Annotated in this window: 43 protein-coding genes and 1 tRNA gene (1 of these 44 cut by a window edge); 23 read left to right on the top strand and 21 right to left on the bottom strand. The window is 54.3% G+C overall.

Features of this window, described 5'->3' with window-relative positions; all coding sequences use genetic code 11:
- Positions 1 to 510, top strand: the 3' portion of a protein-coding gene (locus ACNQ6O_RS05550) for a helix-turn-helix domain-containing protein (RefSeq protein ID WP_418052229.1). 255 nt of this gene lie to the left of the window's left edge; only the last 510 of its 765 coding nucleotides appear in the window; its start codon lies beyond the left edge, outside the window; it ends in the stop codon at positions 508 to 510.
- On the opposite strand, the gene mtnA is transcribed toward ACNQ6O_RS05550, so the two are convergent.
- A complete protein-coding gene (gene mtnA / locus ACNQ6O_RS05545) occupies positions 499 to 1,560 on the bottom strand; it encodes an S-methyl-5-thioribose-1-phosphate isomerase (protein ID WP_418052228.1) in 1,062 nt (353 codons plus the stop codon). The two genes, ACNQ6O_RS05550 and mtnA, sit on opposite strands and share 12 nt — an antisense overlap.
- Before the next feature lie 168 nt (positions 1,561 to 1,728).
- Between mtnA and ACNQ6O_RS05540 the strand changes: the two genes are divergently transcribed.
- From ACNQ6O_RS05540 to rdgC, 8 genes are all read left to right on the top strand, one after another.
- The gene (locus ACNQ6O_RS05540; protein WP_418052227.1) at positions 1,729 to 3,057 is read left to right on the top strand and encodes a TRZ/ATZ family hydrolase; all 1,329 of its coding nucleotides are present in this window, start codon (positions 1,729 to 1,731) and stop codon (positions 3,055 to 3,057) included.
- An 18-nt stretch (positions 3,058 to 3,075) separates the two neighbouring features.
- The gene (gene ubiG / locus ACNQ6O_RS05535; RefSeq protein WP_418052226.1) at positions 3,076 to 3,792 is read left to right on the top strand and encodes a bifunctional 2-polyprenyl-6-hydroxyphenol methylase/3-demethylubiquinol 3-O-methyltransferase UbiG; all 717 of its coding nucleotides are present in this window, start codon (positions 3,076 to 3,078) and stop codon (positions 3,790 to 3,792) included.
- The gene (locus tag ACNQ6O_RS05530) at positions 3,782 to 4,447 is read left to right on the top strand and encodes an HAD family hydrolase (protein WP_418052225.1); all 666 of its coding nucleotides are present in this window, start codon (positions 3,782 to 3,784) and stop codon (positions 4,445 to 4,447) included. Before ubiG ends, ACNQ6O_RS05530 begins: the two co-directional genes overlap by 11 nt.
- A 65-nt stretch (positions 4,448 to 4,512) precedes the next feature.
- Positions 4,513 to 5,265, top strand: a complete 753-nt coding sequence (locus ACNQ6O_RS05525) for a YciK family oxidoreductase (protein WP_418052224.1) — start codon at positions 4,513 to 4,515, stop codon at positions 5,263 to 5,265.
- Positions 5,265 to 5,498 carry a glutaredoxin family protein gene (locus tag ACNQ6O_RS05520; RefSeq protein WP_418052223.1) on the top strand — a complete coding sequence of 78 codons (234 nt, stop codon included), beginning with the start codon at positions 5,265 to 5,267 and terminating at the stop codon, positions 5,496 to 5,498. Before ACNQ6O_RS05525 ends, ACNQ6O_RS05520 begins: the two co-directional genes overlap by 1 nt.
- A 13-nt stretch (positions 5,499 to 5,511) precedes the next feature.
- Positions 5,512 to 6,285, top strand: coding sequence for a peroxide stress protein YaaA (yaaA, locus tag ACNQ6O_RS05515; protein WP_418052222.1), 774 nt, complete (start codon positions 5,512 to 5,514; stop codon positions 6,283 to 6,285).
- A gap of 44 nt (positions 6,286 to 6,329) precedes the next feature.
- Complete coding sequence (locus ACNQ6O_RS05510; protein ID WP_418052221.1) at positions 6,330 to 6,530, top strand: DUF2788 domain-containing protein; 201 nt, start codon at positions 6,330 to 6,332, stop codon at positions 6,528 to 6,530.
- Positions 6,531 to 6,628: 98 nt separating this feature from the next.
- Positions 6,629 to 7,555, top strand: coding sequence for a recombination-associated protein RdgC (rdgC, locus tag ACNQ6O_RS05505; RefSeq protein WP_418052220.1), 927 nt, complete (start codon positions 6,629 to 6,631; stop codon positions 7,553 to 7,555).
- 27 nt (positions 7,556 to 7,582) lie between these two features.
- On the opposite strand, the gene ACNQ6O_RS05500 is transcribed toward rdgC, so the two are convergent.
- The gene (locus ACNQ6O_RS05500) at positions 7,583 to 10,327 is read right to left on the bottom strand and encodes a GNAT family N-acetyltransferase (RefSeq protein ID WP_418052219.1); all 2,745 of its coding nucleotides are present in this window, start codon (positions 10,325 to 10,327) and stop codon (positions 7,583 to 7,585) included.
- A 219-nt stretch (positions 10,328 to 10,546) separates the two neighbouring features.
- On the opposite strand from ACNQ6O_RS05500, the gene ACNQ6O_RS05495 reads away from it, so the two are divergent.
- Positions 10,547 to 11,473 (top strand): histone deacetylase family protein, encoded by a 927-nt coding sequence (locus ACNQ6O_RS05495; protein ID WP_418052218.1) that lies wholly within the window; start codon positions 10,547 to 10,549, stop codon positions 11,471 to 11,473.
- Between the two features lie 18 nt (positions 11,474 to 11,491).
- Here the strand turns inward: ACNQ6O_RS05495 and ACNQ6O_RS05490 are convergent, their stop codons facing one another.
- The gene (locus ACNQ6O_RS05490; protein WP_418052217.1) at positions 11,492 to 12,418 is read right to left on the bottom strand and encodes a flagellar protein MotY; all 927 of its coding nucleotides are present in this window, start codon (positions 12,416 to 12,418) and stop codon (positions 11,492 to 11,494) included.
- A 154-nt stretch (positions 12,419 to 12,572) separates the two neighbouring features.
- Here ACNQ6O_RS05490 and pyrC point away from each other — a divergent pair, with 154 nt between their 5' ends.
- Entirely contained in the window at positions 12,573 to 13,604 is a 1,032-nt protein-coding gene (gene pyrC, locus ACNQ6O_RS05485; protein ID WP_418052216.1) for a dihydroorotase, read from the top strand.
- A 37-nt stretch (positions 13,605 to 13,641) separates the two neighbouring features.
- Positions 13,642 to 14,298 (top strand): ribonuclease T, encoded by a 657-nt coding sequence (rnt, locus tag ACNQ6O_RS05480; RefSeq protein WP_418052215.1) that lies wholly within the window; start codon positions 13,642 to 13,644, stop codon positions 14,296 to 14,298.
- Between the two features lie 72 nt (positions 14,299 to 14,370).
- Here rnt and ACNQ6O_RS05475 read toward each other — a convergent pair whose 3' ends face one another.
- The gene (locus ACNQ6O_RS05475) at positions 14,371 to 16,356 is read right to left on the bottom strand and encodes an SDR family oxidoreductase (RefSeq protein WP_418052214.1); all 1,986 of its coding nucleotides are present in this window, start codon (positions 16,354 to 16,356) and stop codon (positions 14,371 to 14,373) included.
- Positions 16,357 to 16,740: 384 nt separating this feature from the next.
- Here ACNQ6O_RS05475 and ACNQ6O_RS05470 point away from each other — a divergent pair, with 384 nt between their 5' ends.
- From ACNQ6O_RS05470 to ACNQ6O_RS05460, 3 genes are all read left to right on the top strand, one after another.
- Positions 16,741 to 17,040 (top strand): hypothetical protein, encoded by a 300-nt coding sequence (locus ACNQ6O_RS05470; RefSeq protein WP_418052213.1) that lies wholly within the window; start codon positions 16,741 to 16,743, stop codon positions 17,038 to 17,040.
- 36 nt (positions 17,041 to 17,076) lie between these two features.
- A complete protein-coding gene (locus ACNQ6O_RS05465) occupies positions 17,077 to 19,914 on the top strand; it encodes an insulinase family protein (protein WP_418052212.1) in 2,838 nt (945 codons plus the stop codon).
- 42 nt (positions 19,915 to 19,956) lie between these two features.
- A tRNA-Arg gene (locus ACNQ6O_RS05460) sits at positions 19,957 to 20,033 on the top strand.
- Between the two features lie 105 nt (positions 20,034 to 20,138).
- Here ACNQ6O_RS05460 and ACNQ6O_RS05455 read toward each other — a convergent pair.
- Genes ACNQ6O_RS05455 through ACNQ6O_RS05440 form a run of 4 tightly spaced genes read right to left on the bottom strand, consistent with a single transcriptional unit; the run spans position 20,139 to position 26,087 of the window.
- Complete coding sequence (locus ACNQ6O_RS05455; RefSeq protein WP_418052211.1) at positions 20,139 to 21,134, bottom strand: hypothetical protein; 996 nt, start codon at positions 21,132 to 21,134, stop codon at positions 20,139 to 20,141.
- Entirely contained in the window at positions 21,121 to 21,726 is a 606-nt protein-coding gene (locus ACNQ6O_RS05450) for a condensin complex protein MksE (protein WP_418052210.1), read from the bottom strand. Before ACNQ6O_RS05450 ends, ACNQ6O_RS05455 begins: the two co-directional genes overlap by 14 nt.
- Entirely contained in the window at positions 21,719 to 23,155 is a 1,437-nt protein-coding gene (locus ACNQ6O_RS05445) for a hypothetical protein (RefSeq protein WP_418052209.1), read from the bottom strand. The genes ACNQ6O_RS05450 and ACNQ6O_RS05445 overlap by 8 nt, the downstream gene beginning before the upstream one ends.
- Positions 23,148 to 26,087: a hypothetical protein gene (locus tag ACNQ6O_RS05440; protein ID WP_418052208.1), complete on the bottom strand. Its 2,940-nt coding sequence runs from the start codon at positions 26,085 to 26,087 to the stop codon at positions 23,148 to 23,150. Before ACNQ6O_RS05440 ends, ACNQ6O_RS05445 begins: the two co-directional genes overlap by 8 nt.
- A gap of 215 nt (positions 26,088 to 26,302) precedes the next feature.
- Here ACNQ6O_RS05440 and ACNQ6O_RS05435 point away from each other — a divergent pair, with 215 nt between their 5' ends.
- On the top strand, positions 26,303 to 26,950 hold the full coding sequence (locus ACNQ6O_RS05435) for an MBL fold metallo-hydrolase (RefSeq protein ID WP_418052207.1): 648 nt from the start codon (positions 26,303 to 26,305) through the stop codon (positions 26,948 to 26,950).
- Between the two features lie 122 nt (positions 26,951 to 27,072).
- Entirely contained in the window at positions 27,073 to 27,735 is a 663-nt protein-coding gene (locus ACNQ6O_RS05430) for a hypothetical protein (RefSeq protein ID WP_418052206.1), read from the top strand.
- A 33-nt stretch (positions 27,736 to 27,768) separates the two neighbouring features.
- Here ACNQ6O_RS05430 and ACNQ6O_RS05425 read toward each other — a convergent pair whose 3' ends face one another.
- Together ACNQ6O_RS05425 and ACNQ6O_RS05420 are read right to left on the bottom strand one after the other, a co-directional pair.
- A complete protein-coding gene (locus ACNQ6O_RS05425) occupies positions 27,769 to 28,392 on the bottom strand; it encodes an L-threonylcarbamoyladenylate synthase (RefSeq protein ID WP_418052205.1) in 624 nt (207 codons plus the stop codon).
- Positions 28,389 to 28,745, bottom strand: a complete 357-nt coding sequence (locus tag ACNQ6O_RS05420; RefSeq protein ID WP_418052204.1) for a BolA family protein — start codon at positions 28,743 to 28,745, stop codon at positions 28,389 to 28,391. Before ACNQ6O_RS05420 ends, ACNQ6O_RS05425 begins: the two co-directional genes overlap by 4 nt.
- Positions 28,746 to 28,865: 120 nt before the next feature.
- On the opposite strand from ACNQ6O_RS05420, the gene ACNQ6O_RS05415 reads away from it, so the two are divergent.
- The 4 genes from ACNQ6O_RS05415 (at position 28,866) to ACNQ6O_RS05400 (ending at position 36,105) form a co-directional block, all read left to right on the top strand.
- Positions 28,866 to 31,037, top strand: coding sequence for a DNA topoisomerase 3 (locus tag ACNQ6O_RS05415; protein ID WP_418052203.1), 2,172 nt, complete (start codon positions 28,866 to 28,868; stop codon positions 31,035 to 31,037).
- Positions 31,038 to 31,143: 106 nt separating this feature from the next.
- Positions 31,144 to 31,872: a response regulator transcription factor gene (locus ACNQ6O_RS05410; RefSeq protein ID WP_418052202.1), complete on the top strand. Its 729-nt coding sequence runs from the start codon at positions 31,144 to 31,146 to the stop codon at positions 31,870 to 31,872.
- Positions 31,865 to 33,508, top strand: coding sequence for a FecR family protein (locus ACNQ6O_RS05405; RefSeq protein ID WP_418052201.1), 1,644 nt, complete (start codon positions 31,865 to 31,867; stop codon positions 33,506 to 33,508). Before ACNQ6O_RS05410 ends, ACNQ6O_RS05405 begins: the two co-directional genes overlap by 8 nt.
- Positions 33,509 to 33,540: 32 nt before the next feature.
- Positions 33,541 to 36,105, top strand: a complete 2,565-nt coding sequence (locus ACNQ6O_RS05400; protein ID WP_418052200.1) for a CHASE2 domain-containing protein — start codon at positions 33,541 to 33,543, stop codon at positions 36,103 to 36,105.
- A 16-nt stretch (positions 36,106 to 36,121) separates the two neighbouring features.
- On the opposite strand, the gene ACNQ6O_RS05395 is transcribed toward ACNQ6O_RS05400, so the two are convergent.
- The 6 genes from ACNQ6O_RS05395 to sstT all read right to left on the bottom strand — a co-directional run bounded on the left by ACNQ6O_RS05395 (position 36,122) and on the right by sstT (position 43,908).
- On the bottom strand, positions 36,122 to 36,634 hold the full coding sequence (locus tag ACNQ6O_RS05395; RefSeq protein WP_418052199.1) for a fibronectin type III domain-containing protein: 513 nt from the start codon (positions 36,632 to 36,634) through the stop codon (positions 36,122 to 36,124).
- Positions 36,635 to 36,772: 138 nt separating this feature from the next.
- Positions 36,773 to 38,242 (bottom strand): succinylglutamate-semialdehyde dehydrogenase, encoded by a 1,470-nt coding sequence (astD, locus tag ACNQ6O_RS05390; RefSeq protein ID WP_418052198.1) that lies wholly within the window; start codon positions 38,240 to 38,242, stop codon positions 36,773 to 36,775.
- Between the two features lie 150 nt (positions 38,243 to 38,392).
- Positions 38,393 to 41,023 (bottom strand): AAA family ATPase, encoded by a 2,631-nt coding sequence (locus ACNQ6O_RS05385; protein WP_418052197.1) that lies wholly within the window; start codon positions 41,021 to 41,023, stop codon positions 38,393 to 38,395.
- Complete coding sequence (locus ACNQ6O_RS05380) at positions 41,020 to 42,141, bottom strand: metallophosphoesterase family protein (RefSeq protein WP_418052196.1); 1,122 nt, start codon at positions 42,139 to 42,141, stop codon at positions 41,020 to 41,022. Before ACNQ6O_RS05380 ends, ACNQ6O_RS05385 begins: the two co-directional genes overlap by 4 nt.
- 37 nt (positions 42,142 to 42,178) lie before the next feature.
- The gene (locus ACNQ6O_RS05375; RefSeq protein ID WP_417539839.1) at positions 42,179 to 42,685 is read right to left on the bottom strand and encodes a shikimate kinase; all 507 of its coding nucleotides are present in this window, start codon (positions 42,683 to 42,685) and stop codon (positions 42,179 to 42,181) included.
- The gene (gene sstT, locus ACNQ6O_RS05370) at positions 42,685 to 43,908 is read right to left on the bottom strand and encodes a serine/threonine transporter SstT (RefSeq protein ID WP_417539832.1); all 1,224 of its coding nucleotides are present in this window, start codon (positions 43,906 to 43,908) and stop codon (positions 42,685 to 42,687) included. Before sstT ends, ACNQ6O_RS05375 begins: the two co-directional genes overlap by 1 nt.
- Before the next feature lie 348 nt (positions 43,909 to 44,256).
- Between sstT and ACNQ6O_RS05365 the strand changes: the two genes are divergently transcribed.
- Positions 44,257 to 44,415, top strand: coding sequence for a hypothetical protein (locus tag ACNQ6O_RS05365; RefSeq protein ID WP_417539833.1), 159 nt, complete (start codon positions 44,257 to 44,259; stop codon positions 44,413 to 44,415).
- Positions 44,416 to 44,449: 34 nt separating this feature from the next.
- Here the strand turns inward: ACNQ6O_RS05365 and ACNQ6O_RS05360 are convergent, their stop codons facing one another.
- From ACNQ6O_RS05360 to ACNQ6O_RS05350, 3 genes are all read right to left on the bottom strand, one after another.
- A complete protein-coding gene (locus tag ACNQ6O_RS05360; protein WP_418052195.1) occupies positions 44,450 to 44,680 on the bottom strand; it encodes a hypothetical protein in 231 nt (76 codons plus the stop codon).
- Positions 44,681 to 44,797: 117 nt separating this feature from the next.
- The gene (locus ACNQ6O_RS05355; RefSeq protein ID WP_417539835.1) at positions 44,798 to 47,377 is read right to left on the bottom strand and encodes a penicillin acylase family protein; all 2,580 of its coding nucleotides are present in this window, start codon (positions 47,375 to 47,377) and stop codon (positions 44,798 to 44,800) included.
- Positions 47,378 to 47,480: 103 nt separating this feature from the next.
- Positions 47,481 to 49,364: a monovalent cation:proton antiporter-2 (CPA2) family protein gene (locus tag ACNQ6O_RS05350; RefSeq protein ID WP_417539836.1), complete on the bottom strand. Its 1,884-nt coding sequence runs from the start codon at positions 49,362 to 49,364 to the stop codon at positions 47,481 to 47,483.
- 267 nt (positions 49,365 to 49,631) lie between these two features.
- Here ACNQ6O_RS05350 and ACNQ6O_RS05345 point away from each other — a divergent pair, with 267 nt between their 5' ends.
- Positions 49,632 to 50,570 carry a diguanylate cyclase gene (locus ACNQ6O_RS05345; protein WP_417522311.1) on the top strand — a complete coding sequence of 313 codons (939 nt, stop codon included), beginning with the start codon at positions 49,632 to 49,634 and terminating at the stop codon, positions 50,568 to 50,570.
- 38 nt (positions 50,571 to 50,608) lie between these two features.
- Here the strand turns inward: ACNQ6O_RS05345 and ACNQ6O_RS05340 are convergent, their stop codons facing one another.
- Entirely contained in the window at positions 50,609 to 53,665 is a 3,057-nt protein-coding gene (locus ACNQ6O_RS05340) for an EAL domain-containing protein (RefSeq protein WP_418052194.1), read from the bottom strand.
- A 15-nt stretch (positions 53,666 to 53,680) separates the two neighbouring features.
- The coding region (locus ACNQ6O_RS05335) for a beta strand repeat-containing protein (RefSeq protein WP_418052193.1) at positions 53,681 to 57,671 on the bottom strand (3,991 nt) is incomplete at its 5' end.

The raw sequence follows: 57,671 nt of genomic DNA, 5'->3' as shown, positions 1-57,671 counted from the left end.
TCTCAGGACCAACTCAGGACCATGCTGGCCGCCGGTCAATCCCTCAAAGACATTCGGGAAGTGGCCGGGCTTACGCTCTCAGAAATGAGCGAAGCACTGAACCTCAAAGACAAGTCTCTGCTGGAAGCCATCGAGAATGGCACCGCCACGCTCTCCTTCGAACTGATCCTACGGTTTGCGGCACTGATTGCCAGAAACGACCCGATCCCCTTCATCATGCGCACCACGCGGAACTACAACCCCGAGGTTTGGCAGATACTGAACGACTGGGGTATTGGCCGGATTCCGTTGCAGTTTGAGCGTGAGCGGGAGTTCATCAACATCTTCCGCCGCCATGACAACGCACGAAACCTGTCGGACGAGGGCTTCAAGAAGGTATTGGAGTTCACCCGCAACAGCTTTGAAATGTCGATGCACTTCGTCGAGCAGCAAGAAATGGAAATGGCGGAACTGAAAGCCGGCCTTCAGCCCCGCAATCCCGAAGACTCAGAGCCGTCTTCAGGAAAATAACGCTTTCATGCCGGCAAGATCCGGCTTCAGCACCGCCCCTTTTTCGGTCACGATCGCATCAATCAGGCTTGCCGGCGTCACATCGAATACAGGATTAAACACCTCGACACCGGCAGGTGCCAGCGGAATCCCGCGAATCTCCCGAACCTCCGTGCCTTCGCGCACTTCGATCGGAATCTGAGCGCCCTCGAGCAAAGTCATATCCACCGTGCTGGAAGGCGCGACGACCATAAATCCGACATTATGATACCGGGCCAATACCGCCAGACTGTAGGTACCGATTTTGTTCGCCACGTCCCCGTTGGCGGTAATCCGATCCGCGCCAACAACGACCCAACTCACCTTGCCGCTGGCCAGAATGGCTGCGGCTGCGCCATCGGCATTCAAGGTCACAGGAATCTCGTCACGGCTTAGTTCCCAGGCCGTCAGACGGCTGCCCTGAAGCCAAGGCCGGGTTTCATCCGCATACACTTTCTCTAGCAGGTTGCGCTCGTGCAGCCGCCGAATTACGCCAAGGGCTGTGCCGTATCCCCCCGTAGCCAGCGCACCCGTATTGCAGTGGGTCAACACCCCAATCGCTTGCTCCAGGTTCATCACATCAAGCGCATGGTCTGCCATTGCCAAGTTGGCGGCGATATCTTCCTGATGAATCAAAACCGCTTCAGCGGCCAGTCGTTCGACGGCCTCATCCAGCTCAGAGCAGGCCAGAAAGACCTTTTCCATCCGCTGCAGTGCCCAGAACAGATTCACCGCTGTCGGCCGCGATTTCGCTAACTGATCAATCGCCTGCCTCACTTCAACCTGCCAATTTTCGCTGCCACCGGCATGACGCGCAGCCAAGGCGACGCCATAAGCAGCACTGATGCCGATAGCCGGCGCACCACGAACCACCATATCGGTAATGCACTGGGCAACAGCCGACGCCCCTTCTGCCGTAATCCAGTGCTCCTCGGTAGGCAACAACCGCTGATCCAGAAGTTCCAAGCTGTCGCCGTGCCAGCGCACCGGTTGTGTACCCAAAGATCGTTGGTCTGTGGAATTTTCCATCATCTGCTCCGATTGCACACGTAAAAAAGCGCAGTATAGCGTGTTACTTGCGGGTTTATACCTCCATTGGCACGACAAGCGGGGTAGTTCTGCCGGTGGCGGCTCGCTATACTTCCCAGTTGAATTTCCCGGCATACAGACTCTGTGCCCCCGACCCTCCAAGGCAGGTTAATGACGGCAAACACCATCATCGCAGCCGATATCCGGATTAATGCCCGCTGGCTGATCCCCGTTGAACCTTTTGGCGTTGTACTGGAACACCAGGCCGTCATTCTGCAAGGCAGCCAGATAGCAGCGGTACTACCCCAAACGGACGCAGACCAAAAATTCCGCACACGGGAAACCATTGATCTTCCGAATCATGTGGTACTCCCCGGGCTGATCAACCTACATGGCCACACCGCCATGTCCCTATTCCGTGGCATGGCCGACGACCTGCCACTAATGACCTGGCTGAACGAACACATCTGGCCGGCCGAAGGACAATTTGTGTGTGAGCAGTTCGTCGTGGATGGCAGCCGACTGGCCATGGCCGAAATGCTGCGCACCGGCACCACCACCTTTTCGGACATGTACTTCTTCCCGGAAGCCACCGCCCAAGCGGCTCATGACACCGGCATGCGCGCACAGGTGTGCTTTCCGCTGATGGACATGCCCACCATGTGGGGTTCTGGCCCGGACGAGTATCTGGCGAAAGGCGCTGATCTGATTGCCCAATGGCGCGGTGATGCGTTCATCATGCCAGCTATCGGCCCCCATGCACCCTACACCGTTTCGGATGCCCCCTTAACCGCGGCAGTGGCATTATCGGAGCAAACGGGCGCAGCCATCCAGATGCACCTGCACGAAACGGCTTTTGAGGTAGACGAAGCGTTGAAAGCATCCGGCAAACGTCCGATTGCCCGCATGGCCAACCTGGGTGTGCTGGGCAGCAACAGCCAATACGTGCACATGACCCAGTTGAATGAAGCCGATCTGGAACTGCTCGGCCAGGCGGGTGGGCACATTGTCCATTGCCCTGAATCTAACCTTAAACTCGCCAGCGGGCTCTGTCCGGTTCAAACGCTCATCGACCGCGGCATGAATGTCACCATCGGCACCGATGGCGCGGCCAGCAACAACGATCTAGACCTGTTTGGAGAACTGCAAACCGCGGCCATGCTGGCCAAAGTGGTGGCTGAAGACGCCACCGCCCTGTCGGCCCACAAGGCATTGGAAATGGCGACCCTGAATGGCGCTCGTGCCCTCGGTCGGGACCAGGAACTTGGATCGCTGGTAGCCGGCAAACTGGCCGACCTGATCGCCGTTGACCTCAGCGACCCGTTCATTCAGCCCGTCTACGACCCGGCCTCACACCTGATTTACAGCAACCACGGTAGAGCCGTCAGCCACAGTTGGATTCATGGCGTGCCTCAGTTGCAAGATGGCCGGTTAACCCGAATTGATGTGCCGGACCTGATGCTTCGGGTCCGTGATTGGCAAAAACATATTCTCAGTTAATTTTTCTCAGGGGCAAGCATGAGCAACCAGAACGTAGATCAGAAAGAGATTGCCAAGTTTGAGGCGCTCGCCAGCCGTTGGTGGGATCCCACCAGTGAGTTCAAACCACTGCACGACATCAACCCCCTGCGCTTGAACTTTATTGACGAGCGAGTTTCACTGGCAGGGAAACGCGTGCTAGACGTAGGTTGCGGCGGCGGTTTGTTGTCCGAAGGCATGGCCCTTCGCGGCGCGCACGTCACCGGAATTGATATGGGTGAAGCGCCCCTGCAAGTCGCGAAATTGCACGGTCTGGAATCCGGCGTCAAAGTGGATTATCGCCAGACCACCATCGAAGATCTGGCTAGAGATCCCGAGCATGCCGGCCAGTACGATGCCGTTACCTGCTTGGAAATGCTTGAGCATGTACCGAATCCGGCCTCGGTCATTAAATCATGCGCCGCCATGTTACGCCCGGGGGGGCACTTGTTTGTATCAACCATCAACCGGAACCCCAAGTCTTTCTTATTTGCCATTGTGGGCGCAGAGTACATCATGAACATGCTCCCTAAGGGCACTCATGAGTGGAACAAGTTCATCCGTCCCTCGGAAATGTCGGACTATCTGCGCCAGGCCGGGCTCGACATTCGGGAACTCACCGGTATGACCTACAACCCGATCACCAAAAGCTACAAACTCGGTCGTGATGTGGACGTTAATTATTTGATGCACGCCAAGGATATCCGTGAAGACTGAACGCAAACCGTCAGCGGTCCTGTTTGATCTCGACGGCACTCTGATCGACACAGCGCCAGATTTCATCCGCTGCCTGAATCAGTTGCGCCAACACCACAATTTGGAGCCACTCCCTCCAGAGCACATTCGCCGCTCGGTATCCAATGGGGCCCGAGCCATGGTTCGGCTGGGATTTAACCTGGAGCCGGAACAAGACGGCTACCTGGATAAACACACCGCCTTCCTTGACCTCTATGAAGCCGGCGTAGCGGTAGAAACCACCCTGTTTGAAGGGATGGATGAATTGCTGTTGGGGCTGGAAGCAAAAGGCATCCCGTGGGGCATCGTCACCAATAAGCCCTTGCGATTCGCCGCCCCACTGATCGAGGCGCTTGGCTTGCAGGAGCGTTGCGCGACACTGGTCTGTCCGGACCACGTGGCCGAGCGCAAACCCCATCCGGAACCGATGTTTCTGGCCTGTAAAGAAATCGATGCGGTCCCGGAACAGACCATTTACGTGGGCGATCACGTGCGTGACATCGAAGCCGGTCGCAACGCGGGCATGTACACCATTGCCGTCAGGTACGGTTATATTGAAGAACCGGAAACGGTTGATCTGTGGCAAGCCGATGCCATCGCCGATACCGTCAGCGACTTGGCAAAGCTGTTACAATAGCGCTCAAATTATTTCGCTCACCGGCCGCAACCCGGCCGGCATATGCCCGACAACGGAGACAGGTTATGCATGATTACCAGGCACCCGCCGATCTTCTAAAAGACCGCATTGTCATGGTAACCGGAGCCGGTAGCGGCATTGGCCGTGCTGCTGCAAAAGCCTACGCGGCTCACGGTGCCACCGTCATTCTAGTGGGACGGACTCTGTCCAGACTGGAAGAAGTTTACGATGAAATCGAAGCCGCCGGGCACCCTCAGCCTGCGCTGGTACCGATGAACTTCGAAGGCGCAGCCATGAAAGACTACGAAGAGCTGGCTATGACCATCGAAGAAAACTTCGGGCGGCTCGACGGCCTGCTCCATAACGCCGGCATTCTCGGCGCACGCAGCCCAGTGGAACTGTACGACCCGGAAACCTGGAATAAGGTCATGCAGGTCAACGCCACGGCACCTTTCATGCTTAGTCGAGCCATGATTCCTCTGCTGAGACAGTCGGATGCGGCTTCCATGATCTTTACCTCATCCGGTGTGGGCCGCCAAGCTCGCGCTTACTGGGGGGCCTATGCCGTGTCCAAGTTCGCCATTGAAGGGCTTTCACAATTGTTAGCCGACGAGCTGGACGATGAACGCAATAACATTCGCGTAAACAGCCTGAACCCCGGTGCGACCCGCACAGGAATGCGAGTGTTGGCCTACCCGGCGGAAGACCCACAGAAAAACCCGGATCCAGAGCAGCTCATGCCTGTCTACCTTTACCTGATGGGTAGAGACAGCCAAGGTGTGAACGGCCAGCAAATCGACGCGCAGCCGAAGAAATAATGGAACTGCTCTTCTACACCACCTCGAACTGCCACCTGTGCGAGCTGGCCGAAGCACTCTTGGTCAACACACCCATGCCGGAACCCATTCCTGTGGATGTGGTCGATATCGCCCAGTCCGAAGCGCTGGTTGAACGCTACGGCACTCGCATTCCAGTACTGCGCCGACAAGACACCGGCGCAGAACTCGGCTGGCCCTTTACCCAAGCCCAGCTACTCACGTTTTTGCAATAAAGGATCCGCTAATATGTTGATGGTCATCTCACCCGCCAAAACTCTGGACTACGAAAGCCCTCTGGCCACGGAAACATACTCCCAGCCAGAATATCTGGACGATGCGTGCGAGCTGATTGATCAACTGAAGGAGTTGGAACCCCATCAGGTCAGCAACTTGATGAGTATCAGCGACAAGCTGGGCCAGCTGAACGCCGACCGATTCCGCAACTGGCACATGCCTTTCACGCCCGATAACGCCCGCCAGGCTGTTCTGGCTTTCAAGGGCGACGTGTACACGGGGCTAGATGCCGAAAGCTTCAGCGAAGACGACTTCGCCTTTGCCCAAAAGCACTTGCGCATGCTGTCTGGCCTCTACGGTTTGCTCAAGCCGCTGGACCTGATGCAGCCCTACCGGCTTGAAATGGGTACCAAGTTCGAGAACCAGCGCGGCAAAGACCTCTATGCTTTTTGGGGCAACAAGCTGACCGAAGGCCTGAACGCCCTCCTGGCGGAAGACGATCAGATCTTGATCAATCTAGCCTCTAATGAATACTTCAAAAGTGTTCAGAAGAAGCACCTTGAAGGTCGGCTGATCACACCTCAGTTTAAAGACTTCAAAAATGGCAAATACAAAATCATCAGTTTTTATGCCAAAAAAGCACGTGGCTTGATGTGCCGCTACGCCATTCAAAACCACATCACCCAAGCGGAAGAGCTTAAAAGCTTTGATCTGGATGGTTACTATTTCAGTGAAGAACAATCCGATAAAAACAACTGGGTTTTCCTGCGTGATGAACAGGGTTAATCACACATCCTCATTTGTACATTTCTGTTGATATCGGAGCAAACATGAACGAAGCAGTGTTTTCCCAGATCGCCATGCTGGTGCTGGTGACAGGTCTTATTGGTTGGATGGGGTTCATTGTCTGGGATCTTGCCAAAAAATCACAGGCTGGCAAATTCGGCACCATCGCATTGTTTACGGTGCTCGGCACCGGCGTTATTGGCTTTGTGGTTAAAACCGTAGTGGTCGAGATTCTGCAAATCTGAACATGCCCTACCGGTAACTTTACGGCTGCCTGCCGGTAGCCGTATCATCCCTCTCCTTCTCCGAAACGCCCCAAACAATTAGCAAGGACTAAGCCCCAATGTGGTTTCGTAACGCCCGAGTTTTCCGTTTTACCAAGCCCTTCGACATTACGGCCGAAGCTTTAGAAGAAAAACTACAAGCCGATGCGTTCAATCCCTGCGGCCCCCAAGAAACCATGCGCCAAGGTTGGGTTCCGCCACTTGGCAAGCACGGCGAACTGCTGGTGCACAGTGCCAACGGCTACCACTTGATTGCCCTGCGTAAAGAAGAAAAAATCCTACCGGGCCCCGTAGTCAAAGAAGCCGTAGAAGAACGCGCTGAAGCCATTGAACTGGAGCAGAGCCGGAAGGTTCGTCGTAAAGAAAAGGACGAAATTAAAGAGCAGGTGATGTTGGAAATGCTGCCCCAGGCATTCTCCCGCAACCGCCGGTGCTACGCCTATCTGGCACCGAAAGACGGTGTTCTTGTGGTAGACGCAAGTTCAGCCAAGCAAGCCGAAGACCTGGCCTCTACGCTGCGAAAAACTCTGGGTTCACTGCCCGTGCGCCCACCCGTGGTTGAGCAGGCACCCGCGTTTACCTTTACCGGCTGGCTGACCGAAACCATCGATCTCCCGGCGACCATTGAACTGGGCAACGAATGCGAACTGAAAGACCCGTCCGAAGACGGCGGCGTTGTTCGCTGCAAAGGCCTGGACCTTAAGGCCGACGAAATCCGCAATCACCTGGAAACCGGCATGCAAGTCACCAAGCTGGCGGTAACCTGGGACAACAACGTGCATCTGGTTCTTGATGAAGAGCTGGGCATTCGCCGCTTGAAGTTTGGTGAGACTTTGCAGGAGCAATTGGACGATGTCGACGTAGACGATGCCGTGGCCAAGTTCGATGCAGCCTTTACCATCATGACGTTGGAACTGTCTCGTATGATTCCCGGTCTGCTGGAAGCCCTTGGCGGCGAAGATCGCTCCGCGATTGTCGAAGAATAAGCCGCAAACCGCTGGAACTGGCGGGAGTTAGTGCTCCCGCTTTTTCAGCCTTTCTTTCTGCCAGTCTTTTTCTGGCTCATTCAGCACAAGCCGCAGATCCATAACCTCCTCCATGGGGTTAAACTTGATCTCAAACCCGAGATGTTCAGCGAGCTGGAGCATCGGTCGATTTTCCGGCAACACGTTGCCAACCATTTCCATCGTCCCACGGCTTCGACAGTATTCAATCATCTTTTGCATAAGCGCGACCCCCAACCCTTCGCCTTTCACTCGGTCATCGACCATGACTGCGAACTCGCTGCGGAGATTATCGGCGTCAGTCCATATTCGCACTGTCCCGAGCGTTTCCTCATGCTCACTATTTTCTTTTTTGGCATTGGCAATGAACACCATCTCCCGGTCATAGTCGATCTGCACCATCTGAGCAACGTCTTCCCGGGAGAAATGTTTACGATACTGGAAGAACCGGTACCGTATGGATTCCGGGGACTGATATTCATGGAACGTTCGATGTGCAGGCTCATCCTGAGCCAGAACAGGGCGAAGAATAACCCGCCGGCCCGACTTGGGTAATACAATCCATTCTTCGAGTTCCCGCGGATAAGCCTGAATGATCGGCCGGCTCGGCTTGTCATCCAGATCAATCGCAATACTTACCGCAACAGCCCCCTGCTCATTGAACAACAGAGGAGAAATCTCCAAACCACGAATTTCAGGGATATCGATCACGATCTGCGACAGCTTCACCAGCGTTTCAGACACCGCCCGTATGTCTTCTTGCGGGCGTAGGCTGTGTTCTTTCAGCAACTTATACATATAGGTCCGGCGCAACAACTCACGGGCCAACACCATATTCAACGGCGGCAACGCAATCTGACGGTCGGTTGTAATATTGATCTGGGCGCCCGCTGCACCGCACACCACCAAGGGACCGAATACCTCGTCCCGTGTGATGCCCACACTGAATTCTATGCCGCCTATGTGCTGGTAGGAGCGCTGCATGCCAAACCCCAAGAAGCCGCTATTGGGGAAATGCTCTTTATACTCTTCAATCAAAAACCGGCAGCCATCAATAATGGCCTGCTCGCTATTCAGGTTTTTGATAGTGCCCTTATAGCGGCTCTGTGTCGGGGTGAGATCAAGGAAGGGATAACACACCTGCTCATGAACGATGGTCAGATCAATTGGGCGGCGCTCAACCGCAAACATTTCCAGTACTTCCTCAACATCATCGCAGTAAACGGTTTCAATGGCATTAACGCCATAATCCCGAATCACCTGACGGGCCTCGCGACTGGAAAGATGTTTACGGCCGTCCCGAAGGGCTTTGGCGACGAGCGAGCGCGTGTTAGCTCTGTCCGCGAAATGGTCCGTGAACGACTCAGGTGTTTCGCTCAAAAGCCGTTGCACACGCTGATGTTTCACGTGCTGCATGAAGGCGGTAACCGCTTTTTCCGGATTAAAGAACGACGGCAAGCCTGCACGATAAAATTCCTCGCGGGAATCCATCACCGTACTCTGGCCTAGCCAACAGGTGAAAATATTCAGCCGCGTACCTTTCGATGCCTGCACCACTGCATCGGCGATCTGTAGGCTGTCCTGCACCAGCGTGGGCGCGTACATCACCAAAACGTTCGCAATATTCGGATCTTTGGCGAGAATTTTGACCGCTTTGCCGTATAGCTCAGGCGACGCATCGTAGTTCAAATCGATGGGGTTCTTCCGGGTCCAATAGGGCGGCAACAACTCCCCAAGTTCTTTAACGGTTGTATCCGATAACTCAGCCAACTCGCCGCCTAGGTGCGACAACCGGTCAACCGCCAGCACTCCGGGGCCAACGCCGTTCGCGATAATAGCCAAGGATTCCCGTCTCAAGGGCCGCATACGGGTCAGAGTTTCCAGTGCATCAAACATCTGCCCCAAACCATCAACCCGCAGCACACCACCTCGTTGCAGCATCGCGTCATAAACAGGATCGCTGTGAGACACTCCGGCGGGAAGTTCATGGGGAATCCATTCCGACTCGGGCACCCGCCCGGATTTAACCGCAATAACCGGTTTGGTGCGTGAGGCGACCCGAACGGCCGACATAAACCGGCGAGGATTGGGGATGCTTTCGATATGTAACAAGATGGCTCGGGTTTGGCTGTCCTGTGCGAGATAATCAATCAGATCGTCATGATCGATATCCATACCATCGCCCAGCGTCAGGAAGTAGGAGAAGCCCACGCCTCGAGCGAACGCCCAATCCAGTACCGAACTGGCGATTGTGCCCGACTGGCCAATAAACGCCACGCGGCCAGGAATTGCCCCCATGTGCGCGTAGGTAGCGTTCAGGTGCCGCGCTGGCACCATCAAACCAATAGTGTTTGGCCCCAAGACCCGTATCCCGGTTTCTCTTGCCGCATCGCGCACCGAATACATTAAAGGCTGGCCGGTTTTACTGTGGGTACGAGACATACCACCGGTCATCACGATGGCCGTTCGAACGCCGCTTTCGCCCAGCTTTCGGATCATTTTGGGAACGGTATGGGGCGGGGTGCAGACAATGGCCAGATCGGGTGTGAAATCCAGTTGCGACACTTTCGCGACACAAGGGACACCATGAACGTTGTCATAATAGCTCTGGTTTACGACCACCATACGACCGGGGAAACCGCCACCCAGCATGTTCCGCAAAACCATGCCACCCAGATTATCTGACCGCTCGGAAGCACCGATGACAGCGATGGATTCGGGATTGAACAAACTTTCCAAATAACGGGTACTCAAGAGAACTCTCCCTGATCCAAGCGGCGGCAACGTAGATAAGAATCTCAATAAAACAGGTTACTTATCAATGTATACCTTATCTTAGATCGGTATTTCCTGATGTAAATCGACTATCCTGCCGGTTACCCGCCGGTTATTAGACGAAAGTAGCCCACATCTACCTCACATCCTTGTTAACATGACAATAATAGCAACCGGACTCAGGCTTAGACTCTCAGCATGACCACCGCATTCTTTTCCCACGATGATTGCCTGAAACACAACATGGGCCCGGAGCATCCGGAAAGCCCGGAACGCATTAAAAGCATTCTGGCACACATTGCTGACTCCGAGCTTCAAGAGAAACTCGATTGGGTAAGGCCTGAAGAAATTACTCGTGACCAGTTGCTGATGGTCCACCCCGAGTCCTACCTGCAACAACTCGACTTGATGTCACCCACCCGTGGCCGGGTGTTTACCGATCCGGATACCTCGCTGATGCCTGACACCCTCAGGGCCGCCAGATTGGCCGCCGGAGGAAATGTGCAAGCCGTTGATATGGTCATGAGCAGTCAGGTTACCAACGGGTTTATTTGTGCAAGACCTCCGGGGCATCATGCCGAACGCACAAAATCCATGGGATTTTGCTTTTACAACAACATTGCTCTGGCGGCGTTACGGGCCCTCAACTTCCATCAACTTGAGCGGGTTGCCATCATCGATTTCGATGTTCACCAGGGCAACGGAACCGTAGACATCGTCAGTGGTGACGAGCGCATACTGATGTGTTCAAGCTTCCAGCACCCGCTGTATCCCCACAGCCATGTGCACCGCCAGCCTGACAACATCATCAATGCGCCGATTGAAGCGAATTGCTCATCTGCGGAATATCGCAAACGTGTGGAAGCGACTTGGCTGAAAAAACTTCAAGATTTTCGCCCGCAACTGGTTCTAGTATCGGCAGGCTTTGACGGCCACAGGCTAGACCCGATGGCGGAAATGAATCTGGAAACAGAGGATTATCGTTGGCTGACCGAGATGATCGTAAGTGTGGCTCATGATCATGCCAACGATCGAGTGATCTCAACGCTGGAAGGCGGGTATCATTTGAGGGCGCTAGGCGAAAGCGTGACCGCTCACCTCGAGGTTTTGAACTCGGTTTATTAGTCTGGGTTAGGGTTAGGCTTAGCCAGAAAACTTGTCGCCGCTTCCGCTCGCCTGCTGAAACTCAGGGCGCTCCCCCTGCCGCTGCAAACGAATCGTCACCCTTCGGTTATCCCGGTGGCGACGCGATACCGGGAACTGATCTCCGTGACTGCGGACAATCAGCAGGTCTTCATCAAGGCCTTGAGCGACCAAATACTCCGCAACAACGTTCGCCCGTTCTTCTGACAGTGCACGGTTATCAATCCGACTCCCCACGCTGTCCGAATGGCCATCCACTAAAATGCGCTCGATCGTGGAATCAGCCATCACGTAAGTCACGATGTTATCCAACAGCGTTCGATCTGCCTCAGAAAGCACTGCGCCACCGCTGGCAAAAGGTACACGAGAGCGGCGAATTTGGTCATAGTTCACCGGCAATAGACCCGCTACACACTGCAGATAGTCCGAATATGGCGCCGAAAAATTCACGTTCGAAAGAGAGACTCTCACGGGGCCCTGATCATATCGGGATGCCCGGGTCAGAGTGGGTTGCATACCCTGCAGCAAACCCTGAGCCATCATGCTGGCCTCTCTAGCGCCAACGCTAACAGAGCGCTGGCCGTCCGATACACTTACGGTGCCAACGGGCCGAGGTGCTACGCCAGGGCGCCAAACAGGCGCTTCTACCACGAGCCGTCCTCTACCGGGCTTCATCACCGGGACGGTGGATTCCAGGTAGAACGCCAGGTCCTCTCCCGCCCGATGACTAAAAACCGCGCGCCCAAATCCGGGCACTTCATGGACCAATGAGCATTCGAACACCGATTCCGAAAGGTACCAACGGCTATTCTCAATACCGGCCCCATAACTGGATGCCGAAGCCGGGGATGCAAACGTCCACAACAGAAGTACGCTCGCTAAGGTAGCGACTTCCTTTTCTGTAGACCTGCGCTTTAACATCACCATAGAAACGCCCCGACACCCGTTAACTCATTCTCTTATTGAGTATCGGCAGCCTTGAACAATACTTGAGCCCCAGAAACACATTCAGATCGAAAACATTCGTGACGGCCTTCTGATATAATTTGCAAAATTTTTAGAGCTGCTTGGCGAATATCTCATGACCAAACAACTGACCATCACCCGCCCGGACGACTGGCATTTGCACGTTCGTGATGGCGATGTATTGAACAGTGTTGTACCGGCGACTGCCGCTTGCTTCGGCCGCGCCATCATCATGCCGAACCTAGTACCACCGGTAACCGATGCGGCATCCGCAACGGCCTATCGGGAACGGATTCTGGCGGCCGCAAATGGCACAAGCTTTGAGCCTCTGATGGTGCTCTACCTCACTGAGAGCACGACACCGGAAACCATCCGCGAAGCCAAAGCAGCGGGTGTTGTGGCGGCAAAGCTTTACCCTGCTGGCGCCACCACGAATTCAGCCTCAGGTGTCAAGGACATTCGCAACATCTATCCTGTGCTGGAAGCCATGGCTGAGTGCGGCATGCTGTTGTTGGTGCACGGTGAAGTCACCGATGCTGATATCGATATTTTCGATCGGGAAAAAGTCTTTCTGGAGCGCGTTTTAGCGCCCACCTTGGAAGCCTTCCCGGCACTGAAAGTGGTTCTGGAGCACATAACCACTGCAGACTCTGCCGAGTTTGTACGCCGCCATACCGGTGACAACCTTGCTGCAACGCTGACACCGCAACACTTGATGTACAACCGCAACCACATGCTGGTCGGCGGCATTCGCCCGCACTTGTACTGTTTGCCCATCCTCAAGCGTAATAAACATCAGGAAGCCCTACGGGAAGCCGTGGCCAGCGGAGATTCTCGCTTCTTCCTGGGTACCGATTCAGCCCCACACGCTCGCGACAAAAAAGAAGCCGCATGCGGCTGTGCCGGATGCTATTCCGCCTACGGTGCTATCGGCCTGTATGCGGAAATTTTTGAAGAGCTGGGCATTCTGGACAAGCTGGAAGCCTTCGCCAGCTTCAACGGTGCGGACTTCTACGGCTTACCAAGGAACACCGACACCATTACTCTGGTGCGCGAACCTTGGTCCATGCCAGAGCAACTGCCGCTCGCAGACGGAACCATCGTGCCGTTAAAAGCTGGTGAAACCGTTCACTGGCGCATGGCTTGATCACCATTTAATTTACAACACGAACATTGGAGTTCGCGTGTCTGACGAAAACAAACCGCTTCACCCTATGTCTCAGCGTTTCCGAGGCTTTCTGCCCGTTGTGGTAGATGTCGAAACTGCCGGCTTCAACCCGGAAAGAGACGCTCTACTGGAAATCGCAGCTGTAATGCTGACCATGGATGAAGACGGCATGCTACACCGTGGCGAGACTCATCTTCAGCAAATCGACCCGTTTGAGGGTGCCAATCTGGAGCAATCCGCATTGGACTTCACAGGCATCGACCCGTGGGACCCCGAGCGAGAAGCCGTTCCTGAGCGCGAAGGCATGAGTGAGATATTCTCCCCGATCCGTAAAGCGGTCAAAGCCTTCGACTGCAAGCGAGCCGTACTGGTTGGCCATAACGCCACCTTCGACCACAATTTTGTCTTCGCCGCTGCTATGCGCGCCGACATCAAGCGCAATCCCTTTCACCCGTTTTCGACGTTTGATACCGCCACCCTGGCGGGGCTGGCCTACGGCCATACCGTTCTGGCGCAAGCGTGCAAACTGGCCGGGATTCCGTTTGATAACAAAGAAGCGCATTCTGCCGCTTACGATGCCGAGAAAACCGCGGACCTTTTTTGCGGGATTGTGAATCGTTGGCAGGAACTGGGAGGCTTCCCGCCGCCCCCGGTCACCAGTCACGACGAGTAATCGTAAAAGGCATTATTTAAAGCCAACAAAAAACCCGCACAAGGCGGGTTTTTTGTTGCACTGCGATTCACCTTACCAGTGAATGCCACGCATGATGGCTGCGAACGCTACCTGCTCTGTAGACACTTTCGGCTTTTCGGTTGTCTTGGTACCCGCAGCCGAGGCTGAATCCGGGAACATCCGATAACCGGTGTTCATGACGATTTCGCCCACCTTCGGTGCCAACGAATGAAGTACCGAAGCAAACACGCCCAGACGGGTGGCAATACGCTTCGGACGGTACACAATGGCATCAGCCACCATCTGTGCAGCTTCTTCTGGCGTCAGAGTCGGCACGGAATCGTAAATCTTGGTTGGCGCAATCATCGGCGTTTTCACCAACGGCATGTTGATGGTAGTAAACGTCACATTGCGGTCCGACCACTCCGCTGCCGCACAACGACTGAAGGCATCCAGCGCCGATTTGGAAGCTACGTAAGCCGAGAAACGGGGCGCGTTAGTCAGCACGCCGATAGACGAAATGTTCACCACGTGACCACGACGACGCTCCAGCATGGCTGGCGCAAAGCCCATGATCAGACGCACAGAGCCAAAGTAGTTCAGCTGCATGGTGCGCTCGAAATCGTGGAAACGGTCAAACGCCAGCGACAACGAGCGGCGAATGGAACGACCGGCGTTGTTAACCAGCACGTCCACGTGCCCATGGTTGTCCAGCACTGTTTTAACAAAGCGGTCACAGTCTTCCATGTCGGAAAAATCGCACTGGTAAGCGTGAATGTTGCCGCCTTTGGCTTCAAGCTGTGCCGCGACTTCATCCAACGTTTCTTTGGTTCGAGCACCAATAACCAGGATCGCACCAGCTTCTGCCAGCTTCTCAGCCGTTGCCAGACCAATACCTGAAGTTGCGCCGGTTACCACACACACCTTGCCTTCAACCGTGCCTTTCAGGGTACGATCTTTGAACAGATCGGGATCGAGGTTACGCTCCCAGAAATCCCAGATCACGGCCGCATAGCTCGGCAGACGCGGAACTTCGATATCTGTACCTTTGAGTACTCGCTCAAGCTCACGAGTATCAAAACGGGTCGGATAGTTGATAAAAGACATGACCGAAGACGGAATGCCCAAATCATCCAAAAGCGCACCGGTGATGCGTTTTACCGGCGGCAGGCTTTTCACACTCTGACGAATGAATGGCGGAATAAACCCAAACATCCGGGAGTCAATGCGCATACCCATGCGTGGTGCATGGCCGGCTTCAGAGAAGATATTGAGAATCTCGCCCACTTTGTAAGGCTCTGAATCCACCAAGTGGAAGCAGTTACCGTCTTCGCCGTCCAGATGCGCGATGTGATCCATGGCGTTCACCACGAAATCCACTGGAACGATGTTTAGTCGGCCGCCTTCCAGACCGATAGTCGGAACCCACTGCGGCAACGCATTACGAATCTTCTGGATCATCTTAAAGAAGTAGTAAGGCCCGTCGATCTTATCCATTTCGCCTGTTTCGGAATGGCCAATCACCATGCCTGGGCGGTAAATGCGGAACGGAACTTTGCACTCTTCACGCACCACCTTCTCAGACTCATGCTTGGTACGCAGATACGGGTGTTCAAGCTTTTCAGCTTCCTCGAACATATCTTCCCGGAAGGTTCCTTTGAACAGACCAGCGGCGGCTATAGAAGATACGTGATGGAAACGTTTGGCGCCCATCGCTTCGGCAGCCTGAACTGCCGCACGGGTACCTTCAATATTGGTTGCAGCCTGAGCTTCCTCGTCTGCGCTCATGTCGTACACAGCAGCAAGGTGGAAGAAGTGGTCAACATTTCCTTCCAGAGCTTCCATGGCGGCGCCATCGATACCTAAACTGTTGCTGGTCAAATCGCCAATGACGGCCTTGATGCGACTCTCATCTACACCTAGGCGCTCGCGCAGTTCAACCAACTTGCCCTGGGATTGTTCCCGCACCAGAACGTGCACCGTACCGCCACGGGCCAACAGCTTTTCTACCAAAAAACGACCGATAAAACCGGTGCCACCTGTCAGGAAATAATTCATAGAAAATTCGTCCTACTTGTTACTTATGTATTGTTCTTTTACCACGACCATAAGACCAAAGTATTAGTCCGGATGTGGAACGCTCGCATTCTACTTAATTGCTGCTTGCATGTATCGAACTTTATTAGAGCTTTTGCTCTTTAACCCATTGTTTTTATTAGAGCCATTACTCTAGATTGCGCGTATTCACGAGCAGGATCATGCCCATTTTTCCGTCACAATGAACTTGAGATTAGCACAAGAAACCGAAGCTGCCTGCCTAGATCCCGCTAATTACCAAGGAGAAATGCAAGCATCGCCCGGCAATGCCATAATCGGGAACTTCCGACGCCTTTCGGCGTCTCTAACAGTCACTCACTCTCACCAAGGTTTATCAAACCAACCATGCCGAAAGACAATCCAAACACCGAACGCTATATCGCCATTGCCCGTGCCTGCTTGAAAGCGATCAACGATACCGCAGCCGACAAAGGCTCGAGAGAAGAAAAAATCGAGGCAGTTTACAAGGCCATCGATAAAGCATTTCAGAAAGAATTTGCGGACTACCGCCAGTCCGTTGCCATTATGGCCACCGTGCTCGAGCGCATCGCTTCTGGCGAGCTGGATGCAGACCAAGCAGCCAATCTGGCCAAAAAGACTCTGTCCCAGCAGCCGGACAACAACAGCTCCGGCCAAGTGCACTAAGCCCCTTACAAACGAATCCCGATTAGATGAGGCCCCATGACCGTTAAACGCCCCCTGTTCCGACGTTTGTATCGATTACCACCTTTGCTGCTTCTACTGGCCAGCCTGCTGCCTAGCGCGCATACCCAAGCAGAAACCGAGCCACGTAAAAGCCCCAACGACCCGAACAGCTATCGATACCTGGAACTTAATAACGGTCTGCGCGTCATTTTGGTGTCGGATAAAGAGGCGGATAAAGCCGCCGCCTCTCTCAACGTAGCCGTGGGAAGCGGCAATGACCCGGCCGACCGGGAAGGACTGGCTCATTTTCTCGAGCACATGCTGTTCCTCGGCACTGAGAAATACCCAGAGGCTGGCGAGTATCAGCAATTTATCCGCAGCCACGGTGGCAGCCACAACGCATTCACCGCTTTCGAGAACACCAATTATTTCTTCGATGTTGAGAGCGAGTTCCTGGAAGCCGCACTGGATCGTTTTGCCGAGCAATTCTCACACCCGCTCTTTACACCAGAGCTGGTGGATCGTGAACGTAACGCCGTTCATTCCGAATTCAGCGCCAAGCTTAAAGAAGATGGACGGCGCTTACTCTCAGTCAGAAAAGCGGCCGGCAACCCGAATCATGCCTTCAGCAAGTTTTCTGTTGGCAACCTGACCACGCTTGAAAATACCGAAGAGAATCCCCTACGGCCGGATCTCATCGAATTCTGGAAACAAAACTATTCAGCCAACGTCATGACCTTAGCAGTGTATGGCCCGCAGTCTCTGGACGAGCTTGAGCGCATCGTTAAGCATCGCTTCAATGCCATAGCGAACCGAGACCTAGACGTCATCAAACACTCTGAACCCTTGTACAGCCCCGAGCAGCTGCCCACACGTATTACCGCTGAAACGCTGAAAGACAGCCGGAGCCTTTCGCTTTCGTTCCCGATCGCCTCACAACAGGCAAACTACACCACAAAACCGGCCTCATACGTGGCGAACCTGCTAGGCCACGAAGGCCCGGGTAGCCTGTTCGATGTACTCAAACGCGCCGGTTTGGTGGAAACCATGTCGGCCGGGCTAGGCATGGATACGGGCACTCACGCAACGCTTAACATCAGCATGTCGTTGACCCGGGAAGGACTAAAACACCAGGATGACATTCTTGCTCTGGTTTTCCGCTACATCGACTTAATTAAAGCCGACGGCATCAGCCAAGAGCGTTTTGAAGAGATGAAACAACTGGCGCTCATCGATTTCCGCTTTCATGAACGCGGCGAACCGGTGCGCGAAGCCATGCGTTTATCCAGTCTGCTGAGAGACTACCCAGCCAAAGACATTCTGAGCGCGCCCTACGTAATGGAACGCTACGCTCCTAAGCAGTATCAAGCGATCCTGGAACGGCTTACCCCCGACAATCTGGTGCTTATGGTGTCTGCGCCAGAGCAAAACTTGAAGAACCCGGAGCTGACCAAGTGGTATGAAACGCCTTGGCAGCAAGAACCGCTAACGGTAGCGACCGCGGTCAATCAAGCCTTGGCCGAACAGCTGGCCTTGCCTCCCGCCAACCCGCTTGTACCGGAGAACCTGGATTTGGTTACGGGGGACAGCATGCCTCACCCCGTAATGCTGAGTGGCTCTGACGGGATGCGTGTGTGGTACGCCCGCGACACCCAATTCAACACCCCGAAAGCCAACGTCTTCATCAGCCTGCGCAGCCCCATTGCCCGCGCTTCCGCACGCAATACCGTGCTGACTCAATTGCTGGTGGACGCGATCAAAACGAACCTCAACTCTTGGGCCTATTCGGCGCAGCTCGCCGGCCTCAATTACAGCGTGTACCCTCACCTCCGCGGCGTAACCATTCGCGTGGGCGGATACAACGACAAACTCCACGAGTTGCTCAACCGTATTTTGCTGGAATTCGCCGACCCCATGATCACCGAACAGCGCTTCCGGATTGCCCGTCAGCGACTGATCGATGGCCTGGAGAACAAATCGAAAAACCGCCCGGTTCAGCAAACGTCTGAATTTATACAGACCGCACTGTTGAACGGCACCTTCCCCGAGAAGGAAAAACTTGCGGCGGCAAAAGACGTAACCCTCGACGATCTGATCCGCTTCGGCTCAGACTTCACAAAGGCCATGGACCCAGTGATGCTAGCCCACGGCAACCTGACCGAAGCGACGGCCCTAAACCTCGCCAAACAGGTAAGCGCCGTTGTGCTCAGCGAAAGCGAGCAAGTGGCCGTAGAGCGCTCTCGGGTAAAACAATTACCTGACGGAGAAACCGAGGCAACCCTTAACGTCGAACACCCAGACACTGGGTACACCTTGTACTTGCAAGGCAAGAATAGATCTTATGAGGAGCGTGCTCGCTACCAATTACTTGCTCAGATCGTGAGCAGCCCGTTCTATGAAGAACTGCGAACCACCAAACAACTCGGCTACATTGTCTACGCCACTGGCTTCGAAATCCTGGAAACCCCCGCTCTAGGGCTGGTTGTCCAGTCCCCCGAAGCCAGCGCCACAACGATAGACGATGCTGTAACCGAGTTTGCTAACCGCTTCGGCGCAGAACTGGCCAAGCTAACGCCCAGCCAGCTAGACCGTGAAAAGCAGGCCGTTATTAGCAAATTGATGAGTAAGGACCGGCAGCTCGGAGATGTCTCAGCCCGTTACTGGCGGGAAATCGACCGGGAGAACTACGACTTCAACAGCCGTGAAGCGTTAGCCGAGGCGATTAAAGACGTCACACTGGCCGAACTGAAGCAGACCTTTGAAGATACGCTGATCAAACGACATCGAGCATTTAAAGTGCTGACAGGCCAAGGTGAAACCAATCAGGATGAGATTCTGAGTAAGCTGCGTCAGCGTGAGTCTGTGGCCCCTTGAGCCACGGGCTCATGCCCGTTATTATACCGCCTCTTCTGAAATGCCTCCGTAGCTCATCTGGATAGAGCGTCCCCCTCCTAAGGGGAAGGTAACAGGTTCGAGTCCTGTCGGGGGTACCATCCCTATTTGAACCTCTCTTCAAAGCCACCCCAACGAAACTAATCAACGAGACGCTTTCGACTGGGTTAAGCACCGCCTCCCTGCAATGAAACTGTGCGTTTTTCCTAGGTTTGACGAGCAGGAATCGCCCAACGCACGACTCCGGACAGCCAACTGAGCGCTATGAGCAGGGGAAGAAGAACGATAAACCAGCCGGGCAACTGCACCATCCACGCAGGCACACCCAAAACCGATGCCGCTCCGGCGAACAGGTCGTTGAGAATGGCGGGGTGCTTCACCGTCACATACGCCAGTGCGATCAAGGCAGGCCATTTTGCGTTGCTGACCATTGCCGATGCTACTTGGCCAGCACGAGCCAATCGTGCCGAATAACTGGCCGTTCTGGTGGTTACAGAAGCAGACCGCGCTGTGTTCGCCGCCAACCTGCCCGCTTTGAGAAATTTCACTGCACTGCCAATGATCACCGCGTCTACCGCCGCCCAGCCCAAATCGCTGGCGCGAATCTCCTGATCGGTTCGGTATCGGGTTTCCAGCGTGCGTATGCCACTCATGAAGAACTGGGCAATCCCTTCAGTGATTCGTTCGGTCCAGATCCACTCAATGGCGCCGTCCGGTGCCACGCGAAACTGTCCGGTGAAATCATCACCTTCTTGATTGGCGAAGTTCACGGCGTACCAAGCGCGCTGCTCGGGACTCAAGGCTGCCTCGCCACCGGTAATGCGGTTTAATACTTCAATGCTGGTTACGGAGTTTCGGTAGAAGTGAATAATCGGTGGGATGAGGCTTTCTCCCTGCGCCCTCAATGCCCGCCTGAATTCGGGCTCTTCACCAAAAAGCTCAAGCAGCAAGGGCGTGTGTTCAGGGTACACATGCAGGGCTGATAGTGTCTTTAGCCACAGCAGAGAATCGGTTTGGTAATCCAGCAGCAGCGCCTGAATGGGCAACGGCTGCTTTAGTAGTTCTGGATGCTGTCTAAACTGATCATGGGCAGAAATAGTGATCAGCCGCTCCTCAACCATCATGGGCTTGGCAAAGGCAGCAATCAGGGCGGCAACCAGCAACGCCAGTGCCGCAGGCCAAAGAAGCCTATGCCTGCTCATATTCCCTGACCAGCTCTTCCAGGAAGTGCATCCCGGCCGAGCTCAAAAAGTATCGGTTCGCTCCACTGCGGAACATCAAATTGCGTTTACCCAAATAGTCCAAAGCTTCCGGCAAGCCTTTCTCGAATCGAGCCGCTCGCAGGATTTCCAGATATTCCTCATCCGCGCCCATCGCCTCCAGATCCTGCTCCCCGAGCCCCGCATCAGGGCGCGCCAGATACTCGAGATCACGGCCACTTCGAGCAAAGTAACGACCGATCAAAAGAAGAACCACCTGCACCCGGAAGGCGTTTTCATCGTGCTCTTCGGTTTCATCGTCGCTGCTTTCTTTCAGGAAAAAGAAGGAGCCTTCATCGTTAAACACCAGTTCACAACCCAAGTGTTCGTAGAAGGTCCGGAAATGGGACAGGTGGTTGTACAGCAGGTTGTACAAAGGGTTCGCCACCAGTTCGGAGCGGTTGTTATCCCACAGTTCCCGAACAATGACGCGGCCCGCCTGAAACTCCCGGTACAAAGCGGCACTGTGCGCCGGCAGGACCTCATCGAAGCTGCTGGTGGATTGATCCAGTTGTGGGCTGTTCAGGTCAGTCATGGTTTTTCTCTGCTTGTAATTCCAATCGGCGCTTCCGGTACACAAACTGTTCAGAAGGAGGCTCTGCCGTTTCCGTTGTTTCTTGCGGTGTTTCCAGTGCGCGGAAACGGTTGGTGGTTACCACCTGAAAGCCGTCCGGCGGAGTGTTCACCATACGATTAAGGGCCGCCAGCAAGTCCGGGAACCGGTACCCCGGAATAAACCCTTCCAACCGGCCATGAAGCTCTCGCACCAAATCGTTGGTTGGCCGAAGCTCCAGCGTTTCCAGCCATTGATAGAGCTGGTTGATGCGCTGCACATCCACTCGAGCCGCGCGGCCACTGCCCTCCACTTGTTGCAGCTCCGGCACTTCTGCCTTGCGGCGCAAATCCGCCAGGCGTAAATCCAGCTCACTGAATAGCAACTGGTAATAGCTGGGCGAATCGCCAAAGGCATAATGTTTCGGGCGTTGCTGTGCCCTTAGCCCCACCAGAAAGCCGGTGCTTCGGGCAAAGTCGCCGCCTTCCAGCCACTTCCGGCGCAGGCTCAAGGTTTCGGTTTCACCCTTGAGTTCCCGCAGTTTGCCGTAGAAATGCTCCATAGCGTTGTACTGCACCATGCCCCGGCGGGTTTTGCGCAGGAAATGCTCCACCTCATGCGCCACGGCTTGAATCGGTTTATAGAGCGCATTGAGACTGAGGGAAGATCGAAACAGCTGATCCGCCAGACTGTGATCGCCGTGGGTTTCCAACAAGCGAACCATGGCTTCCAGGGTTTCAAACAAGTTGCTGCCATCTGGCAGGCGGGTGTCTGGGTTCAGGAACACCAACGTGGGTTTGATGTGACGCTCATACAGGGTAACGATCTGCTCCAGCAGGTTCTGCCGAAACTCCAGAAACTTCTCCGGGGCCCGGCTGGCATCACCGGACAACTCCGCAAATTGAGCGCTGATCGTCTGCATGCGCAGAACATTCTGGCGTAACAGGCCGATCAGCTGACTGACTCGTTCGTTCAGGTCGTCCCTTAGTTCGGTGAAATCCGGGTCGGCTTCACTAAAACTGCTGGTTTCCAGCCGGTTTCGAACGTCCCGCAAGGTCACCAAATGGCCTCGTAGGCGTGCGTCGGTCAACTCCTGATACAGCGAGGCATTGCAGGCGCGCATCAGATTGATCAGCGCATCCTGAAACACCAATCGGCGTTCGCCTTCGGCTTTAATAATGTCGATCACCAAGCCCGAGCGGAACAGGTTGTCGGTGTTCATCGCCAACCGTACCCGATCCCGATCGGCACCGGACAGGCTGCGGGTGTATTCAATCACCTCGGCCACCAAGTCACTTTCACGGACGTAACGGGCTTCGTGCCGGTCCATTCGTTCAATCAACCGAAACAGAATTTTCGGGTGGTCAAACAACAGCCGGGTGGTATCCAGCGTGCTGAAACGCTTACTCATCCGCCAGCTCCAACAAGCTGTTCTGGGTATGATCCGCCCAATGGCTGACTGGCTCACCACCGGTGAAGCCTTCAGCACCGCCCCAGAACACCAACGTTCGTTGCGGGCTATAGGGGCGAGAGGTACGCATCTGCCCTACTTCTAGATGGCGACCAATCAGATAAATCACTTCGGCACTGGCACTGTGGGTGGCCGCAGAGAACAAGTTAAAGCCCTGCTGGCTGAGCCGATCAAGCAGGCCCGGCATCTGGCTGACATCCACACTGGCCAATTCATCCAGCACCATCGGGAACGACAATTTCACGCCCGGGTATAACACGCGCTTGAGCAACCGGTACACCAGCTCCAGATTGATGAGCGCAGTCGTGGAAGTCGACTGACCCTTTTTATCCAGGCTGGTAGCGTTTTCCTTTCGAGTTCGATAGGAAATGCCGGTGATCACCTTATCCATCGTTAGGCGCTTGCTGCCCTGCTCACCGAAGAAGTCCGCCACGAACACCCGCAGCCGATCATAAAAAGCCTCGGACTGAAGTTGACTGCCGTATGGGTCGATGTTGTTGGCTTCTTCCACCAGATTGCGGAATTTCGGATCGGTGTGGATATCCACCCGAATTTCCACCAAATCGTTAATCTGAACCCCTTCCAGCTCCCGGTTGAGCTGGGCTTCAAATCGGCTGATGAATTCGTGGTTGGAGGTCAGCGCCTGAACATAGCTGGCGACGGTTTCATTGTGAACAGAGATCTGTTCGTTCAGCACGCGCCAACGCTCAGTTAGCGCGGCAAACAGGTCTGACAAACCTTTAAAGGTGTCGCGGATGACCGCCGAGGACGGGCTGTCTTTTTGCAATTCACCGGCGGTGTCTTCATACACGCCCAAGTACACGAACTGGCGCAAATGATCGAGAATGTTCCGGCGCAGGGCGTCCAGCTCATCCAGCTGGTTTTGCAGGTCATCAAAGGCAGCCACGGACACCTTTTCCACCGCTAGCGGCTGTTCAGCCTGCACCGCTTTCAGGTGCTGGAATCGATGCTCTGCCGTGCCCACGCTACGGCTCAGTTGCGCCAGTTCCCGCTCCCGCTCCTCAATGCGCTCCTTCTCAGCACGAGCTTTCGCGGTTTTTTGCTGCACCGCGTCCATTTTCTCCTGCTCTAAGCGGGCTTGTTCGTCCAGCTTAGCCAGCGTTTCTTCCGCGGCTTTGCGCTCTTCGGTCGCATCCCGAAGGGTGGTTTCTGCGGCAGGGTAACGAGCCAAGGTTTCCAGATCTTTATCGATGGCCCGAATTTCTTTTTCCGTACGTTCAATCAGCCGAGGCCGATCTTGTTCGTTGCCCGTGGTGCCGGCCAATTCCGAACGTTCTTTCTCTAAGCCGTTCAGCTCACCGTCCAAACGCCGACGTTGTTCCGCATAGTCTTCCTGCCGGGCCGGCTGCCCCGGGTATTCGATATCAAACCAGTCGTACCCTTTGCCGCTGGGTGCAAACAAGTTGGCAAAGGCTTCGATGGTGGATTTACTTGCCGCATCCAGCGTTTGCCCAGGGCTTGCCATCATCAACTTCGGGTCCACGGCACGCAGGGGTGCAGCGACAGACTCATCCAGCTGGTTTTGTAATTGCCACTGCTGTTTGCTTTCCCGCTCAGCCAACGCTGCCAGTTTGCTTTCCAGATTACGTTTCTGGGCATCCATCTGAGCGAGGCGAATTTCTGCTTGGGCCGCACTCTTCAGCGCGTTTAGATGGCCCTGTTTGTTTTCCCGGTCTTCTTTCAGGACTTCTTCGATTTCCTGCAGCGTCATGGTGCCGTATTGGGCAACCAGCAACTCACCATTTTGTTTGTCCTGCTCGGCACGATTCAGGTTTCGCTCAGCCGCACGGACTTCTCCTTTCAGGCTATTGGTTTCCTGCTCCAGCTTTTTCAGGTTTTGCACAACGTGCTTCAGGATTTCGTTCTGCTCGCTATAGGCTTCGGCCGCGGTTCGCCGCTGCGTGCCTACTTGCTCCAATCCAGCGGTGAGGCCCTCTCGAAAAGCCGCAAAGTCATGCTGGCTCCGCAACAGGGTCTGATATTTTTGATAATCACCGTTCAGCTTTTCAAATCGAGGTCGTTCTTTTTCAATCCGATTGAGCTGATTTTGTTGCTGTTTAAGGTGCTCGTGATGATTTAGGAATTCATCGATATTGAAATCAAAGGCATCGTCCGAAAACTTCTTGTCGGCCTCAACAATACTGGCCACCGCGTTGGCCATGGCGCGATCATCCGCCTTCATTTCAAACAGCAGCAGAATCAGTGTGCGCAGCGATTGCACCTTGCGTTCATCCGATTCGCCCAAAGGCAAAACGGAGTAACGCACAGCGTCTGCATTCATCAGCTCGCTGCTATAGAGCATCGACTTCAGGCGGGCTGGATCATTCACGAACCGAGTGTCTTTGGACAGCTTTTTCAGAGATTCGGATAGCCGACTGAAAGACAATTCCGGGACCGCTTGGCCAATGCCGTCCGGGTCATCGCCATTCCAGAATAGTGGCCGTAGTTGCTCGTAAGGCACCGGCACAATGGCCCGGCCATAGCTCAGCTGGCTGCTGTTATCCCGATACAAAATCTGGCAATGGGTGCCTGCGGGGTTCTCAGCTTCCATAATCAGGAAACTGAACTTGCCCGGGAAATAATGCTGATAGCTTTCTTCGTTGCTGTAAAAGCTACCGGCGCTGGCGTTCCGGAACGCAAACTTCTTCCGACTGTTCTTGAAGTTGTTTTCAGGTAACAGGAACAAGCGTAAAGAATTCAATAGACTGGACTTACCCAAGTTCCCCGGCCCCAAAATCAGGCCGTGATGAGTCACGGGAACCTCGACGTAACAGAAGCCGGCCGAATCCACCAGCACCAAGCGGCGTACGCCAAAGTTGAACGCGCTAGGACTTGCCTGAGAATCAGTCATCCAGAATCATCTCCTGTTCCATAAATTTGCCCGTGCTGCGAAATGCCCGAGCCAAACCAACAAACCCCAGATCTTCCGCCAGCGAGACGTCTTTTGTAAACCGTTCCGTGTTTTTCGTAGTACTTCTTAGCCCTTCAACAACCCTCCAACTTGAAAACTCGAGCCTGCGGCCAAATACCATTACCATAACGCCAAAATACAAGTTGAGGCCGATTATGTCCCTTAAGTACCGAATTGTGCCGGTAACGCCTTTCGAACAAAACTGCACGCTGATCTGGTGTGAAGACACTATGAAAGCCGCCGTGGTTGATCCCGGAGGGGATCTTGACCGTATCCAGGCAGCTATTGAAGCCGAAGGCGTCACCGTTGAAAAGATTCTACTGACCCACGCTCACATCGATCATGCCGGCGGCACAGCCGAACTGGCCAGAGCATTAGATATTCCCATTGTAGGGCCGCATAAAGAGGATAATTTCTGGATTCAGGGACTGCCCATGCAAGCCCAAATGTTTGGCTTTGCAACGCCGGAAGTGTTCACCCCCGACCGCTGGCTAGAAGATGGCGACACTGCAACCGTAGGCAACCAGACATTGGAAGTGCTCCACTGCCCCGGCCACACACCGGGTCATGTGGTGTTTTACCACCGGGACTCTGACCTAGCCCTAGTAGGTGACGTACTGTTTAACGGGTCCATCGGCCGCACCGATTTTCCAAAAGGCGACCACGGCACACTGATCCGCTCTATCCGCGAAAAACTTTTCCCGCTGGGCGACAGTGTTACGTTCATCTCAGGCCACGGCCCAATGTCAACGTTCGGCCATGAGAAGGCCACCAACCCGTTTGTGTCTGATCACCGGGGTTGATTAATCCCGGCTTATTTCCTCCTGCGGCAACCTAGATTGGCACGATAACTGCTCAACCCTTTACTAGGACTGCATAGCAACAGAATTCCGGCAGATTATTGCCGCTCAGGAGGAAACCCGTCATGTCTTTGCTGACATCTCTCATTCAAGCCAGTACTCGTTTTCAGCAAACCATGGACACCCGTCAGGCGCCCTCTGACAAGACCGACGACAGGGTGACCAATGCCCCCAAAAAGCTGGAAGCTGCTGGAAGCCCGGGCGGAGACCGCTTCACCCCATCGGACCAAGCGGCACAAGATCCTGCCGACGTGAAGGTTCAAAAAATTCCGTTGCATCAATATAAGCAAACGGTGGCGCAGGACCTTTCCTATATTAGAGACACGCTGCGGCACAAACTTGCCGAGTACAATTTGCACCCTGCTACGGCAGTGAATGTCAGCAAAGGCGAGGACGGAAAGACCGTTGTTGAAGGCAAAGTACCTGATGAGATTCGGGGAAAAATAGAACAAGACTTGAACAACAATCGCGACTTTGCAGATGCATTTAGTCGCCTGAGTGTCAGCGAGCCGACGCTGCACTTTATGGATAACGCCTTAAAACTGAACCAGGCCTATGGCGTCCGAAATTCCTTGTTAAGCGCATTAGTAAGTGAAAACCAGCAATTCAATGGCTTGCAGGATGTGCTTCACCGCTATGACAGCCTACGCCGCAATACCAATGCAAATCAGCCAATGGCCGTGAGCGACTCGCAACGCTACGCATTCAACTTGAACGCCCGGGCCTGATCAGGCCCGGTTACCTCACTCACCTGAATGCATTTAAGCCTGGAAAGGCGCCGGATCACCTTTACCGACCCGAGTAACCTCCGGTGCATCTCCAGTAAAGTTAACGACTGTTGTCGCTTCCATGCCGCAGAACCCGCCGTCGATGATCAAGTCCAGTTCTTTTTCCAAGGCGTCACGGATGTCCTCGGGGTCGGTCATGGGTTCGGTTTCATCCGGCAACATCAGGGTGCTGCTCATGATAGGCTCACCTAGTTCGCCCAACAGTTCTCTGACAATGGCGTTGTCCGGTACCCGAACACCGATTGTGCGACGTTTTGGGTGCAACAAGCGGCGAGGCACTTCACTGGTGGCATCCAAAATGAAGGTATAAGCACCAGGGGTGAAGGTTTTCAACAGTCGATATTGGGTGTTATCGACTTTGGCGTACACGCCGATGTCAGAGAGGTCACGACACACCAAGGTGAAGTTGTGCTTATCGTCCAGCCGGCGAATCCGCTTGATTCTGTCGGCGGCTTGTTTGTCACCCAAGTGGCACCCTAGCGCATAGCCGGAGTCGGTCGGATACGCAATCACCCCACCGCTACGGATAATATCCACTGCCTGCTTGATCAAACGTTTTTGTGGGTTTTCAGGATGAATTTGAAAAAACTGGCTCATGAATTAACTCCCTGTTTCAACTTAGCGGCCATTGAGGCGTCGCCCTTGGAACCGCCCATGCAATTTGGCGAATCGGGGGTTGCCTGCCCGGTTTTCGCCCATTCCTCTGGCGTATACAAGTGCAACGCCAAGGCATGTACCGGCCCGGCAAGCTCTTCGGCCAGCACTTTATAAATCAACTGGTGACGCTTCACTTTCATAACCCCGTTAAACGCGCCGGAAACCAGGGTTACCTTAAAATGCGTTTCGGAATTCGGCGGCACCGAATGCATATGGCTCTCGTTTTCCACCATCAGGTGCCGCGCGTCAAATGCGTTAGCAAGCTTGGCTTCAATGGTATTCTGAACTTGCATAGTCACTTACCCTCCAATCTATATAGCCCCAGTCTACTACACAAAGCGTGGTAGCTCAGAGCCTTGACACCACGGAGCGAAAGCGCCACATTCCGGTGCCCTTTATAGAATTGAAACACCATGCACCTGTATATAGCTGAAAAACCCAGTTTGGCACGTGCCATTGCCGCCACCTTGCCCGGCCCCTACCAAAAAGGCCAGGGCTGGATTCGCTGCGGTGATGGCCATAATGCCGTGACGGTCAGTTGGTGCATTGGTCACTTACTAGAACCTGCGGAACCCGCCAGCTACAACCCGGCATGGAAGCGTTGGCGCCTGGAAGATTTGCCGATGTTTCCGGATCAATGGCAGTTGATCCCGAAAGACAGCGTTAAACAACAGTTCAAGGTTCTAGAATCGCTCATTCGAAAAGCCAAACTGATCACCCACGCCGGCGACCCGGACCGCGAAGGTCAGTTGCTGGTGGATGAGGTCATTCGGTTTGTCGGCTCGCAAGCACCGGTGAAGCGAATTCTGATTAACGACCTCACTCCGAACGCCGTTGCTCGTGCCATCGCCAACCCGAAAGAAAACCGGGAGTTCCGTCGGCTGTCCCATTCAGCCCTTGCCCGGCAGAGAGCCGACTGGCTTTACGGTATCAACCTCACTCGGTTTTATACGCTCACGTACCAACAACAAGGTGAGCAAGGTGTCTATTCCGTTGGCCGTGTGCAAACACCGGTTCTAGGTTTGGTGGTCGAACGGGACAATGCCATCGAACACTTCGAGCCAAAACCCTGGTTCCGCATTGAAGGGGTGTTTCAGGCTTCCGAGGAGGAGTCAGACCCGCGCCCCTTTACGGCCCGCTGGCTCTCGGATGACCAATTCCAAGATCACTTGGATGAAGAAGGCCGCTTACTCAACCGCGACATCGCGAATGAGATCGTCAGCGCAGTAAACGGTCGGCCCGGTCGAATTGTTGAATCCCGCTTTCGGGACCGCCCCGAGTCGCCACCCCTGCCGCTGTCGCTCTCGGCTCTGCAAATTGAAGCCGGCCGACTGTTCCGCATGGGTGCCAAAGAGGTGTTGGATACCGCCCAAAATCTCTATGAGCGCCACCAGCTCATCACTTACCCGCGTTCCGATTCCCGTTACTTACCGGAAGAGCATTTCAGTCAGCGCGAGCAAGTGATCCGTGCCATCAGCCGAGCAGCGCCCGATCTGGCCCCCCATACGGAACAACTCGACAGCAACCGCAGATCTGCCGCCTGGAACGATAAAAAGGTCGATGCTCACCACGCGATCATTCCCACAGTTCGGCCCTCGGCCAACGGCAAACTCACGGCTGCAGAACAGAAAATCTATGGTCTGGTCAGCCGCTACTACTTAATGCAGTTCTGTCAGGACGCGGTGCACCGGGAAGGCAGGCTCACCGTTCAAGTTCAAGAGCACAAGTTCCGGGCTACGGAAACCGCGCTCCTCAGCCCTGGCTGGAAAGCACTGGAACTGAAGCTAAAAGACAAAAACAGCGACCCCCAGAAGCCCCCGCTGCCACGGCTAGAGCAGAACGAACCGACCATCTGCAATCAGGCAGAAGTGAAGGAACGCAAGACTCAGCCGCCGCAGCACTTTACGGACGCGACGCTGCTTTCAGCAATGACCAACATCGCCCGCTTTGTGGCGGATGCAGAGCTGCGCAAAACCCTTCGAGAAACCGACGGCCTCGGCACAGAAGCCACTCGCGCCGCGATCATTGATACGTTGTTCAAACGCGATTACCTAGTGCGGGAAAAACGCTTTATTCGTGCCACAGACAAAGGCAAGGCGCTGATCGCCGCACTACCCGATTCGGCACGCACACCCGACCGAACGGCAGTATGGGAGGCGACGCTGGAGGGTATTCGCCGGGGCGAAGACGACCCCAAAGCCTTTCTTGAAACCCTGAAAGACGAAATACGGGGCTTCATCAATCGGCTGGAAGCACCCCAAACTGCGTGCGCCAACGAAACCAGCATCCATTGCCCCAAGTGCCGAACCCCCATGGTGCAGAGAGAGGGTAAGTTTGGCGCATTCTACGCCTGCACCCGCTATCCGAAATGCACCGGCACACGCCCCCTGGAAGACAGCCAACCCCAGGATGGAACCGGCCAAAAACCGGTACCCTGCCCACACTGTTTTTCACCACTGGTTCGTCGCCAAAGCAAAAAAGGCTGGTTCTGGGGCTGCAGTAATTTCCCTACGTGCCGACAAACAGTGAATGACGACAACGGAAAGCCCGCATTAGGGTTACGGAATAGTACATATCGTCACTGAAACACCGTTCATTTTCTGGGATAATCGGCACGGCTGCAGAGTGCATCGTATTTGTCACTCCGCACACCGTTCTCCGCACCAAGCATCACCATAGAGGCCTAGCTCAATGCGCATTGCTCTGCTTGAAGATGAATTTGAACAAGCGCAAAACATTCAAGCGATCCTGTCCGATAAAGGACACGAATGTGACAGCTTTGCCACTGGCCAATCGTTTCTTAGTGCCGTACTGCATCGCAGTTACGACCTGATCATTCTGGATTGGCAGATACCGGACATGACAGGTATCGATGTATTGAAAAACGTGCGCACCCATCTCGACTGGGTCATTCCGGCGATTTTCCTGACCCAGCACGATAGCGAGAGCGATATTGTGTGCGCGCTGGATGCTGGTGCGGATGACTTCTTGGCAAAACCGGCGCGTGCCGCAGAACTGATCGCCCGACTGAATGCATTAGCACGCCGGAGCAGCCCGGAAAGCGACAAAGAACTGCTGAATTTTGGCCCCTTCGAAGTCAACCTGAACCAACGCAGCATACACTTGCACGGCGAACCTCTAACGCTGACCGACAAGGACTTCGACCTGACGCTGTTCCTGTTTCAAAATCAGGGCCGCCTGCTCACTCGGGACGTCCTGCTCGAACGAGTATGGGGAGTGGCGAGAGACATCAACACTCGGACGGTCGACACTCACGTGAGCCGACTTCGCCGCAGATTGGGACTCAACCCGGAAAACGGGTTTCGGATCAAAACCATCTATCAGCGTGGGTATCGGTTGGAAGCAGTCCAGCCGACCGAGGCAAATACACCCGTGAGCGACCAAACGCCCCATGCCTGAGCCGATTTACGCCGCTTTTCATAAGATTTTAGCGCCAGTATTCGCGCTAATCATCGCTCTCATACCGGGCCTTACGTTCGCAGAATTGTCTGTGACGCAAGGCTCTGCGCCGGCGCTTTCTCAGCCCTCTGAAACCGCTCCGGAATGGGTCTATACACTTTCGAATAACGACTCTCTGGCCAGCCTTTCAAGTTCCTTGCTGCAAAATGCAGCCGATGGTCATCGCCTATTGGCGCACAATGGCCTGCCCAGCAACGCCACACTCAAAGCCGGCGATACCCTGCGCATACCGGTCGATTGGTTAAAACGCCAACCCGAGCCAGCCAAAGTATCGACCGTCAGTGGCAACGTTCAGCATATTTCTGGCTCTAACGGACGCAAGACCGCCCTGACCGAGCAGTCTTTGGTGCGAGTGGGAGATGAACTTCTTTCAGGCGCAGGCTCCGCCACCCTAACACTGGCCGACGGCTCAGAAATACGCGTTTCCCCAAACACACGACTGATGTTCAACCGTCTGACTCAGTACGGCAAAACCGGCATGGTCGACACTCGCCTCCGGTTACAAAAAGGCGAAGTGCACTCCCGCGTGAAGCCCCTTCAGGGAAACGGGTCCCGCTTTGAGATATCCACGCCTTCAGCTGTAGCCGCAGTGCGGGGCACCACCTTCTCCATGCAGTCCGGCGTGGGCGGCAGCAGCATTCAGGTGAAAACCGGTGCAGTGGATTTCGGCCGTCCCGGCAAGGCTCAGCGAATCCCCGCCGGATACGGGGCCAGCGTAACGACGACCGGTGCGGGTAGACTTAACATCAGGCAGCTGCCCCCAGCCCCCTCACTTCATTACTTTGAGCCTGTGGTTAGTCAGCTCCCGACCGAATTGTCCTGGCAGCCAAACGCAGCGCAAGCCCACAGAATCGATATTTTCGAAACCACCTCCGGTGGCTGGGTTCAAAGCCGAAACGTTACCGGTAGTCAGTTCCCTATTAACCAACTCGACAATGGGAAATACGAGGTCCATGTTGCGGCTCTGGACCAGCGCGGCATCGCAGGGCTGCCCGCGGTTATCCCAATCGAGATTGAATTGCTTGCTCAAACGCCCGTGCTAATCGCTCCAGAACAAGGGAGCAGCGTCGACGATGACATGCCGGAATTTCGTTGGCAGCTGAATGGCACAAACGAATTAGCGAGAGTGGAAATCGCTAGAGACGAAAGCTTTAAAGACCTGATCAGCACCAGTGAATGGGCCCCGGAAAACCGTGCATTGCCCTCCCGGGCCCTGAGCCCCGGCACCTATTTCTGGCGAGTAACCACGGAAGCCGGAGGCACGTCTTTCGCGGCCTCTGAAGCTCGCGAACTTACCGTCAACGGCACTCTACCGCCTGTGCGGATCATTAACATCAATTACCTAGACAGTCAGGTTCGGGTTTTCTGGGAGCGGGCAGGTACCGCCAAAAACTATCGACTGCAGCTATCTGAAGAACCAAGTTTCCAGAACATCATTAAAGAAGCTGATGTGCCCGACACCACAGCCTCCTTGCGGCTGATTCCCGGAAGACGGTATTTTGTGCGCGTAAAAGCGCTTGCGGAAGGCCCGGTAGCCAGCCGATGGGGCCCCGGACGCGAACTGTATCTCGACTGAAACTCTCCTGAATCACCAATAGCATAAGGCCCATGACCAAGGATTGGCTTACCATAAAAAACGCGCCGTGGGCTTTAGGCCTTCTGCTTTTCGTCAGCTTTTTTCTTTTTCAAGCCAGCGGGCTGCCCGACCGAATAGAGCATTGGCTATACGACAAAACAATCACCACTTGGCCAGCCCCAACTAGCGACCAGGTCGCAGTGATTGCCATCGACGAATACAGTCTCAGCCAGCTCGGCCGCTGGCCATGGCCTCGAAAGCTGCACGCTCAGTTGATTGATCAGCTGTATGAAGCCGGTGCAGAAACCGTTGTGTTTGATTTACTGTTTCCTGAACCACACGCTGACGATACCGTGCTAGCAGCCGCCATGAACCGACATGGCCAAGTCGTTCTCCCCATTTTCTTATCTGCCAGACCTCCGCACCAGCTCATTCAGGAACAGTTACCGACCCCTCAATTAGCCGCTGCTGCGAGCACGCTTGGCCATGTTCATGTTGAACTGGACAACGACAGCGTTGCCCGCGGCATCTATTTGCGAAATGGCATGGCCAACCGCTTGTGGCCAACCCTGGCTTTAGCACAACAAAGCCACCACCAACCTCTGCCCGCACCAGACATGCCGGCATACCTGAACGTTCGTGCTGACTACCGCAAAGTGCCTCTTGCAGGCGCTGCCGGAACAATACCCAGTACGTCTTATGCAGCCGTCCTCGAGGGCACCTATTCTGATGACTTATTTGCAGGCAAAACAGTATTCGTCGGCGTAACCGCCGCCGGCTTCGGAGACATACTCCCAACGCCCTTTTCTGGGTTTGGACTACCAATGCCCGGCGTGGAGTTTCATGCCAACGTCTTCTCAGCGCACCAACAAGACCTGCTCATTTCAGAGGCGCCCGAATGGGCCAGCCTCTCCCTGAGCATTCTGGTGCTGATCATTCTGGCCGTGCTGCTACCGCGACTCACGCCCAGCTATACTCTGCTCGCCTGTATTGCAATGTTTAGTATGGTCGTTGCCGGCTACCTACTATTAATTTTTCACCTGCGCATTCAGCTGCCCGTTATTAACACGTTGATGCTGTCATTATTTGCGATACCGGTTGCTGTCGGTTTCAGGCTCGCCATGACCAACCGCTTTCTTAACCAACAACTGGACGATATGGCCAGCACACCGAGCCTGTCACTGCCACAACCGGCAAAACGACAACCCGCTCAATTGTTGGAACATTTTCAAGCCCTCCTGGAACCGGAAGGTTGGTTGCTCTCCGAAAACGGAGAACTCTTACAAATTCACGGAATGACAGTGGCGCAATCACCCTATCTGCCCGAAGCAGGACGATGGGTGCATCAACTGAATCAAAGTTGGATAAAGCTCGAACGGGGTAGCTCGACCTATGTGCTAGGACTGACTCTGAACAATGACCTGAGCAGAGAAGTCACTCAACAATATTTGCGTCGCCTTGTACTAGAGCCCGACACAGCCGCCGGCCTTAGCCATTATTCAGTTCAGGCGTTCTCACCTCGCCTGGAGAAAGTGCAGCTGGCGAACAAACGACTCAGCCAGATGCAATCTTTCATTCAACACAGCTTCGAACACATGCCCGACGGCATCATCGTGACCGACGAACTGGCCGTTGTTCGGTTTGCCAACCGCCACATTGAAGACTGGTTTCGCGAACCGATGCCGAGCCTCAGCGGCATGCCTTTGACCAAACTGTTGCAGGGCCATGACCCACGAGACAACCCGCCTTGGCACGAGATCGTGTCGGAAACACTGACGCTGAGCGAAAGCCGCACAGTGAACTTAAAAGTACACGGCAGAGACTTCATCCTTCACCTGGCGCCAGTAACCCTACCCGGAGACGGGCAATCGGGCATTATTGCCAACCTCTCGGACATTTCTGAACTTCGAGAGCAGCAACGCCAGCACCGACAAGTCATCGACTTTATCTCCCACGATGTGCGCTCACCGCTGGTGTCTCAATTAGCGCTGATTGAACAGCTAAAACGAGACCCGTCGAACATCAACGAGTACCAGATCGAACAACTGGGCAAGCTGGCAAGGCGCAGCTATTCACTGGCGGAAGAGTTCGTGAACCTGGCACGAGCAGAACAACTGTCCGAAACCCGGTTCTATGAGTGCGAACTACTGGCTATTGTCGAAAATGCGCGGGACAGCGTGTGCGAGCAAGCACAGGAGAAAAGCATTCGGCTGCAGCTGAACGACACCGAAGACCTTTGGCTGAAGGGGAATGCGGAATTGTTGGAGCGAGCCGTCATTAACCTGCTCACCAACGCCATTCAGTACAGCCCGCCGCACACCACGATTAACATCCAGGTATACCAAGCCGGACACATAGCGGGGCTTGCCATTGCGGATGAAGGCACGGGGATCGACGAAAACGAGCTGCCCTATTTGTTCGACCGTTACCATCGTCCGCGCAATTCCGAACTAGCGGGAAATCACGGCACAGGGCTGGGCTTAGCCTTTGTGAAAACCGTCGTGGAAAAACATAAAGGGGAGATTTTCGTGGACTCAATGCCGGGGGAAGGCACCACCTTCACCCTTAAGCTGCCGATCGCAGACCCGATGGGGTAACGGGCCGGCACTGGCATCAAGACTGTATGGTTTTACTCACTGGCTCTGAAGGCTCACTGATGAGTCCTTGCTGATCCTGCACCTGAATAGTGAAGTACCAAGTACCGGCATCAAGATTCTCTACGGTGTGGGACATCTCCGGGTAGGACTCAGCCTCCTCCAGCACAATCTCTTCACGGAGATCGTCAACGCTCTGGCCATAGCGGATCACGTATTTATCCAGCTCCCCCATGGCAATACCTTCGCCATTCACCCGGGTAGACGGTGCCGACCAGCTCAACACCGCCGAGCCCGACACTGACACTTCTGCAGAATCTGGCTCTGACCCTGTTTCCGTCTCTGCATCTGCCGATTCAGCCGAGCTCGAAGACGAGCCTTTACCCGTTTCGGTGGCCGATCCGCTATTGGCCGCTGAGGCTGATTTATCGGACTCACCTGAGCCACCGCCACCACAACCCGTTAACAACAATCCCAAAGCAAACGCGGCAATCCATGCCCTTGACACTTTAATGACGCGTTTCTCTATCATTTTGCACCAGCTTTCCGTCGATTTCGTAAAATTCTATAAAATCGAAGGAACAGCTAATACAGAGAAACGTCGGTCTTTTTGTTGTTAATTCGTCAACTTTCTATCGATCTGGTTACATAAACCAGAAACCACCTCCACTCAGTTCAGCTTCAAACCCGGGGAGAGCGTTTCCGGCATCGACAGGCTTTCAGTCTCCATGCCCGCCACCGGATAAGAGCAATAGTCTGCTGCATACCAGGCACTTGCCCGATGATTACCGCTTGCACCCACACCACCAAAAGGAGCCGCACTTGAAGCACCGGTGAGCTGCTTATTCCAGTTCACAATGCCGGCACGGATTCGCTGATAGAAATACTCAAAGCGCTCTTCGCTGTCGCTGAACAAGCCAGCCGACAACCCGAAACGGGTGTCGTTTGCTCTCTGTATAGCCTCATCGAAATCACCGTAACGGATGACTTGCAGCAACGGCCCGAAGACTTCTTCGTCTTCAATGTCTGCGACCGGGGTTACATCAATGAGCGCTGGAGACAGCAAACCGGTTCCAGCTTGAAGCTTTCGACCTTGAACCAAGGCCAAGGCTCCACGTTTCAGTAACTGCTCCTGAGCGGCCAAAACACCCTCCGCAGCCGCCTCAGAAATCACGCTTCCCATGAATGGAGCAGGGTCATCAAAGGCCCCGCCTACTTGGATCGCTTCCACTGCTTTAGTCAGTGCATCCAAAAAGCCATCACCCCAAGCACCTTCCGGTACAAGCAGGCGCCTCGCACAAGTGCAGCGCTGCCCAGAAGTAATGTAAGCAGACTGAATGGTTTCATAGACTGCGGCCTGAACATCGGCCGGCTCATCCACAATAAGCGGATTGTTGCCCCCCATTTCCAGCGCAAGAATCTTCCCGGGGTTGCCGGCAAATTGCTTGTGCAGTATCTCTCCAGTGGCGGAACTGCCAGTGAAAAACAAACCATCAATATCACGGTGGTTGGCTAACGCAATGCCAGTATCCTTCGCACCTTGCACGAGGTTTAACACCCCGGCAGGCAACCCCGCTTCCAACCACAACTCCACCATTTTCCCAGCAACGGCGGGGGTTAGTTCACTCGGCTTGAACACCACCGTATTCCCCGCGATCAGCGCGGGCACTATGTGACCATTCGGGAGGTGACCGGGGAAGTTATAGGGCCCAAACACCGCCACCACCCCGTGGGGCTTGTGTCGCAACACCGCCCGAGCGCCAGCGACGTCATTGCTACGCTGGCCAGTGCGCTCGTTATAGGCCTTTACGGAAATCTCGATTTTGCCAATCATCGCGCCCACTTCAGTCCGGGCTTCCCAGAGTGGTTTTCCGGTTTCGGTGGCGATGCAGGTGGCGAATGCTTCCTTCTGCTCACCCAGCAACTCGGCAAACTTTCGAGCCACGCTTACTCGCTGCTCAAAACCAATTTCAGCCCAACGAGCACTGGCAGCCCGAGCGGCCTGTACGGCCTGACTGACCTGGCCCTCATCCGCGGCTTGCCCCCGCCAAAACAACTCTCCAGTAGCCGGGTTCAGCGATGAAAACTGCGCACCCAATCCTTCAAACCATTCCCCATTAATCATTACCGGAAGTGTCATCTGATACTCCTTGCTAGCTGAGAGTGAACTGACAGCAGGCCGCGCTGCACAATGACTAAGAGTAGCAGGCGTCAGGCTGTAAAGTCTTGATCAAATAGGAGGGGTGGGCATTCAAAAGTACCGGCACAGCAAGAAGGCTGCGCCAGTGTATTATGCCTTCAGCGCCTGAATATCCACCGGCGGCACGCCAAGGTCCTGCCATTTTTCAGGGTGGCAAGTGAACAGCAGTATCTGATGCCGGCTTGCGGCATCGAACAGAATGCGCTTCATGGCTTCCAGGCGTTCTTCATCGCTATGAACCAGCGTGTCATCCAAGATAACCAGCGTAGGGCGCTCCGCTTCACGCAGCAGATCGGCATAGGCCAAGCGGCTGATCAATCCCATCTGTTCCCGCGCGCCAAAGCTCAACTCAGTGACCTGCCCCAGCTCGGTTCCACGCGTGAAAGTTCCGGGGCGAAGCTGCTCATCCACCTCAAGGGAGGCTTGGGGGAACAGCACCGACAGATAGTGATCGAGGTGCTTCTGAAGCGGCGCCTGTAATCGCCGGGTCAATGCGTGACGTTTTTCTGTCAGCAATGTCAGGAGCAGATCCAACGCTTTCGCGCGCCGGTGCAGCTCCTGATAACGGCGATTGCACCGCTCAAGCTCCGCTTCTTGTTCATTAAGCTGCTCTTCCAGCCCTTCGGCCCCCCAGGCTTCCAACCGGACTTTGATATCCCGAAGCTCTCGACCACGGGCCTCGTGCGTTTGGCGAAGGTTATTGATGGTGTTCTGGTACCGCTCAATATCCTGCTTCAACAGGTCCGGACGTGCTTCGCGAATTTCCTGGGAACGGCGCTCCAGACTCGCCTCCAGTGCTGAGGCCTGCTTCTCGATAATCGTCAGATCCTCAGCAATTTTCTTCAGCTGCTGTTGGCGCTCGGGGCTTTGTTCCTCATCGGCCAACCGCTGCCATTCCGCTTTCGCCGTGTCTCTTGCCTGCTTGCGGGACAACAACTCCGTTCGATGCTTCTGCTCCTCGGCTTCCGCTGATTCCAAAGCCACCGCCGTTCGTTCAAAGGCTGCCTCGGATTCCGACAGACTCGGCACACCTAACGACGCATCCGGGACAGGCGTAACCGCCAACTGTTGGTTCGCCCTGTCCAGTTCGCTTTCGGCCTCACGCTGTTCGGCGATCAACGGATCAACACCCGCCGGTGCGACAGACTTTAGCAACTCTTCAGCGTGCTGCTGCGCCCTTTCGGCCTTTTCAAAAGCCGACAGGCGATCCTCCGCCAGTGCCACCGACTCCACACCCAGCGTTGCTCTTAGCTCTTCAACCGTTTGCTGAAGTGTACTGAGCTTTCTGCGGGTGCTGGCCAGCGCTTCCCCGCCGGGGGTAATTGCCAGAGTACCCACACCCGGAATCACTACACTGGATTCATCCAGAAGCTGTTGTTCACCCTGCCCTTGCAAGGAATCACCATTCAAAGTGACCGAGCCACCTGGCTCCAACGTCCAGCGTAACCGCGTAGCAATGGCGCTTGAACGAATGGTTTCTTCGTTCAACTGATGTTCTGCAGCCTTCAGGCGCTTCACGTCAGCTGCATCAATTCGGTTTTCCCGGGCCTGCTGACGCGCTTGTTCGACTTGCTGCTGATATTCACGTGCCTTGGTCAGGTTTTGAGCCAGCTGCTGAACTCGCTGCTCCAACCGCCTTACGTCTTGCTCCAACCGCTCCCGAACTTCCAGCAAACGGGCAAGCTTCACTTGCTTCTCAGCCGTTTGATAAGCCGCCTTCACTTCCTGCAATCGAGCGGCAGAGGCCGGGGCCTGAGCTTCGAGCCGTTGATAATCTGCTTCAGCCTTATCCAAATCAGCTTTCCGAGCTGCCAACTGCCGGCTCAGGTTTTCCTGATACGCCCTGTTCTGCTCGAGCAACCGTCGGCTCTGCTGCAATTGGTCAAGGGTTGCTTTCTCCTGAGCTTGCGCCTGTTCCAACTGGTGAACTTGCTGGTAACGCGCTTGAGTTTCTTCCAGCAGTCGTTGCGTTTCTTCCCACGGGCGCTCTGCTTCCGCGCGCTCATAATCCCGCTTCAGTTTTCCTAAGCGATCTACCTGTTCCTGATATTTGAGAATACGCTCTTTAAGCTCACCAATATCCTGCTCGAGAGCCAAGCGATCCTTATCCAGTTGCAGGTAATCACCCCGTGGCTTCCCGGTTCCGGTCAGAAGTAGATTACGCTGGGCCCGAACCACTTCAATTACCTCATCCCCGCCGGAACTGGCCACCTCGCCAACCAATGAATTCAGGGCCGATTTCAGATGATCGCCAGCGTGCTCTACCGATTGCTCCAGATCTTGTCCTGTACCCTGCTCCACCCAGAGCAAGCCGGGAATGCCCCAATGCTCGGCCTTACTCGCGCCTCGCTTCGGGTACTGGTACCCCAGTAACTCCGCCAATTTTTCTTCCGCATCGTCTTCACTAAAACTGCGGGAACCTATGGTGAGGTCGCAGCGTTTGCGTTGCAGGAAGCTTTTCGTCAGTCGCCAAAGTTCGCATTGATGCTCGAACTCCAAAGCAACAGTGGGGGCTGCGGCAGAGTCGCCCCAGGGGCGCAGATCATCCACCGCTGTTGAGCGATAACGTTCAAAAAAGGCTGCACGAATCGCTCTGACCAGCGTACTTTTGCCCGATTCGTTCGGGCCGTGTATCAGGTTCAAACCGGGTTGCAGGTTATCAAGAACAAAGGGGTTCCGAAATTGCCGCAGCTGCTCAATGCGCATGCTCTGGAGTTTCATTGGCCTACCTCCTGATCACGTCCTTTCAGCAAGCCTGCCAGAATGGCTAAGGCATCCCGCGCTTCTTCGCTTTGCTGTTCTTGCTGCTGATGTCGAAGATCCTCAATCACCTCACCGACATAACCATCGGCGTGCAAGGCTGCGATGTCATCTTCCGTAGGCTCAAGCTGTAGACCACTTCGGTCGCACTGAATGCTGCGAAAGCGAGCTTCTGCGACAGACAAAGCTTCCAAAAGCTTATCCTCGCCAGCCAGAGTAATTGACCCTTCAAGACGAAGATCAACCACTGAGGCATCGGGCAAAGCTTCGAGCCGACTCAGAAGCTGCTCCAAATCAAACTCGACGGCCAGAGTCTCTCGCCACTGGTGCCACTGGTACCGGCCGGTTGCCACCTGACTCACCGCCGGCGTTGCACCGGGGCCAGCGATCTCCACAATCAGTGCGTTACCGGCATCGTTATTTCGGAACCGCTCTGCTTCGTGCGTTCCGCTGTACCAAGTGCGTTCATTAACCTGTTTGGTTCCGTGCCAGTCGCCCAAGGCAAGGTAATCCAGGCGGCTGTTTTCTGCGCGGTCAGGGGCTATTGGGTTGGTGGCGTCAATATCATCGGATAAAAGCCCTTGAACGCTGCCGTGGGCCAAACCAATCCGCAGCAAGTCGTTCGGGGTTTCGTAATGAGAGAAGGGTTCAGTAAGGTCGCCGTAGGTGTGGCGTTGCGTTAGGGGCGCGCAAAGCACCGCCAGCCCTTGAGATTCCAAGGAAACAACACCGGGTTCCAGTGCCAGATGCACATTGGCAGGCACTGCCCCCAAACGCTGCGCCCGGGTCCACACACTTTCTGCCAGTGCAGCGTCGTGATTACCCGGGAGCATCACCCAAGGACCGGCAAAACCTTTGGTGGCGTTAAACACACGGCGGATGGTTCGATCCGACACCGTTTGCGCATCGAATACATCTCCGGCCACCAAAATCGCATCGCACTGATGCTCATTGGCCAGCTGCGCAAGCCTTTCAATCCCCGCAAAGCGGGCTTCTACCAGCGCTGCGCCGTCTTCGATCTCAAACCGACTGTAGGAACGCCCCATTTGCCAGTCCGCTGTGTGCAAAAATCTCGGCATACCACCTTCCTTAGAGAAATCCGATCATGTGCGCGTTTCAGGCTCCGAGCCCTGTGATGACAGCCTCGCATACCTGATCCTGATTCATACCCTCACCCCGAATCGTCAGGTCGGCGTACTGTGTGTACAGCGCAAAGCGTTCATCAAACAAATCCGACAACGATTGATCAGGGCGCCGGGAAATACCCCGAAGACTGTAATCGCCAATACGCTCAATGACACACTCCAAGGGGATGTCCAGAAACACCACGGTACCATTGGTTTTGAGGTGTTTCATCGCCGCCTCGCTGTAGACCGCACTGCCGCCGGTGCTGATGACCTGCCCCTGTACATCGAGCCCTAGCAAGACCTGCTCTTCGATATGACGCAAGGCAACGTAGCCATCCTGATCCACGATGTCCTGCAAGGTTCGCCCGGCCTCTTGCTGGATCAGCAAGTCGGTATCAACAAACCCCAAGCCAAGGCGCTTGGCCACCAATACCCCAACGGTACTTTTGCCACTCCCTGGCATACCAATAAAGACAAGGTTCCGAGAGTTCACCATCACTTGCCTTTTGCTTCAGCAGCACGACTAGCGGCCGCAGTAAAGAGTACGTCGGTCGACGAGTTCAACGCGGTTTCAGTGGAGTCTTGCACTACGCTGATCACAAAGCCAATCGCCACAGCTTGCATGGCCACTTCGGTTGGAATGCCGAACAGGCTGGTCGCCAATGGAATTAGCAGCAACGAACCACCCGCCACACCGGATACACCACAAGCCGCCAAGGCAGACACCACACAAAGCAGCAAGGCAGTCGGGAAATCTACGGGGATACCCAAAGTATTCACAACAGCCAGAGTGATGACAGAAATGGTGATCGCGGCACCGGCCATATTGATGGTCGCACCCAGCGGAATGGAAATTGTGTAGGTGTCCGCATCCAGCTTAAGCCGCTCACTGAGTTCCAGGTTCACCGGAATGTTGGCCGCAGAACTACGAGTAAAGAACGCTGTAATAGCACTGCCTCGCAAGCAAGCAAGAACCAACGGATATGGGTTCTGGCGAAGTTTCAGATACACAATAAGCGGGTTGGTCACCAACGCCACAAACACCATGCAGCCAACGATAACCGAGAGCAGCTGACCGAAGCCCAACAACGCACCAATACCAGCGGTGGCAAGCGTATTAGCCACAAGGCCAAAAATGCCTAGTGGCGCCAAACGAATAATCATGCGAACAACGCCGGATACCGCTTCGGACATATCGGTTAGCACGCTCCGGGTCGCCTCACTGGAGTGACGCAGCATCAAACCTAAGGCGATAGCCCAAGCAAGAATAGCTATAAAGTTGGCATCCATCAGCGCAGTGACCGGGTTGGTGACAGCACTCAGCACCAGATTGTGCAGAATCTCTCCAATACTGCCTGGGGGATTACCACTAACTTCGGGGATATCCAGTGCCAGTTCCGTTGGGAACGCAAAGCTGGCCGCCACAGCCACCAGCGCTGCGACCAAGGTTCCTACTCCGTAGAGCACGATCACATCCCGAATGTTCGTGGGCTGGCCCTTTTGGTGACCCGAAATTGCCGTCATCACCAGCACGAACACCAAAATCGGTGCAACCGCCTTTAAAGCTTTAATGAATAACTGGCCTAATAACGAGAAAGATTGGGCCAGTTCTGGCAGAAAGATCGCGAGAATAACACCAGCAACAATGCCGATGGCGATCTGCGTAATCAGGCCCAGCTGGATAAGTGGGCGAAAAATACTGTAAAGCTGAGCGGACATAACAAGCTCCTGTTGAGTGTTCGAATACGGGCGCACTCCCCGGCACTCAAGCGCCACCGGAACAACTGTCGCCCAGAAAAGAAAAAGGCAGATCAGCCTGTCACTGATCTGCCCTTTTATGTGATCGCGGGCGTTTAGTGTCTTTAAGAGTAAAAACGCCTACCCACGTCTGTCCCGCCAAGCGGCGAAACTTTTCTGCATATCCATATATGAGGTGAATTATTCCAGACATAGCCTCTTGAGGCAACGCACACTCCCGTGTAACAAGCAGGCCGTTTGCGTGTCTATAAGGTAACGGCAACAACAAAGCTTTCGTTGCTAGTACCCAGTATGAAAAGGGGAACAACCATGAACAAGTTCACACTGATTCTCGCAGCTGCTTTACTCGCACTGTCGGTAAACTCAGCGCTAGCCATGGACGGATACGCGGATCGTGTCAATGAAGCGAAAACTTACCCCAACAAGACCACAGAAATGATGGTCGATGTACGAAGCACAAGACGGTAATAACTCATGTTTAGCCGTCAGCGGTGGGTAACCCTCACCGCCCTCTTTCTTGCTGCGCAATATCAGCAGCGGTTAACCCTTCCTTCTTCGCCTTCAAATACCTCATTTCGTATTTTCGCAGCGATATCGGGTCGATCCAGGCCACGATGGTCCACGGCAAAGCGACCGTTAAGAACGCCGCCATGCTGATCTCTAGCGTTGCCATGGGAAACTGCCAGAACCAGGGATCGTTATAAAACCCATCCCCAAAACCTAGGATATTCATAATCGCTCCAAGCAATATGAACCGATAGACTGAATAGAACTTTGGGAACGGTTTACAGCCGCTCCCAAAGATCTTAGTCAGCCCGGCTTGCCATATATAGCAGGCCGGGCTTTCTAACTATGGTTTAGCAGTCGTGAATGGTGCTTGAAGCATCATCGTCTTCTGGGCCGGATCAGCGCTAATATCTTCGTCCGTGTATGGGAACCGAACCCATTGTTTCTCAGAATAGGATTCAGTCATGTCCCGATAATAGGGCGAAGCCGGATCTGTGGATTGTGAATAGGTAATAAACCCCTCGGCCAACGGTGTGCCGTCCTCTCGCCACGATACCGTTTGGATATAGCTATTTCCGTAAGTCACCGGGTATCCTTCGCCATCAGCCAGTCCCACACCTTTGGTAGCCGCAATAGTAAAGGCACCTTCAAAACTCTCCCCCCCAAATACAGGGATCCGGTCGCCCTCATGGATACCAGAGTACTGAACATCCCTCAGCTTGGCATCAAACGACACGCCTGAGCCTTCGATTGCCTTAACTGCATCTTCGAATGCCTTCATTGATGCCGGATTCGCAGGGTTGAACTGATAGGGGGTATTAACTGGATCAGTCGAAAGGAAGGGCACGGCCCATTTCGAACCTGTATCAACCGGCAAAACGTTAATCCGACGCCAAAACTCTCTCCATATATGCCCACCAGTGGAGTCGAGATTGTATCGCCCGTCCCATTCTTTGAGCGCTTTACACGCTTCAACCCTCGTCTCATCCGGAAGGCCACTGCCTGCAGCAGCTTCCGAGCTACAGTACGATGAAAGCACAGTCTCCCGGGCTAAACGCTCAGACATGACCGCGCTATTTAACACAATGTCCTGAAGGTTGTTCATATCGAAACCGGTGGTTCCACCCCTTCCATCTGAACCGTCCAGACGTTCCTCAACCTGCTTAATACACAATCGCGTGCGCAGGGTTCGAGCCGTCTCTTCATCGCCGATGATGCTCGCATACCCGGTAAGTGGCGCTTCGGGATTCGTAAGCCAATAACTGTCGTTACAGTTGTGCACCCAGTCGTCGCGAACGAGACTCGGCAAGTTCTCAGGGCCAAACACCCCTTCAGCAGGCGCATCAGAGTCGGTGCCCCAGGCACAGTCCGGTCGGCTGCCATCCAGAACCGGCAATCCCGGCGCCAACAGAGCGAAAGCCGGAGAGATGGAAGAAGAGCAATTCAGAGCCTGCTGGTCGGTTACATGGGGAACCACAGTAAGATCGCCATAGTAGGCGGGTTGTCCCGGCCCTGTTGCGATGGTATTAACCCATGGAACACCCAGAACACTAGCGTGCAAGTCCACAAACTCATCAAAACTGCTCGCCTGATTCCAGCGGAAGAACTGATTCAGCATCCGATTGTTTTCCGCATTGGCGTCCCGAAGGGTGTAGGCCTTCGATGGCGTCCACGATAGTACTGGAACACCAGATACTTCATATTCCAACATCGGCCCATATTGCGAGTGGTAAAGCGTTCGGGTTTCCTCTGTGATTGATTCATCGGGCTGCAAAATCTCCACAGTGATGTCTGTCGACGTCATGTCCACAAACTCACCGTCGTGCAAGTATTGAGTGGAGTCTGCCGGGTTGAGCGTTAGCTCATAAAAAGTAAATCGGTAGGCGGTTGAAACCGTATGGCTCCAGGCGAAATGCTCGTTGAAACCGATCAGCACTGCAGGCAACCCGTACAAAGCGGCCCCCATGATTTCCGCCTTGTCTCCGACTTTTAGGTGAGCGAGATATAAGCGCTCAGTCTTCTCCCAAGGGAAATGCGGGTTTCCAAATAGCAGTGAACCGCCATCACGAGTCGCGCCCTCAGAAAACGCATACATGTTGCTGCCAATTGGAAGTTCCCGGGACATCGGGAATTGGAGTGACCCTGAATGAGTTTCAATAATCTTTTCGACATCGGCTTCAGTCAGGTCAGACACACTGGGAGCACCGGGAGCTGGAGGTTGTGCGTTAGCAATACCTTCAACAAACACAGACGAGCTTGCGAGGATTGCAAGCCGGAAGTACCGACGGAACATATCATCGAGGGTAATCGGGAGTAGCCAATCAGTGCTGCGGCAATCATCGTGGCGCCCCGGATGTTCGCCTACTCGAATTTCCTCGAGGTAGCGGTTGTACCCATCCACAAACCCCTGCGAGGCTTCAAGTACTTCAGGGTCACTTTCATTTTTAAGCGATTCGAGCGCTTCCTCAGAGATAACCGACCGCCAGAAGAAATCCGCATCAACGTTACTCGTCTCGGCGCCATTAGACGGTATTGTGTAACTTCCGTCCCCTCCGAGATACCTGGCTCGCAAGCCTCTAACCGTCAGCGTGTCCTCGGCTAGCAGACACAGATTGTCTTCAGCTTGCACATAGCCGTATCCATAGCCCATGCTCGCAAAATCCGCGGCTTCGATATGTGGGATGCCGTATGAGGTGCGGGTGATTTTCGCGCTGTAACCGTCGGTTTCCGGGGGGGCATCGTCTGGTGGCGTTTCGTCCTTTGGCGGAGTTTCATTTTTTGGAGGCGTTTCAACTTTGGGGGGGGCTTCAACTCCGTTTGACGAGCTGTCAGAGCTTTCTTTTCCAGAGCCGCCGCCTGAACTCAAACAGCCGGTCATTCCACCGATCACGACCGCTAGAAGTAAATGCCTAGCCTGAATCATCTTATGGGTTCTCTTTGTTGTGGTTGTTTTTATTTGTTTTTACGAGCCGTTCGCCACTCGCGCGATTATCCTATAACCCCGAACAAGTCTCCGCAACGGCATACTAATTATTAGGTGGCGTCCAAATTGGCACATCTTCGGGCTTAGGCTCTTCCCACTCTCGATCCATCGCAGTATTCAACGCACCCTCCAGCTTCATGAACAGCTCGCCATACCGCGGACTGAAATGAATACCCTCTTCAATTTCCTTCCAGGCCTCGAACAACTCATCTTCATGGGCCCGCTCATTATCGACGAACGTCCACGTCATCTGTCTTGCCCGTAGCGGGTGTACGCCCATGGCGGTGAGCGCATGGCTACCAAGTTCGAGCGCTGAATAATAAGTTTCACTAACGACATCATCTGCACCAGCAGCCCGCAATTGGTAGCCATGGCCGCGATCGAATGCCCGGGCCAACACCCAAACACCGGGAAAGAACTTCTTCACATGCTCCACCATCGTGACCGTGCGCTCACGGTCATCAATCGCTACCACCAGCAAGCGCGCTTTAGCGATGCCGGATTTTTCCAATAAATCGGGGCGACTGGCATCCCCAAAGAAGCTCTTAATATTGATCTGACGAACGTTTTCAATCTGTTCTAGCTCGTGATCAAGCACTACGATGGGGACATTATTGGCCCGCAGCAAACGGCACACGATTTGGCCAAAACGCCCCACTCCAGCAACAATAACCGGAGCTTCTTCATCAATCGCATCGGCTTCCCGCTCATCACTTTTGGCTCGCCGGTAACGTGGCAATACGATGTAGTCGTACACGATGAACAAAAGAGGGGTCAGGAACATGGAAAGCGCAACAACCAGCGACAGGATCTGAGATGTTTCCAACGGAATCACATGGCTTTGCACACTATAGGTGAGCAGAACAAAACCAAATTCACCCGCTTGCGCCAACCCCAGAGTAAACAACCAGCCGTTGCTGCTGCGAATCCCGAATAACTGCGCAAGAAACAATAGAACTAACGCTTTGCCTGCCATGACCGCAAACCCAAGCGATAGCACCGTACCCCATTCCGCCGCCAACACCTCAAAGTTGATGCCGGCGCCAACGGTGATAAAGAACAAACCCAGCAACAACCCCTTGAAAGGCTCAATGTTAGCTTCCAGCTCGTGTCGAAACTCACTGTTGGCCAACACAACGCCAGCGAGAAAAGCACCCAAGGCGGGCGACAAGTTCACCAGACTCATGAGTGCGGCGATGCCAATCACCAACATCAGGGCTGTTGCCGTAAATACCTCGCGCAATCCGGACTGCACCACATAACGAAACAAGGGCCGGCTCAGGTAATAACCGCCGACAATAACAACCGCAACAGCCCCCACAACAACCAATGCATGCCCCCAACCTGGCAGATGCTCGACCAGGCTGAGGCCCGATTCAGCATGGGATGATGAACTTGCGCCACCTCGGAGCTGGGGCAACGCCAGCAGTGGAATCAGTGCCAGCATCGGAATAACCGCTATGTCCTGAAACAACAAGACCGAAAATGTATTTCGCCCACCCTCGGTCTTCGACAACCCCTTTTCATCCAGGGTTTGCAGCACAATCGCCGTCGACGACAGCGCAAAAATCAGCCCAATAGTCAGCGCAGTCTGCCAGACAACGCCCAGCCACCACGCCACAGCCATACCCGCAGCAGCCGTCAGAGCCACCTGCAAACCGCCAAGCCCCAGCAACCGAACCTTCATCGCCCAAAGCGCTTTCGGGTCGATTTCCATCCCGATCAGGAACAGCATCATCACTACACCGAACTCGGCAAAGTGCTGAATCGTTGTAGTTTCTTGGCCAACGAGCCCCAGAACAGGCCCTATCACAACCCCTGCCACCAAGTAGCCGAGAACCGAGCCCAACCCAAGACGTTTTGCCAAGGGCACTGCAATCACAGCAGCTAATAGATAAATAAATGCCTGAATAAAATAGGAGGTCATTAGTTGAGCGCTACCACATTAGGGTTTTGAAATACGGTTAAACCTTCCGGCTTCCATGAAATCTAGCACAATCATCCACGCAAATGCCCGATAGACCAGTGCCTTACAGGCCTCTTTCCCCGGGGCGTGCGCGCCCATAACAGAAAGTTATTAGATCATTCTGAGCTCAGTCTCTGCCTGATAAGAAATGAATAGGATTTCACACAATCCACATATATACTTGTTAAGTACATATTTTAAGGTTCCGCAACCGGAATACAGCTGCCTATGACAGCCAACAACAATAGCGCTCCGCTCACCACGACCTCCGACAACCTATTGCCGTTCATCGAGTCGTTGCCAGACGCGGTTGTTATCGTTGACCAAAACCATAAGATCATGCTGGTTAATGCACTCGCTGGCAGCATGTTTGGATATGCCGTTGACGAGCTTAAAGGTTCAGATCTAAGCACGATCATTCCAATGCCACTTCGTAATGCCCACCGCAAGCATGTTAATGGTTACTTCAAAAAACCGGTTCTGCGGCCTATGGGCGAAGAGAAACGATTTTCGGGCGTTCGCTCCAACGGGCAAGAAGTTCCGGTTGATATCATGATCAACATCATCGTTCTGGACGGTGCGAAAGTTGCGATGGCCTTGGTCAGGGACGTCACCTACCAGCGGGAGTTGGAAGCGCGGCTGACGTTAGAGTCTTTAACCGACGAAATGACTGGTTGCTACAACAGGAAACACTTCAAAACCCAGCTGAATGCTCAGCTTTCGGGATACGTTCGCTGGGGGCTGCCCACTTCCGTCATCATGTTCGATTTTGATCACTTCAAAAAAATTAATGATCAATATGGCCATGCTGCGGGCGATTTAGTGCTGACACGCACCACCAAAATGATTCAGCAAGAACTGCGGCCGCTGGATGTTGGGTGCCGTATTGGCGGAGAAGAGTTCGCGATCATCCTTCCCAACACACTCCTGAAAGATGCCGAGACACTGGCCGAACGCATGCGCAAACTCATTGAGCAAACGGAGTTCAAACTCGACGATGTCAGCTTTAGGGCTACCGCCACTATGGGGGTAGCTTCGTTTTTACCAAGCGACAAATCCTACGATTCTCTAATGAAAAGAGCGGATAACGTCCTGTACATGGGTAAAGCCGCAGGGCGTAACTGTACAGTTTCCCAAGACGCTTTGCCCCACGAAACCACAGGTTAACGGTAGCGTCCCCTTACAGTCACCGAAAACCTGAATGCTCAATTCCACCGTTTTAAGGGAAATTCATTCACTACGCCGATCATCCCCAAACCGTCTTCAAGCCCCTGCGCCTCCATTGCTTTGCTACCACGACTGCGATCGCCCAAAACCATACGCCGGATAGTTTCAGGATGCGCCAACAACTCATTCATCTGCTCTTTCGGCAAGGGGCGACTGGTTAAATACCCCTGAACTTCATCACATTGAAGATCTTGCAAGAAACGCAGCTGTTCTTCTGTTTCCACACCTTCTGCCACTACCCGCAGCCCCAGAGCCTGACTCATGGCTATGGTTGCACTGACGATTGCGGCATCGCTTGAATCTTCCATCAATCCGGCGACGAATGACCGATCTATTTTTACGATGCTGATAGGGAACCGCTTTAGATAGATCAGTGAAGAGTAGCCGGTACCAAAATCATCAAGATAAATATCCATACCGGCCGAGCTGAGTTTTTCCAAAATGCTCGTTGCCGAGTCCATGCAATCCATAACGGCTGTTTCTGTTATTTCAATCTGAAGCGCCTTGGCGGGTATCCCAAACTCATCCACCACCTTTATGATGTGATCAGCCAAATCCGGGTTTCTGAACTCGGACGGTGAAAGGTTCACGGCAACAGGCATCGTGCCATAACCGGCCTCTTGCCAAAAACTGATTTGCCGACACACCGAACGGATAACCCAGCGGTCAATCTTTTCAATCAAGCCCGTTTGTTCTGCAAGCGGAATAAAGTCATTCGGCAGTACCATTCCCCATTGTGGATGCTGCCAGCGCACAAGCGCCTCCAGGCTACTCACGGCTCCAGTGATCAAGTTGATCTTGGGCTGGTAGTGGACAACAAATTCGTCACGCTCCAGGGCCCGGTACAGTGCTGCTTCCAACTCAATCTGCTTTCTCGCCCGCTGGTTAATTTCTTCGGAAAAGAAGTGAAAACTGTTGTCACCACGCGTTATTGCGCCCTCACGCATAGCACTACCGGCGTTTCTTATTAACGTTTCGGCATCCTCGCCATCGCGCGGGTACAAGCTAACCCCAACATTGAGGTTTAAATAGATTTCATTACTTTCAACGTCGATTGGAGCCTTAAATAACGAAAAAATTCGCTGCAGAATATTCGTAACAATTTCCGGCTGCTCGAGATCCGTGAGTACGATCGAAACACCGTTATCGCCCATGCGTGACACGCTAAACAGCAGCCCATCCTGCTCACAAAAAGCCACGGTATCGGTGAGTCGTAGCGTTTGCTTTAAACGCCCCACGATCTCCCTAGCCAGTTTTTCTCTGGCGGCAAAGCCCAGCGTATCCTCAACACGCTGCAGGGTTTCAACACTCATTAACAGCACCGCAATTTGGGACCCATCACGCTGCGTCCGGCTAATACCTTGCTCAATACGGTCCAGAAGTAAGGCACTGCTCGAATGATAACGCTCGTTTTCGGTATTGAGCTTTTCGACCGGACCAGGAGTGTCCGTCTTCTCTTCAGCCTTCAAGGGTTGTTCATTGATGAGTAACGCCAACGCCTCATCGGCCACATCTTCAGCAGCCAGACCTTCATCCATCGTGCCAGACCAGCAAATCACGCGATTTCGCCCGTTCTCTTTGGCTGCATACAGGCCTTTATCCGCCCTCGCCAGCAGATCACTGGCACTCGCTGCTCCGTCTTTTAAAGCCGAAACTCCAAAACTTGACGTAATTTGCAGTTCGCTGTGGATATGAGACTTTTCTGCCCGGTGAATACCTAAGCGCATTCGTTCGGCAATAACCGCAGCCGCTTTAATGTCGGTGTCCGGTAATACAACCACAAATTCTTCACCACCGAGTCGCCCCACCAGATCGCCAGAGCGGGAGCACTCGGAAAGAATTTGGGTAACCAGCTTTATCGTTTCATCCCCCACCGCATGGCCATACTGATCGTTCACGGATTTAAAGTGGTCAATATCGACCATCACGCAGCAGAGTTCCCCGCCCTGTGCTTGGGCTTCTTGGAACAGCAGGTCCATGTTTTGCGTTAGCGCACGCCGGTTCAACACACCCGTTAACGGGTCACGCGAGGCCAACCAATGCAATTCCTTATTCTGCTTCGAGATCTCGCTTTGGCTACTTTTTAGTTTATCCAAGGCGCGGTTTAGCGCCTCATTCTTTGCTTCAACTTCCGTGATGTCATCGAAGGTGATCAGAACCCCACGAATTTTCCCCTCGGTTGCTGTAATGGGTGACGCATTAACGGTCAGAATGCGAACCTCGCCCAAGCCATTTTTGAGCTTCAATGTTGCACTGCGTGTTTTCGCGTGGCCGGCTAATACATCAAGCCAAGGCTGCTGCAAACTGGCATTTTCCTTACCATGCTTTTCCCACCCGAACCCGCCAATATCCTTGCCTAGAAGCTCTTTAGGCTTTAGTCCCATTTTCATTGCAAATGCCAGGTTCGAAAAAACAACAAACCCCTTTTGATCCACGATCAGCAGCCCCTCAGACAGCGTGTCCAGAGCCTTGCTTACCCGTTCAGGAATGACGGCATCCGGGTTTAACTCGCGCAGCGCCCGTTTTAAGAACAACAGATAAACCAGAAACCCGCCTAAAGAAATAAATAAGAGAATGCCAAGAAATGAACTTCCAAGAGAGAATGTGCCACTATTTCCGGCCAAGCCGGTGAACGTCAGCTCAACACTGCCCCAGCGGGACTGACCATTGAACAGTGGCACCAGAACCTCTTTCGCTGTAGATTTGTCACCGGCCTGTAAGGTCCAGTATTGCTCGTGGCCACCGAACTCGGATACCAGTTCGTTATTGCTTTTACGCACAGCCACAGAGGTAATAATGTCGTTCCGCTCAACCACCGATTGCAGTATCTGATCAATACTTTGCAATCGTTTATGAGTGATTTCATTCGACAACTGCACCGCCAAAGACTCAGCCACAAACTTTCTGGACTGAAGCTCTGCGTGTCTCGTATCTGGTATTAAGCCAAGCAGATCGGCGATGAGCAGCATTGAAACGGTTAGCAGCGTCAGGCTGAAACTCACTCGAACCAAAGGCGACAGAAAGAATCTTTTCATTGGTTTTGTTCCGCCTTAACGGTCGGACTCCTCATCAGCAAAGATCTCTTCAACGTTGCGACCTTCGTCATTTGCTTCATCGTCTTGGTCCTTTTTCTGATCTTTTTTATCGCCGGAACCAAGGATGGGCATGGGGTCTAGTTGTCGCCACAAAGGCGTTATCGACATAAAACCGGCCATTAATGACCCGGCGCGCAGCACCCAACTGATGAACCCTACTGAAAGCCCCATCGTCGCCCCAACCATCGCTTCCGTCCTGAACTTCGCATGCTTGGCCTCCTCCTCCGCAACCCTATCAAGGTCTCGCTTCATGTCATCCAGCCCTCCCGAAAAGGAGGCGTTGTTAAGGGGCGAAATCAACTCTACAGCGCCCATCCCCTCAAACTGGAGGGGCGTGAGGTGCAGGTTCAACAGGTCAAGGGATTTTGGAGGAGGCACTTCATGCGGGTCATTATCATAGTCATACTTATCGGTCATAACATAGACCTCAGTCAACGATTCAGCGAGCACCGCATCGTCGATTGGCGACAAGTATTGAATACCGGACGGTGTGATTTCCGATTGATCCTCAACCGGCACGGACTCTGCTTCTGCGACAACCGTGGGTACCGGTTTTGCTGCCAGCTCGGGTTCTTGCTCAGGTTCTGGATCTCGCTCTTGTTCAGACTCTGGCAAAGGCTCGAGCATCGCCTGATAAGCAACAGGTGCGGTTGCGACGGACGCCACCCTTTCCACGGAGCCAGCTCCGTCAATATAGCTAGCTTCCACGGTCATGACTTTGCCCACTTCTTCCTGCGTGAGCGTATACGCAGTACCCGCGCCCACCGTCACCCCATCGGCTTTCCAAATGTAGGTAATCTCTCCCATGCCATCGGCATCCGCGAGGTTGCTACTGACCGTGAGCGTCTGGCCTGGGGTTGGCGTACCTGTTAACGATACAGAACCAATAGGAGCGTCATTAACCGGCGTAACCGTCAGTGCCGCGGAGCTGGCTTGAGCGGTTGTACCGTCAGTCACTTCAAAGTTGAAGCTTACCTCTCCGTTCCAGTTTGCAGCCGGGGTGAAAGTCCAGGTGCCATCGTTGTTGTCAACGAGTGCTCCGCTACCTGTGCTGACCCCCAGACCCGTGACGACCAAGATATCGCCATCAATGTCGCTGCTATTCGCCAATAGCTCATTCTGAGTGATCACTCGAGCGCCACTGTCTTCTGCAATTGCGGTCAAGGTGACCGGTGTAGTAACGGGTGCATCGTTGACATTAGCCAGCGTGATGCTGATGACTTGCTCGGTGGTGCCGCCCTCATCGTCCGTGACCGTCACCGTAAACTGGTCGGTGCCGTACCAGTTAGCATCGGTAGGCGTGAAGGTCCAAGCCCCGGTCTCGGCATCAATCGCCGCGATACCATTCGCAGATTGAGCGGTCACCGTGAAGTACGTGCCGTCCGTCAAACCATCCGCATCGGTGGCATTCAGATCACCAGACACGGCATCGCCTTCGTTGCCGGAATAGCTCACGTCGCCGGTGATCACCGCGGCATCGTCCATATTGGCTAAGGTGATACTAATGACCTGCTCGGTGGTGCCACCCTCATCATCGGTGACCGTCACCGTAAATTGATCCGTGCCGAACCAGTTGGCATCTGTGGGAACAAAACTCCAGGCACCAGTCTCAACATCAATCGTCGCCGTGCCGTTCGTGGCTGGAGACGTCACCGTGAAGTAGGTGCCGTCCGTCAAACCATCAATATCGGAAGCATTCAGATCACCAGACACGGCATCGCCTTCGTTGCCGGAATAGCTCACGTCGCCGGTGATCACCGCGGCATCATCGACGTTCGCGAGGGTGATACTGATGACCTGTTCGGTGGTGCCGCCCTCATCATCGGTGACCAACACGGTAAACTGATCCGAACCAAACCAATCCGGATCATTAGGTGCGAATTTCCAAGTGCCGGTCGCAGGATCAATCTTCGCTTGTCCATGGGTAGGTTGAGCACTCACCGTAAAATACGTGCCGTCAGTCAGGCCTTCAACATCGGTGGCATTGAGATCACCAATCACCGTATCGCCTTCATCACCAATGAAACTGGTGTTGCCAGTAATCAGCGCTTTATCGTCTTTACCTGTGATAGTGACTGAGACCACTTGGGTCGAACCGTCAGCACTGGTCGCCGTGAAACTGTCGGTCAGTGTTTCCCCTTCGCTCAAAGCTTGGACGGTGGCATTCGTGTTATCCAGGTTGTACGTCCAGTTGCCAGCACTGTCTAGATCGACCGTGCCGTAACCATTGGTAGAAGCTGCGGAAGACTGCGCCACAAACACCGCTTCACCGCTATCGGCATCGCTGATGGTCAGCGCTCCGCTATCGGACACGATACCGTCTTCACTGACGGCGGCCGTGGTATCACCACCAATCACTGCCGCATCGTTGGTACCGGCAATGGTGATGGTCTGAGTTTGGGTGGAACCGTCATCACTGGTGAAGGTAATGGTGTCGGTGAGCGTGTCACCAGCCGCCAGAGCTTGTACCGCGGCGTTGGTGTTATCGAGTGCGTAGGTCCAGTTGCCGCTGCCATCTACGGTGACTGTGCCGTAAGTCGCGCTGCTGCTGGCCAAGGTGCCTTCGCCAGTATCCGGATCGGTGATAACAACTGTGCCGTTGGCGGTATTGTTGCCGGCATCGTCTTCGGTCACCGAAGTATCCGCGGCGGTCACGCTGATCGTGGCTGCATCATTCGCACCGGTGATGGTGATGTCTTGGGTTTGGGTAGAACCGTCATCACTGGTGAAGGTGATGGTGTCGGTCAGCGTGTCACCAGCGGCCAGGGCTTGCACTGCGGCGTTGGTGTTATCGAGTGCGTAGGTCCAGTTGCCGCTGCCATCTACGGTGACTGTGCCGTAAGTCGCGCTGCTGCTGGCCAAGGTGCCTTCGCCAGTATCCAGATCGGTGACCGTCACCGTGCCGTTGGCGGTGTTGTTGCCGGCATCGTCTTCCGTCACCTCGGTATCGGCGGCGGTCACAGTGATGTTGGTCGCGTCATCCTTGCCCGTGATGGTGACGGTAACCACTTGGGTCGAGCCATCAGCACTGGTAGCGGTGAAGCTGTCGCTCAAGGTTTGCCCTTCAGCCAGCGCTTGTACCGTCGCGTTGCTGTTGTCCAGGTTGTACGTCCAGTTGCCAGCACTGTCTAGATCGACCGTGCCGTAGCCATTGGTAGACGCTGCGGAAGACTGCGCCAAAAACACCGCTTCACCGCTATCGGCATCGCTGATGGTCAGCGCTCCGCTATCGGACAGGATACCGTCTTCACTGACAGCAGCCGTGGTATCACCACCAATCACTGCCGCATCGTTGGTGCCGGTGATGGTAATAGTTTGGGTTTGGGTAGAACCGTCATCACTGGTGAAGGTGATGGTGTCGGTCAGCGTGTCACCAGCGGCCAACGCTTGTACCGCGGGGGCGCTGTTATTCAGCGCGTAGGTCCAGTTGCCGCTGCCATCTACGGTGACTGTGCCGTAAGTCGCGGTGCTGCCGGCCAAGGTGCCTTCGCCAGTATCCGGATCGGTGATAACAACTGTGCCGTTCGCGGTATTGTTGCCGGCATCGTCTTCGGTCACCGAAGTATCCGCGGCGGTCACGCTGATCGTGGCTGCATCATTCGCACCGGTGATGGTGATGTCTTGGGTTTGCGTGGTGCCGTCATCACTGGTGAAGGTGATGGTATCAGTCAGCGTGTCGCCAGTCGCCAAGGCTTGCACCGCGGGGTTGGTGTTATCGAGTGCGTAGGTCCAGTTGCCGCTGCCATCCACGGTGACCGTACCATACGTTGCAGTGCTGCTAGCTAGCGCGCCCTCGCCGGTATCCGGATCGGTGACAGTCACCGTGCCATTGGCGGTATTGTTGTCGGCATCGTCTTCGGTCACCGAGGTATCGGTAGCAGTCACGCTGATCGTGGCCGCATCGTTGGTGCCGGTAATGGTGATCGCTTGGGTTTGCGTGGTGCCG

The organism is Marinobacter sp. SBS5, from assembly GCF_048285575.1.
Taxonomy (GTDB): Bacteria; Pseudomonadota; Gammaproteobacteria; order Pseudomonadales; family Oleiphilaceae; genus Marinobacter.
The sequence above is the reverse complement of the archived record's forward strand: the minus strand, read 5'-3'. Positions and strand labels throughout refer to the sequence as shown.

Excerpts from the sequence above, each read along its gene's own strand:
- sstT (WP_417539832.1), bottom strand. The coding sequence starts at position 43,908 with ATGTCCGCTCAGCTTTACAGTATTTTTCGCCCACTTATCCAGCTGGGC.
- ACNQ6O_RS05380 (WP_418052196.1), bottom strand. The coding sequence starts at position 42,141 with ATGCCGAGATTTTTGCACACAGCGGACTGGCAAATGGGGCGTTCCTAC.
- ACNQ6O_RS05425 (WP_418052205.1), bottom strand. The coding sequence starts at position 28,392 with ATGAGCCAGTTTTTTCAAATTCATCCTGAAAACCCACAAAAACGTTTG.
- ACNQ6O_RS05525 (WP_418052224.1), top strand. The coding sequence starts at position 4,513 with ATGCATGATTACCAGGCACCCGCCGATCTTCTAAAAGACCGCATTGTC.
- ACNQ6O_RS05475 (WP_418052214.1), bottom strand. The coding sequence starts at position 16,356 with ATGAATTATTTCCTGACAGGTGGCACCGGTTTTATCGGTCGTTTTTTG.
- yaaA (WP_418052222.1), top strand. The coding sequence starts at position 5,512 with ATGTTGATGGTCATCTCACCCGCCAAAACTCTGGACTACGAAAGCCCT.
- ACNQ6O_RS05355 (WP_417539835.1), bottom strand. The coding sequence starts at position 47,377 with ATGATTCAGGCTAGGCATTTACTTCTAGCGGTCGTGATCGGTGGAATG.
- ACNQ6O_RS05540 (WP_418052227.1), top strand. The coding sequence starts at position 1,729 with ATGACGGCAAACACCATCATCGCAGCCGATATCCGGATTAATGCCCGC.
- ACNQ6O_RS05360 (WP_418052195.1), bottom strand. The coding sequence starts at position 44,680 with ATGAATATCCTAGGTTTTGGGGATGGGTTTTATAACGATCCCTGGTTC.
- rdgC (WP_418052220.1), top strand. The coding sequence starts at position 6,629 with ATGTGGTTTCGTAACGCCCGAGTTTTCCGTTTTACCAAGCCCTTCGAC.
- ACNQ6O_RS05345 (WP_417522311.1), top strand. The coding sequence starts at position 49,632 with ATGACAGCCAACAACAATAGCGCTCCGCTCACCACGACCTCCGACAAC.
- mtnA (WP_418052228.1), bottom strand. The coding sequence starts at position 1,560 with ATGATGGAAAATTCCACAGACCAACGATCTTTGGGTACACAACCGGTG.
- ACNQ6O_RS05375 (WP_417539839.1), bottom strand. The coding sequence starts at position 42,685 with ATGGTGAACTCTCGGAACCTTGTCTTTATTGGTATGCCAGGGAGTGGC.
- pyrC (WP_418052216.1), top strand. The coding sequence starts at position 12,573 with ATGACCAAACAACTGACCATCACCCGCCCGGACGACTGGCATTTGCAC.
- ACNQ6O_RS05410 (WP_418052202.1), top strand. The coding sequence starts at position 31,144 with ATGCGCATTGCTCTGCTTGAAGATGAATTTGAACAAGCGCAAAACATT.
- ubiG (WP_418052226.1), top strand. The coding sequence starts at position 3,076 with ATGAGCAACCAGAACGTAGATCAGAAAGAGATTGCCAAGTTTGAGGCG.
- ACNQ6O_RS05455 (WP_418052211.1), bottom strand. The coding sequence starts at position 21,134 with ATGAGCAGGCATAGGCTTCTTTGGCCTGCGGCACTGGCGTTGCTGGTT.
- ACNQ6O_RS05395 (WP_418052199.1), bottom strand. The coding sequence starts at position 36,634 with ATGATAGAGAAACGCGTCATTAAAGTGTCAAGGGCATGGATTGCCGCG.
- ACNQ6O_RS05495 (WP_418052218.1), top strand. The coding sequence starts at position 10,547 with ATGACCACCGCATTCTTTTCCCACGATGATTGCCTGAAACACAACATG.
- ACNQ6O_RS05510 (WP_418052221.1), top strand. The coding sequence starts at position 6,330 with ATGAACGAAGCAGTGTTTTCCCAGATCGCCATGCTGGTGCTGGTGACA.
- ACNQ6O_RS05445 (WP_418052209.1), bottom strand. The coding sequence starts at position 23,155 with ATGAGTAAGCGTTTCAGCACGCTGGATACCACCCGGCTGTTGTTTGAC.
- ACNQ6O_RS05385 (WP_418052197.1), bottom strand. The coding sequence starts at position 41,023 with ATGAAACTCCAGAGCATGCGCATTGAGCAGCTGCGGCAATTTCGGAAC.
- ACNQ6O_RS05450 (WP_418052210.1), bottom strand. The coding sequence starts at position 21,726 with ATGACTGACCTGAACAGCCCACAACTGGATCAATCCACCAGCAGCTTC.
- ACNQ6O_RS05430 (WP_418052206.1), top strand. The coding sequence starts at position 27,073 with ATGTCTTTGCTGACATCTCTCATTCAAGCCAGTACTCGTTTTCAGCAA.
- astD (WP_418052198.1), bottom strand. The coding sequence starts at position 38,242 with ATGACACTTCCGGTAATGATTAATGGGGAATGGTTTGAAGGATTGGGT.
- ACNQ6O_RS05490 (WP_418052217.1), bottom strand. The coding sequence starts at position 12,418 with ATGGTGATGTTAAAGCGCAGGTCTACAGAAAAGGAAGTCGCTACCTTA.
- ACNQ6O_RS05440 (WP_418052208.1), bottom strand. The coding sequence starts at position 26,087 with ATGACTGATTCTCAGGCAAGTCCTAGCGCGTTCAACTTTGGCGTACGC.
- ACNQ6O_RS05350 (WP_417539836.1), bottom strand. The coding sequence starts at position 49,364 with ATGACCTCCTATTTTATTCAGGCATTTATTTATCTATTAGCTGCTGTG.
- ACNQ6O_RS05465 (WP_418052212.1), top strand. The coding sequence starts at position 17,077 with ATGACCGTTAAACGCCCCCTGTTCCGACGTTTGTATCGATTACCACCT.
- ACNQ6O_RS05415 (WP_418052203.1), top strand. The coding sequence starts at position 28,866 with ATGCACCTGTATATAGCTGAAAAACCCAGTTTGGCACGTGCCATTGCC.
- ACNQ6O_RS05340 (WP_418052194.1), bottom strand. The coding sequence starts at position 53,665 with ATGAAAAGATTCTTTCTGTCGCCTTTGGTTCGAGTGAGTTTCAGCCTG.
- ACNQ6O_RS05365 (WP_417539833.1), top strand. The coding sequence starts at position 44,257 with ATGAACAAGTTCACACTGATTCTCGCAGCTGCTTTACTCGCACTGTCG.
- ACNQ6O_RS05405 (WP_418052201.1), top strand. The coding sequence starts at position 31,865 with ATGCCTGAGCCGATTTACGCCGCTTTTCATAAGATTTTAGCGCCAGTA.
- ACNQ6O_RS05435 (WP_418052207.1), top strand. The coding sequence starts at position 26,303 with ATGTCCCTTAAGTACCGAATTGTGCCGGTAACGCCTTTCGAACAAAAC.
- ACNQ6O_RS05400 (WP_418052200.1), top strand. The coding sequence starts at position 33,541 with ATGACCAAGGATTGGCTTACCATAAAAAACGCGCCGTGGGCTTTAGGC.
- ACNQ6O_RS05520 (WP_418052223.1), top strand. The coding sequence starts at position 5,265 with ATGGAACTGCTCTTCTACACCACCTCGAACTGCCACCTGTGCGAGCTG.
- ACNQ6O_RS05420 (WP_418052204.1), bottom strand. The coding sequence starts at position 28,745 with ATGCAAGTTCAGAATACCATTGAAGCCAAGCTTGCTAACGCATTTGAC.
- ACNQ6O_RS05470 (WP_418052213.1), top strand. The coding sequence starts at position 16,741 with ATGCCGAAAGACAATCCAAACACCGAACGCTATATCGCCATTGCCCGT.